51 protein-coding genes and 8 pseudogenes (1 of these 59 only partly in view) are annotated in these 56631 nt (G+C 68.4%); 22 read left to right on the forward strand and 37 right to left on the reverse strand.

The annotated features are described in order from the left end of the window. From LMU33_RS04790 to LMU33_RS04805, 4 genes are all read right to left on the reverse strand, one after another. Window positions 1–1458, reverse strand: a 1458-nt coding sequence (locus LMU33_RS04790) for a GAF domain-containing protein (RefSeq protein WP_228617644.1), incomplete at its 3' end; no start/stop codon positions are given. 632 nt (window positions 1459–2090) lie between these two features. Beyond that, window positions 2091–3515, reverse strand: a complete 1425-nt coding sequence (locus LMU33_RS04795; RefSeq protein WP_228617646.1) for an alpha/beta hydrolase family protein — start codon at window positions 3513–3515, stop codon at window positions 2091–2093. A 38-nt stretch (window positions 3516–3553) separates the two neighbouring features. Continuing rightward, a complete protein-coding gene (locus LMU33_RS04800; RefSeq protein WP_228617648.1) occupies window positions 3554–4117 on the reverse strand; it encodes an ArsR/SmtB family transcription factor in 564 nt (187 codons plus the stop codon). A gap of 137 nt (window positions 4118–4254) precedes the next feature. Continuing rightward, window positions 4255–4476 (reverse strand): hypothetical protein, encoded by a 222-nt coding sequence (locus LMU33_RS04805; RefSeq protein ID WP_228617649.1) that lies wholly within the window; start codon window positions 4474–4476, stop codon window positions 4255–4257. Between the two features lie 406 nt (window positions 4477–4882). Between LMU33_RS04805 and LMU33_RS04810 the strand changes: the two are divergent. Then, window positions 4883–5253 (forward strand): annotated as a pseudogene (locus LMU33_RS04810) (LOG family protein). Between the two features lie 182 nt (window positions 5254–5435). Here the strand turns inward: LMU33_RS04810 and pdxR are convergent. Further along, window positions 5436–6875 carry a MocR-like pyridoxine biosynthesis transcription factor PdxR gene (gene pdxR / locus LMU33_RS04815; protein WP_228617651.1) on the reverse strand — a complete coding sequence of 480 codons (1440 nt, stop codon included), beginning with the start codon at window positions 6873–6875 and terminating at the stop codon, window positions 5436–5438. Between the two features lie 351 nt (window positions 6876–7226). Here pdxR and LMU33_RS04820 point away from each other — a divergent pair, with 351 nt between their 5' ends. Beyond that, window positions 7227–7733, forward strand: coding sequence for a hypothetical protein (locus LMU33_RS04820; protein ID WP_228617653.1), 507 nt, complete (start codon window positions 7227–7229; stop codon window positions 7731–7733). 112 nt (window positions 7734–7845) lie between these two features. On the opposite strand, the gene LMU33_RS04825 is transcribed toward LMU33_RS04820, so the two are convergent. Then, window positions 7846–8073 (reverse strand): DUF5133 domain-containing protein, encoded by a 228-nt coding sequence (locus LMU33_RS04825; RefSeq protein ID WP_228617654.1) that lies wholly within the window; start codon window positions 8071–8073, stop codon window positions 7846–7848. A 699-nt stretch (window positions 8074–8772) separates the two neighbouring features. Further along, window positions 8773–8982, reverse strand: a complete 210-nt coding sequence (locus LMU33_RS04830) for a hypothetical protein (RefSeq protein WP_228617656.1) — start codon at window positions 8980–8982, stop codon at window positions 8773–8775. A 248-nt stretch (window positions 8983–9230) separates the two neighbouring features. On the opposite strand from LMU33_RS04830, the gene LMU33_RS04835 reads away from it, so the two are divergent. Further along, complete coding sequence (locus LMU33_RS04835; protein ID WP_228617657.1) at window positions 9231–9617, forward strand: hypothetical protein; 387 nt, start codon at window positions 9231–9233, stop codon at window positions 9615–9617. 65 nt (window positions 9618–9682) lie between these two features. Here the strand turns inward: LMU33_RS04835 and LMU33_RS04840 are convergent, their stop codons facing one another. Both LMU33_RS04840 and LMU33_RS04845 read right to left on the reverse strand, forming a co-directional pair. Continuing rightward, window positions 9683–10351, reverse strand: a complete 669-nt coding sequence (locus LMU33_RS04840; RefSeq protein ID WP_228617658.1) for a hypothetical protein — start codon at window positions 10349–10351, stop codon at window positions 9683–9685. 584 nt (window positions 10352–10935) lie between these two features. After that, window positions 10936–11304 (reverse strand): annotated as a pseudogene (locus LMU33_RS04845) (HAD family hydrolase); the annotation flags it as partial. A 226-nt stretch (window positions 11305–11530) separates the two neighbouring features. Here LMU33_RS04845 and LMU33_RS04850 point away from each other — a divergent pair. Next, entirely contained in the window at window positions 11531–12535 is a 1005-nt protein-coding gene (locus LMU33_RS04850) for a hypothetical protein (RefSeq protein WP_228617660.1), read from the forward strand. 430 nt (window positions 12536–12965) lie between these two features. Here the strand turns inward: LMU33_RS04850 and LMU33_RS04855 are convergent, their stop codons facing one another. The 8 genes and pseudogenes from LMU33_RS04855 to LMU33_RS41335 all read right to left on the reverse strand — a co-directional run bounded on the left by LMU33_RS04855 (window position 12966) and on the right by LMU33_RS41335 (window position 17925). Then, complete coding sequence (locus LMU33_RS04855; protein ID WP_228617662.1) at window positions 12966–13349, reverse strand: hypothetical protein; 384 nt, start codon at window positions 13347–13349, stop codon at window positions 12966–12968. A gap of 653 nt (window positions 13350–14002) precedes the next feature. After that, on the reverse strand, window positions 14003–14557 hold the full coding sequence (locus LMU33_RS04860) for a DUF3291 domain-containing protein (protein WP_228617664.1): 555 nt from the start codon (window positions 14555–14557) through the stop codon (window positions 14003–14005). Window positions 14558–14589: 32 nt separating this feature from the next. Continuing rightward, window positions 14590–15270: a helix-turn-helix transcriptional regulator gene (locus LMU33_RS04865; protein ID WP_228617665.1), complete on the reverse strand. Its 681-nt coding sequence runs from the start codon at window positions 15268–15270 to the stop codon at window positions 14590–14592. A 444-nt stretch (window positions 15271–15714) separates the two neighbouring features. Beyond that, window positions 15715–16221 (reverse strand): hypothetical protein, encoded by a 507-nt coding sequence (locus LMU33_RS04870; protein WP_228617667.1) that lies wholly within the window; start codon window positions 16219–16221, stop codon window positions 15715–15717. A 211-nt stretch (window positions 16222–16432) separates the two neighbouring features. Beyond that, window positions 16433–16594: pseudogene (locus LMU33_RS41895) on the reverse strand (epoxide hydrolase); the annotation flags it as partial. Between the two features lie 29 nt (window positions 16595–16623). Further along, complete coding sequence (locus LMU33_RS04875; RefSeq protein ID WP_228617669.1) at window positions 16624–16902, reverse strand: epoxide hydrolase N-terminal domain-containing protein; 279 nt, start codon at window positions 16900–16902, stop codon at window positions 16624–16626. A 137-nt stretch (window positions 16903–17039) separates the two neighbouring features. Continuing rightward, window positions 17040–17189, reverse strand: a complete 150-nt coding sequence (locus LMU33_RS04880; RefSeq protein WP_228617670.1) for a hypothetical protein — start codon at window positions 17187–17189, stop codon at window positions 17040–17042. Between the two features lie 463 nt (window positions 17190–17652). Continuing rightward, window positions 17653–17925: an SDR family NAD(P)-dependent oxidoreductase gene (locus LMU33_RS41335; protein ID WP_228617672.1), complete on the reverse strand. Its 273-nt coding sequence runs from the start codon at window positions 17923–17925 to the stop codon at window positions 17653–17655. Between the two features lie 164 nt (window positions 17926–18089). On the opposite strand from LMU33_RS41335, the gene LMU33_RS04890 reads away from it, so the two are divergent. Continuing rightward, window positions 18090–18989, forward strand: a complete 900-nt coding sequence (locus tag LMU33_RS04890) for an MBL fold metallo-hydrolase (protein ID WP_228617673.1) — start codon at window positions 18090–18092, stop codon at window positions 18987–18989. 159 nt (window positions 18990–19148) lie between these two features. Here LMU33_RS04890 and LMU33_RS04895 read toward each other — a convergent pair whose 3' ends face one another. After that, window positions 19149–19988 carry an SDR family oxidoreductase gene (locus LMU33_RS04895; RefSeq protein ID WP_228617675.1) on the reverse strand — a complete coding sequence of 280 codons (840 nt, stop codon included), beginning with the start codon at window positions 19986–19988 and terminating at the stop codon, window positions 19149–19151. Between the two features lie 90 nt (window positions 19989–20078). Here LMU33_RS04895 and LMU33_RS04900 point away from each other — a divergent pair, with 90 nt between their 5' ends. Continuing rightward, a complete protein-coding gene (locus LMU33_RS04900) occupies window positions 20079–20543 on the forward strand; it encodes a MarR family winged helix-turn-helix transcriptional regulator (protein WP_228617677.1) in 465 nt (154 codons plus the stop codon). Between the two features lie 474 nt (window positions 20544–21017). On the opposite strand, the gene LMU33_RS41340 is transcribed toward LMU33_RS04900, so the two are convergent. Continuing rightward, window positions 21018–21143 carry a hypothetical protein gene (locus LMU33_RS41340; protein ID WP_283844082.1) on the reverse strand — a complete coding sequence of 42 codons (126 nt, stop codon included), beginning with the start codon at window positions 21141–21143 and terminating at the stop codon, window positions 21018–21020. 84 nt (window positions 21144–21227) lie between these two features. Next, complete coding sequence (locus LMU33_RS04905; RefSeq protein ID WP_228618335.1) at window positions 21228–21818, reverse strand: alpha/beta hydrolase; 591 nt, start codon at window positions 21816–21818, stop codon at window positions 21228–21230. Here LMU33_RS04905 and LMU33_RS04910 point away from each other — a divergent pair. Next, a complete protein-coding gene (locus LMU33_RS04910) occupies window positions 21717–22016 on the forward strand; it encodes a hypothetical protein (protein ID WP_228618384.1) in 300 nt (99 codons plus the stop codon). The genes LMU33_RS04905 and LMU33_RS04910 overlap by 102 nt on opposite strands. 490 nt (window positions 22017–22506) lie before the next feature. Here the strand turns inward: LMU33_RS04910 and LMU33_RS04915 are convergent, their stop codons facing one another. The 3 genes from LMU33_RS04915 to LMU33_RS04925 all read right to left on the reverse strand — a co-directional run bounded on the left by LMU33_RS04915 (window position 22507) and on the right by LMU33_RS04925 (window position 25310). After that, window positions 22507–23022 carry a hypothetical protein gene (locus tag LMU33_RS04915; RefSeq protein WP_228617679.1) on the reverse strand — a complete coding sequence of 172 codons (516 nt, stop codon included), beginning with the start codon at window positions 23020–23022 and terminating at the stop codon, window positions 22507–22509. Window positions 23023–23747: 725 nt separating this feature from the next. After that, window positions 23748–23951: a cold-shock protein gene (locus LMU33_RS04920; RefSeq protein ID WP_055492756.1), complete on the reverse strand. Its 204-nt coding sequence runs from the start codon at window positions 23949–23951 to the stop codon at window positions 23748–23750. Between the two features lie 579 nt (window positions 23952–24530). After that, window positions 24531–25310: a hypothetical protein gene (locus LMU33_RS04925; protein ID WP_228617680.1), complete on the reverse strand. Its 780-nt coding sequence runs from the start codon at window positions 25308–25310 to the stop codon at window positions 24531–24533. 80 nt (window positions 25311–25390) lie between these two features. On the opposite strand from LMU33_RS04925, the gene LMU33_RS04930 reads away from it, so the two are divergent. Together LMU33_RS04930 and LMU33_RS04935 are read left to right on the forward strand one after the other, a co-directional pair. Further along, window positions 25391–25720 carry a deoxyxylulose-5-phosphate synthase gene (locus tag LMU33_RS04930; protein ID WP_228617682.1) on the forward strand — a complete coding sequence of 110 codons (330 nt, stop codon included), beginning with the start codon at window positions 25391–25393 and terminating at the stop codon, window positions 25718–25720. Window positions 25721–25776: 56 nt separating this feature from the next. Next, window positions 25777–26708: pseudogene (locus tag LMU33_RS04935) on the forward strand (IS5 family transposase). Window positions 26709–26723: 15 nt separating this feature from the next. On the opposite strand, the gene LMU33_RS04940 reads toward LMU33_RS04935, so the two are convergent. Continuing rightward, window positions 26724–27152, reverse strand: coding sequence for an SGNH/GDSL hydrolase family protein (locus LMU33_RS04940; protein WP_228617684.1), 429 nt, complete (start codon window positions 27150–27152; stop codon window positions 26724–26726). Between the two features lie 740 nt (window positions 27153–27892). On the opposite strand from LMU33_RS04940, the gene LMU33_RS04945 reads away from it, so the two are divergent. Next, window positions 27893–28135, forward strand: a complete 243-nt coding sequence (locus LMU33_RS04945) for a hypothetical protein (protein ID WP_228617685.1) — start codon at window positions 27893–27895, stop codon at window positions 28133–28135. A 300-nt stretch (window positions 28136–28435) separates the two neighbouring features. Here the strand turns inward: LMU33_RS04945 and LMU33_RS04950 are convergent, their stop codons facing one another. Together LMU33_RS04950 and LMU33_RS04955 are read right to left on the reverse strand one after the other, a co-directional pair. Then, window positions 28436–28927 carry a YfbM family protein gene (locus tag LMU33_RS04950; protein WP_228617687.1) on the reverse strand — a complete coding sequence of 164 codons (492 nt, stop codon included), beginning with the start codon at window positions 28925–28927 and terminating at the stop codon, window positions 28436–28438. Between the two features lie 78 nt (window positions 28928–29005). After that, a pseudogene (locus LMU33_RS04955) lies at window positions 29006–29179 on the reverse strand (IS21-like element helper ATPase IstB); the annotation flags it as partial. Between the two features lie 287 nt (window positions 29180–29466). Between LMU33_RS04955 and LMU33_RS04960 the strand changes: the two are divergent. Further along, entirely contained in the window at window positions 29467–30960 is a 1494-nt protein-coding gene (locus tag LMU33_RS04960) for an alpha/beta hydrolase (protein ID WP_228617689.1), read from the forward strand. 606 nt (window positions 30961–31566) lie between these two features. Here LMU33_RS04960 and LMU33_RS04965 read toward each other — a convergent pair. Further along, window positions 31567–32241 carry a LysM peptidoglycan-binding domain-containing protein gene (locus LMU33_RS04965; RefSeq protein WP_228617690.1) on the reverse strand — a complete coding sequence of 225 codons (675 nt, stop codon included), beginning with the start codon at window positions 32239–32241 and terminating at the stop codon, window positions 31567–31569. Between the two features lie 973 nt (window positions 32242–33214). Here LMU33_RS04965 and LMU33_RS04970 point away from each other — a divergent pair. The 3 genes from LMU33_RS04970 to LMU33_RS04985 all read left to right on the forward strand — a co-directional run bounded on the left by LMU33_RS04970 (window position 33215) and on the right by LMU33_RS04985 (window position 35804). Further along, window positions 33215–34132: an alpha/beta fold hydrolase gene (locus LMU33_RS04970; RefSeq protein ID WP_228617692.1), complete on the forward strand. Its 918-nt coding sequence runs from the start codon at window positions 33215–33217 to the stop codon at window positions 34130–34132. 470 nt (window positions 34133–34602) lie between these two features. Next, the gene (locus LMU33_RS04980; RefSeq protein ID WP_228617694.1) at window positions 34603–34932 is read left to right on the forward strand and encodes a TetR/AcrR family transcriptional regulator; all 330 of its coding nucleotides are present in this window, start codon (window positions 34603–34605) and stop codon (window positions 34930–34932) included. Window positions 34933–35102: 170 nt separating this feature from the next. Further along, the gene (locus LMU33_RS04985) at window positions 35103–35804 is read left to right on the forward strand and encodes a TetR/AcrR family transcriptional regulator (RefSeq protein WP_228617696.1); all 702 of its coding nucleotides are present in this window, start codon (window positions 35103–35105) and stop codon (window positions 35802–35804) included. A 436-nt stretch (window positions 35805–36240) separates the two neighbouring features. Here LMU33_RS04985 and LMU33_RS04990 read toward each other — a convergent pair whose 3' ends face one another. Further along, window positions 36241–36462, reverse strand: a complete 222-nt coding sequence (locus tag LMU33_RS04990) for a hypothetical protein (RefSeq protein WP_228617698.1) — start codon at window positions 36460–36462, stop codon at window positions 36241–36243. Between the two features lie 3031 nt (window positions 36463–39493). Here LMU33_RS04990 and LMU33_RS04995 point away from each other — a divergent pair. Both LMU33_RS04995 and LMU33_RS05000 read left to right on the forward strand, forming a co-directional pair. Further along, a complete protein-coding gene (locus tag LMU33_RS04995) occupies window positions 39494–40030 on the forward strand; it encodes a DinB family protein (RefSeq protein ID WP_228617700.1) in 537 nt (178 codons plus the stop codon). A 325-nt stretch (window positions 40031–40355) separates the two neighbouring features. Next, a complete protein-coding gene (locus LMU33_RS05000) occupies window positions 40356–40676 on the forward strand; it encodes a GYD domain-containing protein (RefSeq protein WP_228617702.1) in 321 nt (106 codons plus the stop codon). Window positions 40677–41542: 866 nt separating this feature from the next. On the opposite strand, the gene LMU33_RS05005 is transcribed toward LMU33_RS05000, so the two are convergent. Further along, the gene (locus LMU33_RS05005) at window positions 41543–41845 is read right to left on the reverse strand and encodes a hypothetical protein (RefSeq protein WP_228617704.1); all 303 of its coding nucleotides are present in this window, start codon (window positions 41843–41845) and stop codon (window positions 41543–41545) included. 214 nt (window positions 41846–42059) lie between these two features. Here LMU33_RS05005 and LMU33_RS05010 point away from each other — a divergent pair. Further along, window positions 42060–42374 (forward strand): annotated as a pseudogene (locus tag LMU33_RS05010) (IS21 family transposase); the annotation flags it as partial. A 458-nt stretch (window positions 42375–42832) separates the two neighbouring features. After that, complete coding sequence (locus LMU33_RS05015; RefSeq protein ID WP_228617706.1) at window positions 42833–44650, forward strand: hydroxysqualene dehydroxylase; 1818 nt, start codon at window positions 42833–42835, stop codon at window positions 44648–44650. Between the two features lie 864 nt (window positions 44651–45514). Here the strand turns inward: LMU33_RS05015 and LMU33_RS05020 are convergent. Genes LMU33_RS05020 through LMU33_RS05030 form a run of 3 tightly spaced genes read right to left on the reverse strand, consistent with a single transcriptional unit; the run spans window position 45515 to window position 50034 of the window. Next, window positions 45515–46486, reverse strand: coding sequence for an antibiotic biosynthesis monooxygenase (locus LMU33_RS05020; protein WP_228617708.1), 972 nt, complete (start codon window positions 46484–46486; stop codon window positions 45515–45517). Between the two features lie 6 nt (window positions 46487–46492). Further along, window positions 46493–49210 carry a molybdopterin-dependent oxidoreductase gene (locus tag LMU33_RS05025; RefSeq protein ID WP_228617710.1) on the reverse strand — a complete coding sequence of 906 codons (2718 nt, stop codon included), beginning with the start codon at window positions 49208–49210 and terminating at the stop codon, window positions 46493–46495. Continuing rightward, window positions 49207–50034, reverse strand: coding sequence for an FAD binding domain-containing protein (locus LMU33_RS05030; RefSeq protein ID WP_228618337.1), 828 nt, complete (start codon window positions 50032–50034; stop codon window positions 49207–49209). Before LMU33_RS05030 ends, LMU33_RS05025 begins: the two co-directional genes overlap by 4 nt. Window positions 50035–51353: 1319 nt before the next feature. Between LMU33_RS05030 and LMU33_RS05035 the strand changes: the two genes are divergently transcribed. Both LMU33_RS05035 and LMU33_RS05040 read left to right on the forward strand, forming a co-directional pair. After that, complete coding sequence (locus tag LMU33_RS05035) at window positions 51354–51830, forward strand: hypothetical protein (protein ID WP_228617712.1); 477 nt, start codon at window positions 51354–51356, stop codon at window positions 51828–51830. A gap of 51 nt (window positions 51831–51881) precedes the next feature. After that, on the forward strand, window positions 51882–52241 hold the full coding sequence (locus LMU33_RS05040; RefSeq protein WP_228617714.1) for a hypothetical protein: 360 nt from the start codon (window positions 51882–51884) through the stop codon (window positions 52239–52241). A 269-nt stretch (window positions 52242–52510) separates the two neighbouring features. Here the strand turns inward: LMU33_RS05040 and LMU33_RS05045 are convergent, their stop codons facing one another. After that, a complete protein-coding gene (locus tag LMU33_RS05045; protein WP_228617716.1) occupies window positions 52511–53080 on the reverse strand; it encodes a hypothetical protein in 570 nt (189 codons plus the stop codon). 154 nt (window positions 53081–53234) lie between these two features. On the opposite strand from LMU33_RS05045, the pseudogene LMU33_RS41610 reads away from it, so the two are divergent. Further along, window positions 53235–53615 (forward strand): annotated as a pseudogene (locus LMU33_RS41610) (IS630 family transposase); the annotation flags it as partial. 7 nt (window positions 53616–53622) lie between these two features. On the opposite strand, the gene LMU33_RS05060 reads toward LMU33_RS41610, so the two are convergent. Next, window positions 53623–54372 (reverse strand): class I SAM-dependent methyltransferase, encoded by a 750-nt coding sequence (locus LMU33_RS05060; RefSeq protein ID WP_228618338.1) that lies wholly within the window; start codon window positions 54370–54372, stop codon window positions 53623–53625. A gap of 200 nt (window positions 54373–54572) precedes the next feature. Beyond that, window positions 54573–55352: a class I SAM-dependent methyltransferase gene (locus LMU33_RS05065; protein ID WP_228617717.1), complete on the reverse strand. Its 780-nt coding sequence runs from the start codon at window positions 55350–55352 to the stop codon at window positions 54573–54575. A 146-nt stretch (window positions 55353–55498) separates the two neighbouring features. On the opposite strand from LMU33_RS05065, the pseudogene LMU33_RS05070 reads away from it, so the two are divergent. Continuing rightward, window positions 55499–55824, forward strand: a pseudogene (locus tag LMU33_RS05070) (IS701 family transposase); the annotation flags it as partial. Window positions 55825–55865: 41 nt separating this feature from the next. On the opposite strand, the gene LMU33_RS05075 reads toward LMU33_RS05070, so the two are convergent. Both LMU33_RS05075 and LMU33_RS05080 read right to left on the reverse strand, forming a co-directional pair. Further along, on the reverse strand, window positions 55866–56264 hold the full coding sequence (locus LMU33_RS05075; protein ID WP_228617719.1) for a (2Fe-2S) ferredoxin domain-containing protein: 399 nt from the start codon (window positions 56262–56264) through the stop codon (window positions 55866–55868). Next, window positions 56261–56631: the 3' end of a heavy metal translocating P-type ATPase gene (locus LMU33_RS05080; RefSeq protein WP_228617721.1), read on the reverse strand. 1609 nt of this gene lie beyond the right edge of the window; the window shows 371 of its 1980 coding nt (coding positions 1610–1980); its start codon lies beyond the right edge, outside the window — the gene reads right to left on this strand; it ends in the stop codon at window positions 56261–56263. Before LMU33_RS05080 ends, LMU33_RS05075 begins: the two co-directional genes overlap by 4 nt.

Genomic DNA, 56631 nt, shown 5'->3' on the forward strand with positions numbered 1-56631 from the left:
AGCCGCGGCATCCACGTCGTGTCCTTGAGCGTCGCCGATTTCCAGTGCGACCGCACCGTCGGGTAGGAAGAACGCGTCATACCAGTCTCCGCCGATGTCCAGCCCATCCCGACTGGGCAGATAGCGGGCAGCGATCTCCAGGCCTGGGAGGTGCTCCGGCAGCGTCGGGAGCATGCTCTCTTGGAGCGCCATCGACAGCTCGACGTGGGCTTGTTGCAACCTGATGGCCTTCAGTGCCTGGCCTGCCAATTCGGCCAGAGTCGTCATGAAGGCGAGCTTCTCTGGGGACGGAGGGTGCTCACCGTCGTACGTCACCGCCCAGGCCCCGAGCGGCCGGTCGCCCACCGGGCTGAGGGGGGTGATCGAAAGGGCGGTGCCGGGGGCGGGGCCCGGCAGGGGCAGACCGTCATCATCCAGCCACCGGCGAGCAAGCTCCTCGTGGTTGCGGAAGAACTGCGCCTGACCGGTACGGATCACGTAGGGCAACGGCCGGTCCTCATCCAGCGACAGGCCGAGCAGAGCCTCGACCTCCCACGTGGGGATCCCGGCATCCGAGGAGACCCGCAATCGACCATCCTCGACGAGTGCGAAGAGGGCGCCGGAACCTCCGACGGCCGCGGCGAGCCGGGCCAGGACAACCTGCTGCAGTTCCTGCTCGGTGGCGGCGCTGAACAGGGCGGAGGAGAACGCGGTGATCCCGTCGGCGCGCTCCCGCTCCGCGCTCGCCTCGGCCAGCGTCTCTTGGCGGTGTGCCTCCGACTGGGTGTCGTCGCGGATCACCGCAAAGACCCGTTCGGGGCCGCCGTATCCCAACTGGATCCGGCGGACCTGGCCTGCGAGAACACGCCAGCCGTCGTGCTCGGTGAGGAACCGGGACCTGATCCACGGGGACTGGGCGGCGGCCGGGCGCACAAGCCGCTGTACGTCCTTCCGGTCATCAGGGTGCACTCGACTGATCATCTTGGACCGCGGCACCGACGCCTGCGGGAAGAGGGCGGCCAGGGCGGGTGCGCCCCCCAGCCACTCCACCTGGTGCTCGTCGGAGGAACACATGCAGAGGCCGAGGTCGGCAGCCTTCGCTGCAAGCTGGAATGGAATCAGTAGACCACCGAGGTCGTGTCCCGCGTCCAACGAATGCACCCAGACAAGCCGCTCGCCGCTCGAGGAATCCGTCACCGCTCGCGCCTCGACGAGGCAGACCAAAGATGCGGTGCTCGTGCCGGGAAATTCCAGCACACGCATCGCAAGCCTCTTCGTAGTGGCCCCGTGCGTCAGCAGGCCCTCAGCCGAGACGCGCTGGTCCTCGGGGAGTAGATCAACGAAGCCATGACCCACGCACTGTTCCCACGGCCTGCCCAGTTGAGTGGCCATCGCGGCGTTGAGGGAGCGGATGACACCGTCCAGGGTCAAGAGAGCCGACGGTGTAGCCATCTGAATATGTTCGTCCGAGGCGTCCATTTGCCGCTCACTACCCATCGTCGAGCGATATGACCTCGTCGTCCTTCAACAACACTATCTGCCGTAGAGCAGGTCGCGTCCACCAGCAGTGGCATGCGACAGGGAGCAAAGCTGGACACCAGCCGATAGCAGGCTACCTGCAGGGAGATTGCCGCTGCGGCGGAACATTCCGTGCGCAACAGTGGTGGAGCGACGCGATCATCACCCTCGACGCGCTCCAGGACGGTACCTCAACCGGATCCCGCGGACAGCGTGGGATGTAACGCGCATGCGTATCGCGATGCAGACGGCACTTGAATCCAGCGTTCCAGCCGGGCGCATATTCCAGGCCCGTCATTTTTTCGGATTTCTCGACACGTCTTGTGCCGCGCGGTGGCGCGTCGGCCGCGCCACCGGTCATGTGATCCTCAGTCTGCAGCATCGTCAGGCACGGGCCGATCGGGTCGCCAAGATCTGCCACGAACTCCGGTACCGGCCGCTGTCACCGGAAGAGGGTTGTTCTTCGTCCCCCTAGCCAGGGACTGTCTTCGGTCGTGATCAAGGGACCTTCAGGAGGCTGCTGATCTCGCCGGGCGCTGCGCGGAGATGGAGTCCGGCCAGGTCGCTCTCTTGTCGTAGTGGGACGACGGCCGTCACCCAGAAACACCCCACCACACCGCCCATGGCACAAACCCGACCGCGGCCAGCCCGACCGGGGCCACGCGCAGCCAGGCCGCCCAGCTCGGCGTCGGCCGTCGGCGCCAGAGCGCGGCTGCCGAGACACCTGCGGACGCCACCACGGCGACGGCGAGGCCCTGCACCACCAGCCACACCGCCGGACGGCCCCACGCCACGGGTGCCGCCGCACTGTCCCCGGCCACGAAGACGGCGAACGGGCAGGCTACCGCCGCCACGACCGCGAGCAGGCCGAGCCCGGCCAGCCATCGCACCGGGCGCAGGACTGGGCCCCGGCGCAGGAGGGCACTTACCGGATAGGCGGCGAAGCCGAGGAGCAGCAACGCCGGGGCGAGCCAGGCGTACCAGGCGTGGCCCGGTACGGGGGTGGTGGTGAGTGCCTGTCCGGGTGCGGGGGTGGCGCTCGACGTCAGTGGGTGGCCGGCGGCGACGGCCCGCACCCATGAGGTCATGGTCTGTGCATAGCCCGGGGCAAGCTCCCCCAGCTTCTTGCCGTGGAAGAGGGGGCCGCCGATCCGGTCGAAGCCGTCCGACGTTCGGTGCCCGTTGTGCGCACCGCCCGCGATGAAGCGGATGACCACGTGCCGGTTGCCCGCCCTGGCCAGGGTCTCGCGGAAGATCCGTGCGCTCTCCTGGGGCGGCACCTGCGTGTCGTGCTCGCCCCACAGCGCCAGCACCGGCGATCGGTGGAGCCGCTCGAGCACCCGCACGGGGTCGTAGCCGGCCGCGGGGAACAGACCGGTCGAGGCCATGAATTGGGCGGTGGGACCTGCCACGGTGCGACGGAACGGTCCGCCCACCCCCCGGTGGCGCAGATGCGTGGTGAGGTTCCAGGTCTCGGTCCGCAGCGGGTCGTAGCCGGACCCGCCGATGGTGACAACGAACGCTACGTCGGCCGAGCGCGACGCGGCCAGCGGCGCGACCCAGCCCCCCTCGCTGAACCCCCACAGTCCGACCTGGCGTGGGTTCACCCCGCTGCTGGACTGCAACAGCCGCACTCCGGCGAGCGCGTCGTCGGCCAGCAGGCCGAGGTTCCGGTGGAGCAGGGAGTAGCCGACGGTCCGTTTGTCGTAGACGAGCGTGGTGATCCCGGCCCGTGCGAACGCCTCGGCCTCCTGCCGGTACTCCTGCCGGGGCCCGGCACCCGAGCCGCCGACGAGCACGATGCCAGGTCCTGGGCCAGGTGGTCCGTCCTTGCTGAGGATGGTGCCGTGCAGGAGGAGCCCACCGCCGCCCCGGAAGGTGACCTCCTGGCGGACCAGTCCGTCCCCGCCGGCGTACGCCACTGGTGCGGCCGGCAGGAGGAGGGCGCTGGCCAACGCCCCGGACAGGACAGCCAGTACGGCCCGTATCAGTGATGCGGACGTAGCCGGGAGCGGCACGGCGCGCCTCTCCTTTCGTTGTCGGTTGGGTCGCGCGTTCAGTCGGTCTCGGGAATTCCGAGCAGCCGGACGAGCACGGTCCGCGCCCCGGGCGCTGCCTCGCCCTCCGGGGCCGAGTACCGGTAGAGGAGCGCGATGTACTCCTCGAAGAACGCGCGGAGTTGGCCGGGGTCGACCCGGAGCGTGGCGCGCGAGAAGAGCGCCGCGTCGGCCCAGGGCCCCAGCGTGTCGCGCGCCTCCTCGAACCGCCGGGCGGAGTCGATCAGTTCGGCGAGGTTCAGCCGGTGCATCTCGGTCAGCGCCTCGCGCATCTCCGGCGTCTGTCGGCTGTACGGCGGAAACCGCCGGTCCCCCGCCACCGCCCGCCACCACCGCTCCCGCCCCTTTGCCAGCTCCGGGACCTCCTCGACGAAGCCGTGCTTGGCCAGCTGCCGCAGGTGGTAGCTGATCAGGCCCGTGCTCTCACCCAACTCGCGTGCGAGCGAGGAAGAGTTGGCCGGCCCCCGGCGCAGGCATTGCTCGATCTTCTGCCGCATCGGGTGCGCGAAGGCGCGCAGCGCCTCGACATCGGTGATCTCCTGGGCAGGCGGTTGTTCGGCCATGCCGAGAGCCTACGAGTTGCAAAGGCCCTTTGCAAGGAACCCTTGCAACTCTCAGATGTGGACCACTCCATCACCTCGCCGCAGATCGCCGACCTTGGGCTGTCTTCAGTCGTGATTAGTCGATGGGCGCGTGTTGCTCACGGACGAACACTGATGATCGTCTTCCCGGTGATCCACTCGGTCGGGTTGAAAGCCGCAACGGCGTCATCGAGGGTCGAGACGTTGCCGATGTTCGTCCGCAGCCGTCCGTCCCGCACCCGCTGGACGATCTCACCCAGTTGGGCACGATCGGGCACGACAACGAAATCGATCGCCAGGCCGTTCGCTGGACGCACCTCAGGCGGACCGGCGATGGACACCAACGTTCCTCCGGCATGGATCAGGCCTGCGGACCGATTCCCGATGTCTCCGCCGCCTGAAGGCGGCCGTGCTCGAACAGTCCCTGCCATGCGGTCAGGCCCGGCATCGGCAGACTCGCGCCCACCGTGAAGTCGACGTCGGCCGGCCGGCGCAGTCGGGGCGATCGTTGCGCAGCTCGCACAAGAGGTCGGCGCCCACGTCATCGGCACCGGACGTACCGCCGATCGGCAGACGGCGCCGACGCGGCGCCCCGAGCATGCGGCGTGGCGCTCCGGCTTCGCGGTGCAAACGGTCTGACAGACGGCGCCCAGGGGCCTGCCTGGCCGTTCGACGCGAAGTGGCCCGGTCTTTTGCTCAGAAAATCGTCCACACCCATAGACGGACGCGCGATACGGTCCGGTCCTCATCGGCAGGGGTGGCCACACCTTGGTGTGGGGCGAATCCGATACCAGGCTGATGAAGGTCGAGTGGGTCAAGAAGGACGCCGACGAAATGCCGTTCGCCAGGGATCTCGCTGAACGGAAGGCACGGTTGCTCGCCGAGTCCGACGCAGTAGTGGTGATGCCCGGCGGCGCGGGCACGTTGGACGAAGGGATCGAGGTCCCGGAACTGAGGAAGCACGGCCTGTACGACGACCCCGTGGTGCTGCTGAACACGGCGGGCTTCCACGACGGGCTGATACTCCAGCTCCGGCGCATGGACGAGCAGGGGCTGATGCCATGCCCCTTGGAGAGCTGGTCTTCGCCGCTGTCCCGGCCGCCGGCGCACACGCCTAGGTGGAGAAGTGCGTTGGAACGGATGGCGAAATCGTGACAGCACGGCTTCCCGCCTGAGAGATCGCGCCGACTCCGGCACGGGCGGCCCGGCACCCGAGGCCGACGGCCCCAGCGCCTCGCATCTCGGCAGGGACGCTCCCGAACCGGGCAGAGGCGCATCCGCTCCGCCCTTGGAACCCCTTCTAGGGCAGCACCCTGCACAGTGCGTCCAGTACGCCTGCCCACGCGCTGTCCGAGGGCGCAGCGTAGTTGACCACAAGGGCGTCCCGTTCGGGCAACTGCCATCCGCAGTCGTCCACTTCATAGCGGAACTGCGTCAACCCCCTGATCGCCAGACCTTGCCGGGCCGCGGCCTGGACCACCGAGTTTTCGGTTCCACGCGGGAGTTCGAGGACCGTCTGCAGTCCTGCAGCCATCCCGGTCACACGAATGCCGGGAGCCCTCTGGCGCAGGACCTCGACCAGCTGATCGCGGCGACGCCGGTAGCGCAGCCGCATCGAGCGCACATGACGGTCGTACGCACCCGAGGCGATGAATTCCGCCAGTGTCAGCTGCTCCAGGGCGCTCGTCATGTAGTCGCCGTGCCCTTTGGCCGCCACGATCTCCGGGACGAGTTCCTCCGGCAGCACCATCCATCCGAGCCGTACCCCCGGCGCCAGGGACTTGCTCACGGAACCGAAGTACACGACGCTCTCGGGATCGAGGCCTTGCAGGGCCCCCACCGGCTGACGGTCGTATCGGAACTCCCCGTCATAGTCGTCCTCAAGGATCAAGCCGCCCGTGGCGCGTGCCCACTCGACGGCAGCGGTGCGCCGGTCCGGGCGGAGCGCGACCCCTGTCGGGTACTGGTGCGCCGGGGTCATCAGCACCGCCCCCACTTCGCGCAGTCGCGCGAGGTCGTCGATGCGTGCGCCATGGTCGTCGACGTAGAGGGGCGGGGTGTGGAGACCGGCGTTGGCCAGCAGTTCGCGAAACAGGTCGAGTCCGTAGGCCTCGACCGCCACCGCTCGCACCCGCCGTACCGTGAGCGCCTGCGCCATCAGCGCCAGGCCGTGGTGGAAACCGGAACTGATGACGATCCGATCCGGCTCGGCGTACACCCCGCGGGCCCGCGCCAGGTAGTCCGCGAGTGCGGTGCGCAGCTCCACACGGCCACGGGCGTCGCCGTAGCCGAAGGCGTCGTGCGGCGCAGCGGTCAAAGCCCGGCGGGCCACGGTGAGCCACTGCGTGCGCGGAAAGGTCGCGAGGTCCGGTGCACCGGTCCACAGGCCATACCGGAGACGGGGCTCGTCCGGCCTCGCGCGAGGAGAGTCGGGCGCAGCCCTGTGCGGCTCGACCCGGGTGGCCACCCGGGTCCCGGAGCCCTGCTGGGCGGTGAGCCAGCCCTCAGCGACCAGCTCGGCGTAGGCCTCGACCACGGTGTTACGAGAGACGCCGAGATCCGCGGCGAGTGAGCGGGAGGCCGGCAGCCGGCTGCCGGGCACCAGACGCCCCGTGCGCACGGCCTCCCTCAAGGCGTCCGTGAGCCCTGCGCGCAGCCCGGGTCCGCGCAGCTCCAGATGCAGGTCGACACCGAACGCGAGGGGCAGACCGGCCGCAGAATTGGTCCGGGGATCTGTCATGTAAATGAACCATACTCCCATACCATTGACCGGCCAGTCGTCCCATTGGACCGCACTGCGCACCAAGCGCGGACTGGTCGGCGTGATCGTTTGTGTCGTTCTTGCCACGCTGGGAGTTGGGTCCCCTGGTCGCGCTCACGGCGAAGCGGGGTGACCAGGCCGGTGCGACGCCAGGCCGTTTCCTTCGGATCATCCGATCGTTGGTCCGGTGTGTCGTTGACTGACGCTCAGTGGGCGAGGATCGACAGGCGTTCGGCTCTGCCCGGGTGTTCTCGGTGTGGTGGAACTCGGTCCCGAAGCCGCGTGCCTGGCAGATGTCCTTGGCATCCACCAACGCGTGGACGAAGAGATGTGTACGCCACGATCGAAGAGCGCGCAAAGGCCGTCGGCACGGACGTGTCCGGCTACGCCCGCCAGGTCCTTGCCGGCGAAGGCAACGACCTGCGCCACCGCTTCCTCGGCGCGGCGGCACACTTCACGCAGGAATATGCGTGGCTGCTGGACGTCGCGCACCGGCACCTTCCCGGTGGCCCGGACGTGGTCGACTTCAGCAGTCTCCAGGCCGCGGTGGCACGGCACACCGACAAGGTGAAGGACCCTTACCCGTACCCGTACCCGGATCACCGGGCCACCGCGCTCATGCACCAGCTCATCCGTGTGCCGGCGCTGGAATACGCCAACGAGCTGTTCGCCGCGGTCTGCGCAGCCTCGCACCCGACCGTGAACGGCGCCGTGGTGACTGTCGACTTCCAGGAAGCTGCCGTCCTCGCCGAGCGTATCGCCCGCGACGGACGGACGGACGGTGGTCCCCGAGGAGATCAAGGGCTGGATGTCGTAAGGCCAACGTGCCCGCATTGACAACCCGTCAGCTGCTGACGAGGCAGGCGAGCAGCCCAGGATCGTCGCCAACTCCTCAAGGCTGGTGAAAGTCGGCAGCTCGATGGTTATCGGCGACCGATCAACCAAGCAGTCAGGTGGCAAGGAGCGAGTCGTCCTCGACACGGGCACCAGGCAGACGGTGCCGGGCCGCGATGAGAGCGGCGTCGATATCGCTGGTACCAGTCGACACACACAGCGTGTAAGCAATGTCGTCCATCCGCCGCCGCACCTCCTCATGCCCCTCCTCCGCCTGCAGGACACGCAGCGTCTCGTACTGCTCGACCAAGTTCTTCAGCACCGCGGGGTGCGCCATGAGCATCACAAGCCTCCCTTGCAATCACCAATCGCTTGCGCCTGTCACCGACCCATGTGCCCCGCCTCCCGCACACCATTCCCATGGTGCCCGGACATGCGAGGGCTCCGAACCAGCACGAACTCAGTCGGAGGCAGGGCCTGGAGCAGCATCCCCGGGCCAAGCTCTGCCGCGTTTGTCCCGCACCAACGGTGACGCCGCGTCGGATCTCCTGGCGTCGCTCCGCGTCACCGCAGCCCGGTGGGCACGAGGATGTCCCGGTCGCGGTCCAGCGTGCTGTCGTCGGGCCGGCTCCAGGGTGGCGGCCGCGGCCATGGCTGCGGTGTGCGCGGCCGGGAAGATGACCGGGACCTCCGCCTGCCGCAGCAGTTTCCCGATCTGCCGTATCTGCCACGCGGCAGGCTACCCAGGCGCCCGCGGCCACAGCGGCCGACAGCCCTCCTTGCCCAGCGTCATCGACAGCGCGGCATGCCGCTCCCGACCCTCAGGCCGATCGGCCATGTCCGCGAGATCGCTCTGCAGGAGCACGCCGCGCAGTTCGGTAACGACGTTGGTCACTTGGCTACGAGCGACACCTGCACCCACGGATTGCCGACCAGCCACCGCCGTGTCTGCTCCCGCAGGCGATGCGCCGCCCGCGCCGCGCCTTCAAGACCTCATCGACGTAGAGCCCGGAGGGCCGGACCAGGGGATCCTGCCGCCGGGTCAGATCGTCCCGTCGGCCGATGAGCGCGAAACCTCACGCAAGGCAGCCGGGAGCTCAAAGCCCAGGTCAGTCTCCGCAGCCGCCAACTCGTCCTTGACGCAGTCGTCTTCTGAGCGCAAGGGGCAGCCCATCCACGCATCGGCGAACCAGCGCACGAAGTCCCAGGTCTGGGCACGAGTTTGCAGCCCGTCTCGCAGCATCACCGACACGTCAGGACGGTCAAGCATGCAGGACGCTACCGCCATCCCTCGGCCGGCTGACAGCGCGGGGCGGGCACGAGTAACACCACCTCGTGATCGTTCGCGACTCGACTTGACCCAGCAACGACATGAGATGTCCAGACAGCTCCGCCCCCCCGGCCCTGTGCGACCGGGGACGGAGCTGCTGGGCGGCCCGCGCATCGGCAAAGGGCCGGCCGCCCACTCCCAACCCCGTTCGAGGTCAGTAGAAATCCAGCATGCAGCATCGCCCCGCCGTCTTCGCCGCCCTGCTGGGACTGACCCGCGTCGGCAGCGCGATCGGGGACTTTTGGATCCAGGCGAATTTCGGTGCCTGCGTGAAGGGCGCCTCTGACGACCACCCGGTCACATACCAGGACCCAGTTATCGAGGAGAAGACTACCCACGGCACGGTTGATGGCCGTAAAGCGCGCCTTCACCACTGCCTGACCTACATCGGCCACGCATGCGATCGTGGCCGGAGCTGGCGCCGCGCGCTCGGCATCCGGGTCCACCCGGCGGCCGCCGCGGCCGCGCTCGCGGTGTCTTTCGGAACCCACTACGCCGCGGACCGCCGTGTGCCGGGCAAGGGCGGGCGGCCCCGGGGAATTGCATCTGATGCGTGATCCGCCAGCTCGGCGAACCTTAACTCACTAAACAGCGCCTGAGACTTGGTCGTTCCCAAGAGATCTCAGCTATCGCCTGGCTCGACGCCTCCTCGCAGCCCCCACTCATCAAGTCCCGAGTAGATCATCGCGAGGCGGCCTCCGGGGAAGCCGAGGGCCTCAGCCTCCCCGGTATAGAACGCCACCAGAGAGTCAGGGCCTCTCCACCAGGTGTCTGCGAGGCCCATAACCTCGCGTACCTGCTCGAACCCGTTCAGCTCGATGCCATCGATGTCATCGCCGACGAGCTTGGTGACCTGCTTCGCCCACATGTATGCGTGGTGGGCCAGTGCGAGCGATTCCACCCAGCCCTCGATGGTCGCGTGGAGAGGCGCCCACCCATCTGCATGGATTCCGAACTCACCAGACGGACTGATCATGAATGAGTAGGGGACCGCGGTCCGCTGCATCCCGGCTTCGAACCACCACCCTGCTGAGTCTGATTCGGGCGAGTCCGGATCGAGGTACTTGGGGCCGCCGTCGTACTGCGATGCGGGTGGCAGGACCAGACCGCCCCACCTCTGCTGGTAGGCCGCCATTCGGTCGATCACTGCTGGGGGGACGTCTCGCTCCAGCCACCACTGCCTGTGCCCCTCCACGGGCCGGACGTCGGCCTTGGCGCCGTGGGCGCGGACGAACGATCGGGCTCGTCGAGTCAAGCCATCAGGCACATCGTTGAAGAGGTTGAGATTCACCAGGGCGACGCTACCGACTAGCCCGAAGGACAGCGGGCTCGGGCCCCTCTGCGCGTCTCGCGGCATCGCGCCAGGTCGAGCTGAAACGGCTGCCCTATTCCGCATGCCTGAATATCCGAACGTACCGTCGCTGCTGGAGAGGATCGCCACCAAGGCCGGCACGGGCGGCTTCTACCAGCTCGCCGACTTCGGCATCAATGGCGCGTACTGCCTGGACATTCTCTGTACCAAGTCGGCAGGCGCTATGTGTTGGCGCGATAAGTCAATCCTGCCCGAGTTGGAGCCGGCCGAGGGAGCGCTCATCGGAGAGCCACTCGTCGGCTCATGGCCGGAGATGAGGGCTCTCAGTCCAGCTCGCAGCTCAGGTTCCAGGCGACCTGCAGTTCCCGCAGCCGCACGGCCGCGCCTCTGAATGCAAAACTCGTTCCCGGGAGGGACGGCATGCAGCAGCGTGGTGAGGGTGTCCGCGTAGGCGGCACGAACAGCGTGCCGATGAGTCGGCGGATCTCGGGGACGGTCAGGTCGATCGGTGTGCGGTTGTGGGCGGCCCGTGTTTGGTCTGCGGGGCGGGTGGGGGCGGAGTCCTCCTCAACAGGGGCCGCGTCCACGATCACCCCCCGGCACCGGCAAACCCGTCCGTAGGAAACGACCGCGCACCCGGTGCTCGTTGTTCGAGGTCACCAGCGCCCAGCACTCCGATGGCAAACCCTGCAGCAGCTCGAACGCACCGTCGCAAACCGCATGGACGCCGGAGCGGACGTCTTCGTCCTCCCCCTCATGCGGCATGGCCAGGCACTCATCCAGATCTCGGTCCACAGTGACTAAGCGGATGTTTCCATCAGCCGCGTCCGCAAAGCGACCTGGTAGACCTCATCTGCATCCAGCCCGTACCGCTCCGCCCAGTCGGCAATTGCACAGCACGACGCCGCGCCATGCCAGGCGCTTCCCGACACCGCTGAAGCCGCGGCTGCGCGGTCGAGTGCCCTCCCACCTGTTACGTGGCAGTGACGATTCCGGCACAGATCCACCCAAGATGACAGATGAGGATGATCACGTCGCGCGCCTGACCAGTGTTGCGGCGACCGAGGGACATCGTGACCGGATGACCCGCTCCGGCGCCGGAAGGCACAGCGCGCGAGGGGATGAACCACCGACCGTTACACATTCCCAGGGGGAATCATGTCCTTGACCCGTCCGACCGCTCGGCGCCTCGGCCTGCTGTGCGCCGCCACGGTCGCCGTACTCGTCCCGGTCGTGGGCGCCGTGCCTGCCGCCATGGCCGCACCCGCCGCGCACCAGGGTGTCGTGGCCGGGCCGAACCCGGGCGGCACCATGGTCCGTACCGAGCAGCTCGCCTCCGGTGGCGGATTCGTGGAGATCTACCGTGTCTCGGCCTCCCACTACTGGGGCCGGATCGTCACCTACTACGGCACCGGCGTCATCGACGCGAACGGTGAGACCGCGGCGCTCCAGGACAACGGCGAGTACACGTTCCTCACCCCGCAGGGGCACTTCGGGGACTGGATCGCCGTCTCGGGCAAGAACCAGTTCCGCGGGCCCGGCACGTTCACGATCGCCCGCGGCTACACCGCGATCGTCGAGCAGACCGGCAAGCACCAGTGGCGGGCGAAACTGAAGCGGCCTGCGGGCGGTGCGTTCCTGACTCTTCAGACGCACGCGGTCGACGACGGCCACGGCAGGCTGTCCCACGTCTATGCCGGGGAGGAGATCGTCGACCCGGGCGGAAAGGCGATCTTCGTCGTCCTGAGTGCGGACGGCATCATCACCTCCTTCGACCCGCAAGCCGCGACGGGCGGTGAGCCCCCGGCGGACAAGTGCACCGCGACCCGCGTGCAGTCCATCGGGGCGGGCACCCTGGCGCACATGAGCAACCGCCCCAGCGGGCCCCGGGTCTCCTTCACGTCCATCTACGACGACGGCAAGGAGGGGCCGGTGCTGATGCCGCTGGACAAGAACCATCCCGCGCTGCCCGCAGACGCCGGCATCCTGGCGCGGATAACGGGTGCGAACACGGCGGCACCTGAGCTGGTCACCCGTGTCGAGGGCGGCAAGGGTGCGCCGGAGGCGGTCACAGCGTTCCCGGCGGTCCCGAAGGGCTGCCGCGGCACGGGCACCTCCAGCATCCCGGGCACGTCCGGTCTGCCGGTCCGCACGGCACGCTGATCGAGACCGGTTGTCACCGTGCGGCGTCCTTACCCGCCGCACGTGGGCAGGGCCTCGCCAAACCCTGAGCGCCAGTGCGCCTGCAGATTGTGCCTGGCCGACAGGTCCGCGGCCGGCGCCCGGCCCGACCGGCGGAAGGGCAGCGCGCCCACACCCAACAGCGCGATCGGACAGCATCAGGCCCACCGCGCTCATCCGGCCGAGCCCCGTCGTCGGCACGGGCTCCAGCCGACCCGGGCACGCCGTGGACCGGGCAGTCCCGGCCGTCGGGTCTGCGCGGACGTCCTCGGTCGCAGCGAGCCGCCCGGTTGTGGCGGAGTGGGCGGCTCGCCAGGCCCTGCACGAGCGCCACGGCGCACCGTGTTCCTGCTGTCCGGTCGAGGCCCTACGGAACTTCGTCCGTCCCTGGAAGGCCTCTGAGCCCCCAAGCTCAGCTCGCGGATTCCGGTGAATCGTGGGTCTTCTCCTGAGGCCAGGGCTCGAAAAGGATGCAGTCGGACATCGCCTCTTCGACCTCGCCCTCGTCCCCCTCCCATGCGGGCAGCCCTGGTTCGTCCAGTTCGCCGGTCAGCCAGGACACCAAAGTGCCGAGGAGTCCGCCGTTCAGCCGGGACTGGCTGTCGTCACGCGGCCAAAGCACCAGGCGCCTGTCGTCAGTCGGCCCGTCAACGAGCCAGCAGAGGAAGTCACCCCCGGGCGACGTGGCGAAGGGAAGAATGCCTCTCGCCTCAGGCCATACCGGGAACGGGTACTTCCCCGGAAACTGGTCCTTGAGCACCCGGCAGCCGCCGGCCATGCGCGGCCCTGCGTCCATCAACCTGCGTCCATCAACCCGAAGGGACCGCCTTCGAGCGGCGCCCAAAAACGCAACCAGTCGCCCCACGTGCCTCGAGCTCGTGTTCCAAGACGACGTCATCACCGAGGTGGTCTTCGAGATGGGCTTGGAGGACATGGGTCGAGTCCGAGCTCGCTCCTGGGGTTCTTGGCGACCATGGGGTGGCACTGGTCGACCTCGCGCAGGTTCTTGCGAAGGTGCTCATCGGCGAGAGTCTTGCGCAGGGCCTGGATGAATTTCAGGCGGTCGGTGACGGTGCCGGCCACGCCGATGACGAGGTCAGGTCGGTGCTGTCCAGGAGGTTCTTCAGGTGCCGGTTGTCGTCGTCGCTGAGGGCCAGGACCTTTTCGAGGGCGGTGCGGATGAGGTTGGCCGAGAGGCTGCGGGCCGCGCCCTTGCCGGCAAGCGCGCGGCGGACGGCAGTAACGAGGCCAGCGAGAGCGTAGTCATCGATCTGGTGCTCGCCCCGAGGGCAACCCCGCCAGCCCAAGTGATCGGACCGCGGAATTCCCAACGACTCGTCTTGGGCAACAACGCCGTTCTAGACCCCTCGCCACCAGTTTGCGCAATCGCCGGGCAGCCGCACGAAGGAGCGCGGGCACCACAGCGCCGGCCTGCTGGACTGAGCATCCCTACAACGCCGCCGCGTCCTCGGCCGGCGCCGACTGCGCGTTCCGGGCGGCCGGCCCAGGCTGCGCCGGCGGCACGGCCTGAAGGTGCTGGGCGGCCTCGGCGGCGGTGTAGGGGGAGGCGAAGGTGAACGCGCGGGGGGACGGGCCGTGCGCCCGCAGGTCCGCCAGCCGCTCCAGGGCCTCGCCGGTGGTCGGAAGGTGCCCCGCCGGGACCCACCAGAGCACCAGGTGCGCCTCCACGTGTCGCTCGAACCATTCACGGCGCCGCCGCAGCACCTCCAAGTGCCCGCTGCGATAGGTGAAGTCCCACAGGGCCTCCTGGGTCTCCCACACCGTCAGGTTGACAATGACGTCCTCGCCCGCCGGGCGCAGGGCGGTGGCGTCGGCCGCCCCATCCTCCACGAGCCGCCACACGAAACCCTGCGCGCTGTCGGCGGCCGTGTTGACCGGCTCGAGCAGCTCGACGAACGGCGCCATGCGCGGGTCGTCGAGGGGATGACGGAGCGTGGCGACGTTGAGCTGGGCGAGGTGGGCGGCAGGCGCGGATGTCGTCATGACCACATCCCAGCACGGCCCGAGTTTCTATGTCAATCTATATTGCTTTTAGAAGCCTCGACCACCACACAGCACTCCCCCGGTCGGGCGTCCATGCGGGCGCGGACGGAACCGTCCGTACCGAGCAGCCCCTCCAGCAGCGCGAGATTCATGCCGCAGACGAGCGGCGGGAAACGTTCGGCGACGGCATGGAAGGGGCAGTTGCGCATACGGACGACACGCGCAACCTCCCCGGCCACTCCCTCGACGCCTTCCAGGTGCGGTTCGTAGCCGCGGGCGGCCAGCATCTCCATGGCCTCGTCGAGGCCGCCGCACGGCGCCGCCGAGCCGCGGAGGGCCTCGCCCCGGCGGCGCGCCGCCGTACAGAGCCCGGCATCCAGCCCGGCCTGCTCGGCGGCCTCGGCGAGCAGTTCGGCGGCGGTGCGGTAGTCGCGGGCGGGCAGCGACACCGCCCGCTCGGCCCGCGCCCTCGTGTACACCTTGGCGGGACGGCCCGCACCTGGCCCCGAGCGGCCCGTCAGGCGGCGGCTGCCGCTCTCCAGCAGCCCGACCTCGGCCAGCCTGTCCAGGTGATGCGCAGCAAGCGTGCGCGCCACCCCGGCCGCCTCGGCGGCCTCGTTGCGGCCGACCTCACGGCCCTGCGCCACCACATACTCATACAGGCGCCGCCGCACTGGATCCTGCAACGCCGCAATCGCTTCGATGTCCTCCACCCTGCCATTCTAGGAACAACACAGCTTGGAGATAGAAGGGCAGAACGCTGCCCCGGCTACGGTCCGTCGCAATGGAGGCGATCAGGGTGCCTCGCATCGGCCCGGGCCGGCTCCGGGCCAGGCCCTCTCAGGTCATCGGCAACAAGGGCTACAGCTCGAGGGCGATCCGCGCCTGGCCCCGTCGGCGGGGCGTCGTTCACACGATCCTCGAGCGGGCCGACCGGTGGCCAGTCCTCGGTCATCGACCAGCAGATCTACAAGCGGCGCAACGTGATGGAACGGTGTTCAACCGGCGGAAGCAGTGGCATGGCATCGCCACCCGTTTACGACAGCACGGCCGAGTCCTGCCTGGCAGCCGTCACCCCCGCATCCCTGCTGATGTGGGCGTGACATTTGACGACAATTCCTAGGGAGACCAGACCTGCCGCGAACAGGCCCTGCGCGTCAGGGTGCACAGCCCCGTCGTCGTACCGTAGGGCTCGCTGGCGCCTCTTCGAGCCAGGAGGCCGCCTGAGCCTTGCCCTGTCCGACGAGGCTCTGTCGGATCGCCGTTTCGGCGACAGGGTCTCGCGGGGCCGAGGTGCGGCCGGTGGGGCGGCAGTCGCCCCACCGGCTCCTGTTTCGCTTCAGTTCTTCCGTAGTCCGCAGTCCGCGGCAGAGCTGCCGCAGGTCCGCCACCAGCAGGTCGGGGGCGTCGTGGGTGGCCCAGTGACCGCCGCGGCCGAACTCGCTCCACGAGACGATGTTGCTGTGGTCGCGCTCGGCGAATTTCCGGACGGGCCGGAAGTCGTACGCGAAACTCGCCAGTCCCGTCGGAGCGGTCGTCGGCTCGGTGGGATGCTCGGTGTGACGCTCCTCGTGGTAAAGGCGGGCCGAGGACGCACCGGTATTGGTGAACCAGTAGATGCTGGCGATGGTCAGCACCGTCTCCGCATCCACCGCCGTGCCCAACAGCTGGCCGATCCAGCCGCGTTGCCCCGCAGGGCCTCAACTCTTGCTCAGTGAGGCCGTCGAACTCTCCCGGCGCACCGTTATGGAAGGAGAAAAGCTGGTTCACGTGGACGCCGATGACGTTGTCCGGGTTCTGCCGCCCCTGCTCGGGTGCGACGTAGGCGCCCGCGTCATTGCCGTGCACGCCGTAGCGGTGATAGCCCAGCCGCCGCATCAGCTCCGCCCAGGCGGCTGCGATGCGGTGGCGGTTCCAACCCGCCTCGTGGGTGGGACCGGAGAAGCCGAACCCGGGCATGTCGGGGATGACGACGTGAAAGGCGTCGGCCGGATCGTCCGGGCCGGTGAGCGCGTCGATGAGGCCGACGTACTCCACGAAGGTGTTCGGCCAGCCATGGGTGAGGATCAACGGTGTGGCGTCCTCGTGCGGCGAGAGCGTGCGTGCACGAAGTGGATCGTCTGCCTGTCGATCTCGGGGGTGAAGTGCGGGTACTTGTTGAGCCGCGCCTCGTGCTCGCGCCAGTCGTACGTGGTGCGCCAGCGGTCGACGAGACCCTTGACATAAGACAGCGGAACACCGCGCTCCCAACCGGGCTGCACCGGTACAGTCCGTACCGCATCGGGGTCGGCAGGCAGTTCATTGGTCCAGCGCGTGCGCGCCAGGCGGTCGCGTACGGATCTCATTCCCCGCCCGTGTCCGGCAGTGCCGGCCTATCGAGTCAATTGGTGCAGCCCGTCTTCGGGAAGTCCGTTGCGCTTGCCGGGTGGCCTGCGCCCTCCATCGACTGCCGCGATGCCAGGTGGCTGATCCCTCGCCCGTCCTACCCGACGATGCGCTGAGGAATGGCCAGATCCTCGTCGACGAACAGACGGGTCAAGGCCAGCGGGTCGTCTTTGGCACAGGCAGCGGCAACCGTGTCGATCAGCTGGTCGTACTCGGGTCCTGTCTTGTCTTCGTACGCTGCGGTCATGCGGCCCCATTCGTCCCAGGGCAGCGTCTCGTGCTTGCAGAGCGCGGCGAGGTCTCGGACGGCATTGCCGCTGATTTCAGCCCATCCCCACGCGTGATCGGTGCCTGCTACCCCCCGAACGTGTCCGGGTCGATCAAGCCGCTACGGTATTGGGCCCATGCCGAGGATCTCGGAGTCGGTACGCACCCAGCGAGCCTGGCCTGCGTGCCAGTACTCGGTGATCCAGTGATCGAGGCCGCGTAGTTCCACGAAGTAGGTGGCAAAACCCACCTGGCACGAGCGGCTATGCCCCGCCCTCGCAAGAAGGCGCAGGCCATGGTGGCGAAGTGACGGCAGGTGCCGACCACCCGCGTCTCAGGCGAAGGCCGGAAGCAGTGCCGGGGTGTGAACGACGCTGGGGCGATTGCGTTGACGGTGACGCCGTGCTGGTCGACCTCGGAAGCCGTCAACCGGTCGAAGCCGATCAGTCCGCCCTTGCTGGTGGTGTGGGCGGTGAGGTCAGGGGCGCTGCCGTGAAGGTGGTTTGGGCCATGACGAGGATGCGCCCCCAGCCGACCTCCTGCATACCGGGCAGGAGGGCCTTGGTGGGGTGGAAGACGGAGTCGAGGTTGGCGTCCACGATGCGCCGCCAGGTGGTCCAGCCCAAGGTGCCGGAGGAGCCCATCGAGGACATGCCGGCGTTGTGGAGCAGGATGTCCACGTGAACGTAACGGTCGCGGACTGCCCGGGCGAACACGAGGCGACACTGTCGGCGTCCAAGACGTCGCAGCCCTGGCAGCACTCGCCGCGTCACTGCGTGGGGCAACCCACGTATCGGACGACCGAATGCGTCGAGCAGACGAACACCTTGGTTGCAGAGAACGAACGCCTTCGCTGCAGAGAACAGAGGAACGACGAATTATGCAGACTTCCCCCGCCGCCCCTGTCCCCTCCTGGACCGTGGGCGACATCACCGTCCAACGTATCGACGAGGTCCTCCTGCCGCCCGCGACCGGGCCGTGGCTGCTGCCCGACGCCACCCCGGAAGTGGTGGCCGGTCAAGGCTGGCTGCAGCCCCACTTCGCCGACCACCAGGGCATCCTGCGCCTCCACAGCCACAGCTTCGCGTTCGTCGTAGACGGGCTGCGTGTCCTCGTCGACACCGGCATCGGCAACGGCAAGCAGCGGGCCAACCCGGCCTGGCACAATCTGCAGACCGACTTCATGGAGCGCCTCACCGACGGCGGTTTCGCCCCGGACGCCGTCGACCTGGTGATCCTCACCCACCTGCACGCCGACCACGTCGGCTGGAACACGCGGGAAGTCAACGGCGAATGGGCCCCTTCCTTCCCCGGCGCCCGCTACCTCACCTCCCGCACGGAGCGGGAGTTCTGGGCGACGTACGACATGGACGAGCCGCGCGAGCAGATGTTCCGCGACTCCGTGATCCCGGTCGAGCAGGCGGGTCTACTGGATCTCGTCGACGTCCCGGCCGAGGGCGCGGAAATCGCCCCGGGCCTACGCCTGACGCCGACGCCCGGCCACACTCCCGGCCACGTCGCCGTCGAGCTGACCAGCGGGGGTGAGAGGGCACTGATCACCGGCGACTGCGTCCACCATCCGGTCCAGCTCGCCCACCCCGCCATCGGCGCCTGCGTCGACATCGACCCGCTGCAGTCGGAGGCCACGCGCCGCCAACTGCTCGGCTCCCTGGCCGACACGGACACCCTCGTCCTCGGCACCCACTTCCCGCCGCCCACCGCCGGCCTCGTGATCACAGCTGGGGACGCCTACCGGCTGCTGCCGGTTCCCGCAGCCTGACAGGCCGTCCTCCTCGCCCGTGTGCGGCCACCGCCCCGTGGCCGCACAGGTTTCGCCGGTTCCCACGTCTGGCGCAGCGTCGCCCACTTCTCGTCCGTTCGCGGGATCCTCCTGCCACGCCCCCGTCATCGCCGGAAGAGGCCTGAGGCACAGGCTTTTTCAGCCGAGCCACCCGCTGGTGACTGCCAGAACGGCCGAGCCGTCGAGGTCGGCCAGCTTGGTACCGGTGAAGCTGCGGGCCCACTGGGAGGTCTGGATGCGGAACGCGGGGCGGTCCGCGGTGAGTGCCTCCAGCAGCGGTTCGGCCGCCTCGGCCGCGGTCTGCGCCCCGGTGGACAGCTGCGGGACGGTGCGGTGGATGTACGCCTGGAGGGCAGATGCGTACGGTCCCGCGGCGGCAATCTCCGCCTCCAGGTCGAGACCGATGTTGTTGACGAACTCGGTTGCCACGCCTCCGGGTTCGACCACGGACACGGTCACGCCGACGGAGGCGGCCACGGGCGCCAGACTCTCCATGTACCCCTCGACAGCGAACTTGGCGGCGCAGTACGCCTCGTTGAATGGCTGGCCGACGACGCCGCCGACGCTGGTGACGGTGATCAGCCGGCCGCCCGAGGAGCGCAGGTGGGGGAAGACGGCCTTGGAGACGTTCAGGACGCCGAAGAAGTTGACCTCCATGACCTGGCGCACATCAGCGACGGACTCGTTCTCCAGCGTCCCGAGGTGACCGGTCCCCGCGTTGTTGATCACGGCGTCGAGGCGGCCGTAGTCGGCGATCACGCCGTCGATGGCAGTGGAGACGGAGTCCTCGTCGGTGACGTCGAGCTGCCGGATGTCCAGTTCCACCCCGGCCCGCGCGGCCGCCTCCCGCAGCGCATCGGCGCGGCCGGTGTTGCGCATGGTGGCTACGGTGCGCCAGCCGGACCGTGCGGCGGCGACGGCGGCGGCGAGGCCGATGCCGGAGGAGGTCCCGGTGATCAGAACAATTTTGGAGGACATGGTGGGCCTTTCGTCGAGCACCAATTTCCGTGCGTGTACACACACTCTAATCATTGTGTGTGCGTACACGCAAACGGCTATGATCGGCCCATGGCGACGAGGAAGCTCACCCAGGCGGAGATGTCCGAGGCCGACTACGCCTTCTACGGACTGGTCTGGGCCGGAACCGTACTCACCGAACGCGTCGACCGCGCCCTGACCCGGGCCCACGATCTGCCCGTCTCCTGGTTCGAGGTGCTGCTGTGGCTCGCCAACAGCACCGAGCCGGTCGCCGCCTCGGTCCTCGGCAACAGCACGATGCTCAGCCGCAGCCAGGTCTCCCGCGTCCTCGACAACCTCCAGGCGCGCGGGGTGGTCACCCGCACCCCGTCTCGCACGGACGCGCGTTCCGTGGAGGTCGCGCTCACCCCGGAAGGCCGCCGCCTGTTCGAAGAGGCCGACGCGACCCGGCGCGCCTGCCTGGCCCCGGTCTTCACGGACGTCCTCGACCAGCGGGACCTCGAGGCTCTCGGCGCGGTATGGCGCAAGCTGAAGGCCCACAAGGACGTCCAGTAACGCTCAGCAACCCTCAGTAACGCCCCGGCTCAAAACAGGAGAAGATCACCGCCGTCCGTTGGTTGCGGCCAAGGCGCCCACGGGCGACAGGGTCCCCGGGTGGAAGAACTGGCGCGGGACGAGTCGGTCGTCCTGACGGACCGCGACCAGCCTGATCTCAATGAGGCCAGGCCCGCAGCGGCACGCCTCAGTAGGTGGCAGGTCAAAGAATGGTGCGTGCGCCTGGTTCGCGAGGCCCTCGGGATGATCGCTGCGGCAGACTCAGATCCATGGCCACGAGCACCGCTCCGGGGCTGATGGAGTGATGTGCCCCGGCTTACGTGGGTGCGAGCATGCCGAGTGCGGAGGGCCGGCGTTGCCCGTCGTAGAAGTGCCCGGCCAGGTAGACCGGGCCCCGCGTGTGCGCTCAGGCCGGCCCCCGCCGCCGTCGGCCACCCGCCTTCCCCGGCGGCGCCACGGCCGACCACACGCGTCTCACGGGAGGAACGACACCTCGGGAAAGGCTGCGGACGGACCGTCGAGCAGGCACCCCCGGCGGTGCCGCAGATGCAGGTCGAAGAAGGCGCGCGGGTACGCCTGCTGGATCCGCAGCGCCCGCACCGGCTCGAGCTGCCGATCCAGCCCCGCAGGTCCTCGTCGCTCATCCCGGTCGCCTTCGCCAGCTGCGGGACCAGCACCTGGGCGTCACAGTACGACGAGTGGACCGCGCCCTCGGCCCGCACATTGAGCCGCCATCCCGTGAGATGCGACCAGAACTCCGCGACGCTCGGCTCCTCGGCCCGGGTGAACACGGCGGTCATCATCATGAGCGGCCGGTCCAGATCGGTGGTGATCGTCGGCTCCATCGGGCCGTCGAAGCTCAGTCCGGCTCTCACTCGCCGGTCCTCCAGCATGACCAGGGCGGCCGCCGTTCCGGCCTTCGACCAGCCGAACATTCCGATGCGGTCCAGGTCCACGGCACCGCACAGACCGGCCGGCAGCGGCCGGTGCTCGGCGTCGGGGTTGCGTCCGGCGCCGAGGTCCTCGACCCGGTCGAGCACGAACCGGATGTCCCTCGCGAAGTCCGCCGGCCCCAGCGCGTACCGCGGGTCGCGGAGCGGGACGACAACCAGACCCGTCGGGAAACTCGCTGAACGTATCGCCCGTGTGGTCCACCGTAATCACCACATATCCATGGCTGGCCAGCTCTTGCACGACGACAGTGGTGTCGGACCGGTGGTCGTGGGCGCCGTGCGAGAACACGACGACGGGCAGCCGCCCGCCCGCGTGCCCCACCGGAGCGCCCTCGTGACCGGCCGTGAGCGGCGCGAGCGCGGCGTCGGCGGGGAACCCCAGCGCGGCGAGAAGCGCCTGCAGCGGAGCGGCTTGCTTCCAGGGCGCGCGCGGGTACCGGTCCACGTCCCTGGCGGGATACCGAACGCCGACCACCAACTCGCGGTGCCCGCCCGGCCCGGCCGCCGGGTCCGGACGTGAATCGTCCACAAGGTGCAGCGACATCGTGCCCACAGAATACGGCCCGGTGGGCATGGGAAGGGTGGGTCGCACCGAGCCCGGAGCGGTCGGGGCGCCCCACGCGGGGCGCGCTACACCGAGCGGCACAGCGACGCCGGCTGCCAGCGTGGCGCCCAGCAGGTGACGGCGTGTCATTCCATCGCGGTTGTCCGCGTCCATGGCGAACGCTGTCATGCGAGCAATCCGAGTACATCCGACCACCGGTTGCATGTCCGCCGGACATGCAACCACAGGCGTAGGTATGGGGGTTGAGTGTCTGAAGTGCTGTGCCTGGCGTAGCTGGTCCAGATCGCCTACCGGGCCGGGCAGCGGCTTCCCGAGGATGACACCAACAGGTGTGCGCCGGTGGTGCCGCTGCCGGCGGCCGCCGTGGCCTTCTGCGTGATGGGACCTGGTGGGCGAGCGCGGGGCGGGAGAGGGCAGCCTCGCCGAGGAGCTGCCAGAGGAGCTGTCAGCTGAGCCCGTCGGCCGCCGTCTTGTAGGCCGCGGCCTGCGCCGGGGTCAGGTAGTGGGAGACGCGCACGAGTACGGTGCCGTGGACGTAGTCGTATTCGGCGAGCGCCGGCATCGACTTGGTGACGGCCTGGATGTACTTGGCGCGGGTGGCAGCGTCCGCCGGGTCTGCGAAGACCTCGACGGCGCCCCCGCGGTCGACGTCACCAGGCTTGGTGCCTTCGACGTCGGCCGCCTTGATCCGCGAGTCCGAAAACGTGACCTTCGACGTGTACTGGCCCGGCCTGCCCAACAGGTGGTTCGGGTCGTCGTCCGCGGTGACCGTGCCGGACAGCTTCGCCGAGCTGACGCTGGCAGCGATCTTCTGGAATGCCGACTGCGCTGTCAGCGGCGTGCTCGCTGCGGCGCTCGAACCGGCCTTCCCGTTGTCCACGGGCTTCGGCTTGTCGGACGGCCCACAGGCAGCAAGCCCGGCGAGCAGGACGGCGGCGATGGGCATGATGGTGCGGCGCATGAGGCCCCCTCGGTGGTGCTGATGGTACGTGTGGCCAGAGTGGCAGCCGGGGACGGAGTGTGTGCGGTTGTTGTCGGACTGTGACGGTCCGTGCAGGTTCGTATCCGTACCCTGCCGATCGTGACGCGCCTTCGAGACTCGCGCGCGTGGGTCACACATCTGGGATTGGAAGTCCGGGCTGTCAACGGACGACCGCGCAGCCATCGTCAACACCGTGATCGCCGCCATCTCCTGGCTACTCGTAGCCGTCGCCGGCGTGGTCGCCCTCCTCGCCTCCTCGACGCCAGCGGACGCTCCGACCTCCAGATCGAGGCGACTTTCAACTTCAGCTTCCCGAACGAGCCCGTGCTCCTTGCCGCCGACGCCGGGACACCCGAGCAGCGCCGACAGGTTGAGCCGTACAAGCAGGTATCGACGACCGTCACGATCAACCAACACCAGCCTGTACGCCGTCAAGAACCCAGGCGTGCGCATCGAACTCGAAGGACTGCGTGGCATCGGCAAAGCATCGCGCCAGTTCTCACCCGTATGCCGGTCCGTATCCTCGCCCAAGGCGCGTATGACGCCTACGCCGACGAACGGAAAGTCCGACTCGGCATAGAGCCGCCAGCCACTGCCGCATGACAGACGAAGCCCCGCCCCCGGACCGCGCGGGTCTGGAAGCGGGGCGAGACGGGCGAGCCCCGGCCGGTGGATGCACTGGCCGGGGCTTCTTCGTGGCGTCGTCAGGCGGGGCGGATGTGCTCCGCCTGGGGGCCCTTCTGGCCCTGCGTGATGTCGAAGGTCACCTTCTGGCCTTCCTGCAGCTCCCGGAAGCCCTGGGCGTCGATGTTCGAGTAGTGGGCGAAGACGTCGGGGCCACCGCCGTCCTGCTCGATGAAGCCGAAGCCCTTTTCCGCGTTGAACCACTTCACCGTGCCTGTAGCCATGTGCCTGTCTCCTTCGAGGGACTTGTATCGGACCCCGCACCGCGCGGGATCCGGAGGTGATCGCCCTGGTCCGGAGAGGCGTTGAACAGCAAAAACGCCCGTGACTGCGATCACGGGCGAACGGGACTTCGGAACCACGACTGCTGATCACCACGCTACACCGGCTGGTGTGACTCGGCCACTGGAACACGAAGTTGGCCTGGTCCGGCTCCGTTCGTCGCCGCTCAAATCCCGACGTCGGCTACTGTCGGCGACGGCTGAACACTGGTTCTGGATCACTTTCCGGGCCAGGGCCACGAAAGTCACCACGATCGCGATCACGAACGGCTTCGCGCCGCGAGAAGGATCCTCTTGCGGAGCAAGTCGAAGTTGGCGCGGCCGATCATCCGCCGCTTGATGATCATGATCTTGTTGTCGGGGGCCTTCGACGGCGCCGGAGCTGTAGCGCAGGCTGAGCCCGGCGACCACGGCGTCCGTGATCGGGCCCCTCTTCGGGGCGAACGCGCCGGATGAGGTGCTGGCCCATCTCCCATATTCGACTGCTCCAGGTCATGCGTGTCTGTGTGCCGCGGAACAGACTCAGCAGGACGATGCGGGAGCTGTGACTACGGACGGATGGACTGCGTCGGAGCCGGGGACGGAGCGGGTGATGCGGTAGCACTGGCTCGCCGTTCCGTCGTGGCTGGAGATCAGCACGGAGACCGACACCGTGCCGTCCCTCCGCGCCACGCCTTTGACGGTGAAGGTCCGAAGTGTTCCGGCGGGGTCGAGGGCCTTCTGTACTCCAGTGCGGGTCAGTTCGCGCACGTCGATCCCCTCGATCCGCGTCCCGGCCAGCCGGGACAGGTAACCGATGTCCGTGGCGGGCCTGCACACGTCGTCGTCCCGCACGGTCACCTTCGGCATCCACGTCTGGGCGTGCGGGCGGCTGTAGGTGAAGTCGAGGCACCGGCTCACGGCGTTACCCCCTCCACCCGGAATGACCCCCACCGTCTCGTACCCGACCTGCTTGGACAGGCGGGCCGTGAACTCGCGGCGGGACGTGTCGTATGTGATCAGCGGGGCTCCGGTGCGCCTCCAGATCACACCGGTCAGCCTGTCGACATCGCTGGAGTGGCTCGCATTGAGCGACCGGGCCGTGCTGTCGGCCGCGTTGCCGGCTTGCTGGAGGATCGACGACACGGCTCTTTGCCTGCGTTCGCTGTTGACTTTTCCGGCGTGCCAGTCGGAGTAGCACAGCCAGGAGAGGCCAGATGCCAGGATGAGGACCAACCCGATCAATATCGCCAGACAGCCGGTGGTCATGGAGCGGTTGATCCGCTCCATGACCACCGAACCGCCCTGGCCGCCAGGTTGCACTAGGGTCTGTCCCTTCGATCTTGCTGAATGTCACGGAAACCTGGTCGAGTTCATCCCGGACGGGCCGTACTCTGGCCAGCATGGCCCACGCGAAGACCTCCTATGTCTGCCTGCCCTGTCGGGCCTCCTACAAGCAGCCTTACCTCGGTGACCACGACCGGCTCTGCCCGCGCTGTGCCGAGCCGTTGATCCATGTGGGTTCCGCCTTCGCGCCGCCGCGGCGGCGCGACACCGCTGCCTGGCGGACCCTGTCGGTACTTTTGAATGCCGGTGTCCGCTTCCACAAGAGTTGCTGTGGCGGCCCTGGCTATCGTCCGCGCACACTCAGCGAGGTGCGCGAGCGAATGGCATACGCGCGAAAGACCGGTGAACCGTTCGCGCGTGCATTGGTGCGCCACGAGCTGCCGTAGCCCTTGGCGCAACAGAGCAGCCATGCGTGTCCGGTCATCTGACCCGTTAGCTTGGTATGACTGGTCGCGGTGATCTGACGGACGAGGAGTGGGCTTGCTTGAAGCCGCTTCTACCGGTGAGCAACGGGCGTTGCGGCAGGTGGCGGGATCACCGGCAGGTGATCAACGGGGTTCTGCATCGGGTGCGGACCGGGGTGCAGTGGCGTGACCTGCCTGAGAGGTTCGGCCCGTGGAAGACCGTGCACAAGAGGCATCTGCAGTGGTCGGCGGACGGCACGTGGGAGCGACTCCTGCAGCAAGTCCAGGCCGCCGCAGACGCCGAGGGATCCATCGACTGGGACATCTCCATCGACTCCGCGGTGATGCGCGCCCATCAGCACGCCGCCGGCGCCCGAAAGGCCCCGCCGCCAGCCGTCTCAAAGGGGGCGATGGCGACGGGACACCAGATCGATCCGGCGTGGACGAGCCTGCTCGGCCACCTGGAGGAGGTGGTGCTGCACATGAGGGCCTAGGCCGCTCGCGCGGCGGGTTCACCACCAAGGTCCACCTGAGCGCCGACGGCCGGTGCCGCCCGCTGTCCCTGGTGGTTACGCCCGGACAGCGAGCGGACTGCACCCAGTTCGAGCCGGTCATGGAGAAGATCCGTGTCCCGCGCATCGGTGCCGGCAGGCCCCGTATCCGCCCGGACAGCGTCAGCGCCGATAGGGCCTACAGCAACCGCCGCACGCGGTCCTACCTCCGCAAACGAGGTATCCAGCACGTCATTCCGGAGAAGGCCGACCAGGCAGCCAACCGCGTCAAGCGTGGTTCGCATGGCGGCCGGCCTCCCGGCTTCGACAAGGAGCGGTACAAAAAGCGCAACGTCGTCGAGCGGGCAATCAACAAGCTCAAGGGCTTCCGAGCTGTGGCGACCCGTTATGACAAGCGAGGACACGTGTTCCTCGGCACCGTGACCTTCGCGGCCGTCATCATCTGGCTCCGATCATGATCGGAGAGACAGACCCTAGTCGCCCTTGTATCCGATGTCGGCCAGTTCCTGGTCCGTGACCTTGGCGTACCCGGTGGTTCCGTCGTTCTTCGGGTGGAACGATTCGAGGCTGAGGCAGGTGTTGGTCCCAGGCTTCTCGTTGCTGTCACAGATCCCGTGGCCCTTGAAGGTGGGGACAGGATCGGCGAAGGCCACTTTGGTACCGCTCCTCTTCAACTCATCCACCTGGGCCTTCTGCTTGTCGCGTATGTAGTCGGCCAGGTAATTCAGGGTGTCGAAGTCGGCTGTCACGCATGGTTGGTCGCTGACGATGCGAGGGTAGCCCATGTGGACGATGTGCGCGTTCAGAGCAGCCCTCTGGATCTGGCCAATCAGGTCCCCGGTGACAGTGACCGCTGGGTCGGCATTCCCCGTGCAATCCTGGTTTCCGCCAATGGTCAGCATGACCAGTGTCGTGTTTCCGGGCTGAGAACGCCCGAGTCGATCTGGGGCTTCTCGTGATAGTTCCCCATTAGACCCCACGACGAAGAGTTCCCATCCGTCAGCTGCCGGGGCTTCGCGCCGGAGCAGGTGACGTTCTGGAAGTCGACCGAGGAGCTGTGGCCGTCCGCGAGGGTGCCGATGCTCGAGCCCTGACGAGGAAGAATCACCTTACGTCTCTACCAGTTGGCGAGGTGACCGGTTCGGGAGCTGTGTCGTTGTGGATGACACACTCGGTGACCGCCATCCGGAGTCCGTGGTTCTGGTCGACGCCGTACTGCGTTATCTCGACCTCCGTCCTCTCAGGGACAGGCATGGTGGAGGCATTGACCTGGGTCTCGATGTACCAGGCTGCGTGCCGAAGATGACCGCGAACGTCGTCGGCAAGCCGACGATGGTTCCTCTGCTGGGCATGAAGGGTCCTCACCAACCGGCGCGCTCCGGCCCTGAGGGAGGTACGTGGGGGCGCACCGGGCGTCCACAGGGGGCGGAACGTCATTACTGGTTGCCTAACTTGGCGAGAACGGCACGAGCGGGCGCGTCCCGGTAGGGGCCTTGCCGTACACGGCAGCGTCACATCCTGACCGCCCACCGTCCCGACGTCGGCCAAGCCCCATGCCGATCGAGGAGCCGCGCGACCACCGCCGGCATGCCCCAGCCGACCCTGCAGAATCGCCACCAAGTTTCACGGCCCCTTGAGGCACATGAACAAGAGGCACAGCAAGCCCAGCGCGTCGGGCGATCGGTTCGACCGCGCCCTGCCAAGCGAACTGCGCGGCGAACAGGTGGACGTCAAGCTCGTCCGCCTGACCAACGGCACCGAGACCGTCGTCGAGATCTGCATCCCCACCGCAGCCGTTCCGTCGGTGTCGGCTACGCGCGCCGTCGCAAGGACGAGAAGCACGGCCCCGAGCTGGGTATCGCCCTCTTCGGCTACCGCGCCCTGACGGACGCCGCCGAGCGCGCCCGTGATGACGGAATCAGCGCTGACCCGGCTGCTCTCTCCTCTCCCGAGGTGTGATTCGCCTAAACCAACGCCCCCGCGTAAGCGGACCACGGCGGATCACGAACTACAAGCGGACCGCGGCCATGTGGTCGGCGATCCTCGGCACCGAGGTGACTGGCACGAGCGGTTGGGGTGGCCTCACTATTCCGGTCTTGGTCTTGGGGCCCAGGAGGGGGCCGCACGGGAATGTGTTGCGGTTTGAGCTGGCCCTGGGTTCCTGCTGGGGTCGGCCGGCCCCGGTCTACTGATCGACCGTGAAGATCGCCGCCCGGCCGTTCCGTGCTGCCGTGCGGTAGAAATTCTTCAGTCCGGGCAGAAATGCCTGGGTGTAGGCGATGTCCTCCGCGTCTGCGGTGCCTTGGTAGGCGTTGAACGTGAGCGTGGAGAAGCGATCGCACAGCCACTGCCCGTCAAGTGGTTCGAGGGCTGCCGCGACCTCGCGGACCTGCTCCGCAGTGACGTAGCAGACGATGTAGTCGTCGCTTTCGTGCAGCGGCACCCCGCCGAGGATGACGTGCGACAGGGGGAAGTGGCCGTTGTCGAAGGCCAGGTCGCCGTCCGTGAAGCAGCGGTGCAGCGCGTCCCAGGATTTGTCGAGTTCGAAGAGATGGTCGAGGTCCCAGCGCTCCTCGATCTCTTCGACGAGCTGCATCAACTCGTCACCGTCCTGGCAGGCCAGCAGCCGTTCGGCGGCACCGCCGTCCAGGGCGAAGAGCACCGCGCGAGCCGCCATCGTGTCCTCCCGCCGCTGTGATGATTCGCTCGGCGTGATCCAACCACATGCTCGACGGGCAGGTGCGCTGGGCCGCCTCTATCCGCTGGCCCGCGGTTTGGCCCTGGTTTGGGCGAGGCGGTAGGGAACGGTGCCGGTCTCGATGATGATGCTGTTGAAGGTGGGGCGGTCGACGATGGCCGCGCAGAGGCGGGGCGGTGTGGTCCTGGTCCAGCCTTCGAACGATTCGTCCGAGGCGTTCGCAACACTGTTCAGTGATCTGAGTACGGCTGTGAACGTTGAACGACCCGGATCGTCATCGTCGGCCCCGCCAAACGTGCCGCAGGACCGGGACTGCAGTCATGGGCGTCCCTGGGACAGGTCGCAGTTGGCGGATTCCGGTGGCTGGCTTCACGGGCCGAGCAGAGCCGCGCCCAGCCAAGGCCGGCCAACCACGATCGCGCCCCGTGAAGCAGGGGAACCCGGTGGGGCAAACCCCCGTGTGCGGAGGCCTGTTGGCAGGATGTCGGTGATGGACGGGGCAGGCGAAGCTCGTCCACATGATGAAGATCAAGCGAAACGCAGCCCTGTTCGCCGCCTCCGCCGCCGTGCTGAGCCTCGCCGTACCCCTCACATCGGCGTCCGCTTCGACGGCCGCCAATGCCCGGCCGCCGCACCTCGACTGGACGAAGTGCCAGGGAACAGGCCTCGATCCGCGGCAGGAGTGCGCGACCATCGAGGTGCCGATGGACTACGCCGACCCGCACGGCAAGAAGATCACCCTCGCGTTCTCCCGAATCCCTGCCGAGAACCCGAAGACACGCCGCGGCGCCCTGTTCATGATCCCCGGCGGACCCGGCGGCGGCAGCCTCGACCAGCCCTCGGGCAAGGGGCAGAAGCTGCCGCAGGAAGTACGGGACACCTACGACCTGATCGGGTTCGATCCCCGGGGGTACGGCCTCTCCTCCCCGGTCAGCTGCGACGTGGAACGCAGTGACCTCGCCCGGACGAAGCTCCTTCCCTGGCCCGCCCCCGACGGCTCCGTCACACAGACCATGGCCACCGCGCGGCGGATGTCGGAAGCCTGCGCACGCAACGGCGGCCAGCTGATCCGGCACATCAGCACCGCCAACGAGGCCCGCGACCTGGACCGCATCCGGGCGGCGCTCGGCGAGCGGAAGATCTCCGCCTGGGGCGTCTCGTACGGGACGTACGTCGGCGCCGTCTACAACGAGTTGTTCCCGTACCGCACCGACCGCTTCGTGCTGGACAGCAACGACAACCCCGACCACATACGGGTACAGCGGGCCTGGCTCGCCGCGTTCGAGGTGGGCGTCGAGGACAACTTCCCCGAGTTCGCCGAGTGGGCGTCCCAGCCCGGCAACCCCGAGCGAGTGGCCGGGACCCCGGCCGAGGTGCGCCGCCTCTTCCTGCACCTCGCCGCACGCCTCGACCGTGAACCCCTCCCGTGGCCCGGCGCCAACCCGGAGGAGCTCAACGGCAACGTGTTCCGCCAGACGATGCTGGACAGCCTCTACGACCCCGACGACTATCTCGCCCTGGCCAAGCTGATCCTCGCTGCCCAGAAGGGCACCGTGCCGCCCGCGCCCCAGGCGCCGCCCGAGCCGGTCCTGCAGAACGTCACCGCGGTCAGTGCCGCCACACTCTGCAACGACGTCGCCTGGCCCAGGTCCGCGGCCGGGTACGAGAAAGAAGTTGCCGAGAGCCGCGCCAAGTTCCCGCTGACCGCGGGGATGCCGAGGAACGCGACGGTGTGCGCCGCCTGGCCGTACACGCCGAAGGAACCGGCGGTACGCATCACCGACCGTGGCCCCTCCACCGTCCTCATGGTCCAGAACCGGCGGGACGTGGCCACCCCCCTCAGCGGCGCCCTCAAACTCCGCGAGGCCCTCGGCAGGCGCGCCGTCATGGTGACCGTGAACTCCACCGGCCACGAAGCCTATCTCGCCAACGGCAACGCCTGCGGCGATCGGACGGTCGCCCACTTCCTGGCGACGGGTAAGCGGCCGTCGCGGGACATCGCCTGCGACTAGAGCGTGCTGCACAAAGCTCTGAGCTGGGCATCTCCCCAATGTGGCCGGGGTGCTAAGGGTGGCTGCCACGCTGGTCGGCCCTGCCACCGGACCACGGTCGCGAGTTGAGCCGTGTTGTTCGTACGGCCCTTCTCGCCTGTCTCAGGGGCGGCTCTTGCCGGGGAGGGCAGGAACGCCCGCTCCCCGGCCGCCCGCGCGGGAGCCGAACGACCGACTGTGCCTGAACAACGAGCGATATGGTCCGGTCGGCGGCCGGCTGAAGAGCCGACGTGGTCGCCCGGCCCGGATCGTGCCGACGAGGTCGTCCCCGGGTGTGCTGGCGGAAACCGGCAGACACACTTGTCCCGCCGGTTGGCGAGCCACTTCGCACGTCAGTGCACCGTGGTCAAGCCACTCCGGTCCTGCCACGGTCGCCGGGAACGGATTCCTTCTCCGCATGGACTCGGGGATTTCCTCCGAAGAACAGAGATGGAGCCGGGTTGAGCCGGGCGCAGGGTGCTGTTGCAGTCAGGCCCGGGCTGCTTTGCCGGTACAACTCGCGGTAGTGGCGCTCGAAGTGGCGTCACTACCGCGAGTTGCGGAGTTCCTTGGAGCGGTAATTCCCTGTCAGTAGGGTCCGTTGACGTTGTCGATGGAGCCGTAACGGTGGTAGGCGTAGTTGCAGGCGGCAGTGATGTTGGCGACGGGGTCGTAGATGTCCGACGAGGTGCCCGGCACGTGGTAGGCGGTGAAGGTGGACTGGATCACCTGGAGCAGGCCGATGGAGGGGTGGCCGGCGGCGGCGTTGGAGTCCCAGAGGTTGATGGCTTTGGGATTGCCGGAGGATTCCCTCATCACGTTGCGGTGGATCCCGTCGTAGGTGCCGGGGATGCCGTTCTTGGCCATGATCGCGAGGGAGTGCTTGATCCAGCCGTCCAGGTTGTTCGTGTAGGTCTGGCCGCTGGAGGCGGTCGTGGTCGACGTGGACTTCGAAGCCTTTGCGGCCTTCGTGGCGGGGGTTGATCCGGCGGGCAGGGTCAGGACCTGTCCCGGCTGGACGGCATAGGGGCTCGTCATGTGGTTGGCGGTCGCGATGGCGGGCCAGCCCCCGGGCACGTGCTGGGTGCGGGCTATGGAAGCCAGGTGGTCGCCGGCCCGAACGGTGTAGGTGGTCGCGGCGGAGGCGGCCTGGGCCGTGCCCAGTGCGGCGGTGGAGACCAGGGCGAGCGCGCCGCCGGCGATGGTGCCAGCGGTGATGAGTCGGCGTACCCGGGAGGGGCGCTTGCGGGCGTGACGGGGCATGGAACGGTCCTTTTCCAGAATTTGCATGTCCCGCAGTTGCCGACCCCCTCGGCAAACTGCACCGCATTTCGTTCAGCGATGCCTGCGGCGCGCACATTCTTAAGCCGCCGGGAATAAATCGACAATTCCCCTCATCACTAACCGGCTTCGTTGCTCAGCCACCTTCACGCGCCACAAAGGCTTGGGGTTTGGGGGAGTTATCGACGATCCAATTTACTAAGGCGCCTCGTAAGTGAATTGAGTCACTTGTCTCGAGTTAGTCGCATTAACGATTTAAATGATGACGTATCGACTCTTTCCTATTTATCGGACATATGGTGCATTCCTCAGCGAATCCCCCACCTGTCGCAGGGCACAACCTGCGCTGCGATCCGCCGGCGCCGCTGACCCCGTCGTACTCACCGTGAACGCCGTCGGCCTGGGCACCGGCGCGGTGCTGACAGCGCTCGGCCGGACCCCTCCCCCGGCCGTTCCTCCGACCGGCACCACCCCCGTCCGCGTCGCCGAGCACCCCGCCGGCCGGCACCAGCGCCGGTCCGACCGCCGCCGCCAAGGCCATCTCGCCGACCAGCGCCTCCGGCCTCCGCATCCCCGTAAGCACAGCAGTCCCATGGAAGCCACCGTCACGGCTCCTGACAGCCACGCCCGTCGTCGCGCCACCCGGTCGCCGGCTCATGATCGGCGCTCGCCGCAGCCGACACTCCCCTACACCCGGCGGAGTGGACACGATGGCTCCCCCCGCAGGATGACCGCGGTTGTGCCATGGGCGATGCTGTGGCCCGTGACAGCTGATCTTCACAGAGACGCAGCCGGATCCGGAGACGGGGACGGAGCCGGACATGGAGACGGAGACGGGGGCACCCATCCCGCCTCCGCTTCGCCGTCGCTCCCCGCCGAGCCCGCGCCCCGGCCACGCCGCACCCGGCTGCGACGGTGGCTGCGGCGCGCCGCGCTGGGTTGTGCCCTCGTGCTGGTGGTCGTCACAGCGGCCTCGTTGGTGTACAACGCCGTAACCGCCGGGCGCGCCACGCCGCCGCGCGGCCTCAGGTACGTGCAGGCCGCCGACGTCCGCACGCGCTACCAGACCTGGGGCACGGCGGGCCCGCCGGTCGTGCTGGTGCACGGCGCCTTCGAATCCGTCGACACCTGGTCGCGCCTTGCCCCGCTGCTCGCCCGCGACCACCGGGTGTACGCGCTCGACCTGACGGGCGACGGATACAGCGAGCGCCACGGCCCGTACACCGTCGACCATTTCACCCGGCAGCTCCTGGGCTTCCTGAGCGCCTTGCACCTCGGCGGTCCGGGCGACCGCCCGCTGCTGGTGGGGCACTCCAGCGGAGCCGCCGTGGTCACCGAGGCGGCGCTCCGGGCCCCCGGCCGGCTGGGGGGTGTGATGCTTCTCGACGGCGACGCCCTCGATACGGGCGCCGGGCCGCCGCCGGCCTTGAAGTACGTGCTGATCGACCCGTACCGCACCAGCCTGCTGCGGTTCGGGCTAGGCATCGACGCGCTGATCCGCAGCGTGTACGACGCACAGTGCGGACCTGCCTGTCCGCGCCTGGACGCCGCCGGTCTGGATCAGTGGCGACGCCCGCTGCAGGTGCCGGGCGCGGAGAGCGCGCTCTGGAGCATGCTGGCCGCGGGTGTGCCGGGTCTGCCCGCGGACCAGGTGGCCCGGCTCGCCGGGGTGCACCTGCCCAAGTCGGTGGTCTTCGGTGCCCAGGACGACGTGTTCACCCGGCAGACACCGCAGGAGACCGCCCGACGCATCGGCGCACCGCCGGCGACCCTCATCCCGGGCGCCCGGCACCTCACGATGATCTCCAGCCCCGAGGCAGTGGCGAAGGCCGTCGACAGACTCACGGCGGCATCGATCGCGGCATCCCGGTGACTCCACGGCCGCCCGTTGTCCGGCTGGTTGAGGTCCGGCGCGTCCAACTACTCGCCCCCGAGCCGTCGCACGTGGTCACTCGATGATTCCAGTCCCTCTGCGAACAACCAACCTTCAAACCACAGAGGCATCTGGGTTGCCGCTTCATCCCGAAAAGCGCGCTGCCTGGCGCGAGCGCCGGAACGAACATGGCCTGCTCCCCCGCCCCCGCGTCCATCACGCGGGCCGGACGGCGAAGCCCGCAAGACTCGCATCTGTTCCGGCGTGGGTTGCTCTCCGCCAAACCTGAAGGGTCGGCGCCGCGGGAGAGATCGGTGCCGGCGCTCCGGAGTTTCAGATGTCTGAGGCGCGAGCGTGCGGAGCGCGTACGGTCCGGTGAACTTGGCGCGGTACGTGGCCCCGTCGCCCGCCGGGGTGACGGGATCCAACGCGCCGTCGACAGCGATCGTGGGCACGGCGCTCCGGAATCCGTGCTGCGAGCACTGGCCCACGGCACCAGGGTGGGCAACGAGGGTCAGTTCACGGTGCACGAGGCGATCCGCAAGGCGCTGCCCGTCCACGAGGACGGCGAGGGCCTCTGGGAGCGCGCCACCGCGGACTACCGGTACGCATTGCACACGGCCGCCCGCCATCTGCACACCCTGACTCCGAAACCCGCCTATTCAGTGGAAGAGACGGCCGACCTGCTCTGGCATTGGTTCGGCCCCGCCAGCTGGCGGACGCTGGTGATCGAGAGCGGCTGGTCGTGGGACCGTGCCGAGGAAGTCCTTCGCGAGACGGCGGTCGCCGCGCTCCGCTGACACCGCTCGGCGGCATCGGCAAGGAGCGGGCGCCCGCCTCCGCATCGGCCTATTCGGGGTCCCGTCCCTGGACAATCTCACCGCCCGGCCCACTGCCCGGGCGGACTCGGCAACCGCGAGGCCGCCACTCACCCCTATTTCGAGGGGGGCCTCATGTTACGGTGGTGAGCATGAGTGACCGTCCCGTCCCGTTCGCCGAAGCCCCGGCCAAACCGTTGCGCCGTGACGCGCAGCGCAATCGGGATGCGATCCTGGCCGCTGCGCGTGAAGCGTTCGCGGCCCAGGGTCTGGGCGCCTCCTTGGAAGGTGTCGCCCGCGAGGCCGGCGTGGCGATCGGAACTCTCTACCGTCATTTCCCCACCCGGCTCTCGCTGGTCGAAGAACTCTTCGCCGCGAAGTTCCTGGATCTGCTCGACTCCGCGAAACAGGCCGCCGCGATGGACGACGCCTGGCAGGGGTTCTGCTTCTATCTGGAGAAATTTTGCGAACTCCAGGCCTGTGACCGCGCCTTCAACGACCTGGTCTCCGCCCGGCTGCCCACTCATGTGCTCGCCAGCCAGGTCCAGGAGCAGGCGAGGGAACTGTCCGGCCAGATCTTCCGCAACGCACAGCAGCGGGGCGTCGTGCGCAAGGACGTCACACCAGAGGACATCGCCTTCGTGATCTGGTCCCAGGCGGGCATCATCCAGGCGACCCGCGCCGTGGCCCCCAACGCCTGGCGCCGCCACCTGCACCTGATGCTCGACGCATTCCGCGCCGAGTGCGCCCACGAACTGCCCGAGCCGCCACTGACGCCGCAGCAGGTCGAACAGACCCTGATCTCCTTGGAATGCCCCCGCGAGGAATGCCCCGAGTGCGACGAGGGGGAATGACCGCGGCAGGTACGACGGCCGGGACGTCGTAGCGCGCACGGTTCCCGGCGCCGTCGGCCGGTACGGGTCTTCCATCCCGGGCGACAGACACCCACGGCTGACGGGTTCCGGACAAGCCCGACGCCTCGAGCCTGATGATCAGGCGCGAGGCGTCGCTGCCGTACGGGGGGCCGGTTTCAGGTGTCGGGGCAGGAGCCCGGCCAGCTCTCCGTCCAGGGGGCAGGGCGGCCCAGAGCACACCGCGCTCCGGATCGCCCGCTTCAGCCGGGACATGCACGAACGGCATACGGATCACCGGGCTCGTACCGCAGTCCCAGGCGCAGGGACGCCGACAGGTCGTGCGCTACGACATGCGGCACGGGCAGCTCGCACACCACGCTTCTCGACGACTTCCCAGCCCTTGCTCCGATGGTCCAGCGTGGCCCCGCACCGCTGTTCACAGTGCGCCGTGGGTCGACGGCCGGACCAGAACGAGCTGGTCGACGTACCAGCGGTCCGCACCGGCGGCTTCACGGACCTGGTCCACGTACCAGCGGTCCGCACCCGTGGCTTCACGGACCTGGTCCACGTACCAGCGGTCCGCACCCGTGGCTTCACGGACCTGGTCCACGTACCAACGGTCCGCAGCGGCGGACTCGCGGACCGGAGCCCCGTCCATCCACCTGCCTTCATGCACGACGTGCAGTCGGCGCCCATCCGGACCATCGTCTCGTTCACCCTCGTGTGCATGCCCATGACGGACCGTGAAGGAGGCGAAGTCACCAGCCTTCTCGGGCATGGCGTGGGCAACCTGGCCATGGGCAACAGGTGCCGCAATCGCCCTGCCGGCACTGCCGAGCAGGGCCCCGCCCGCGATCGCGGCAGCAGCGACAGCGACCTGGACACGCGTAAGCGACCTCTTCATGGTCATCTCCATGTCTCGTGCGCGACCGCGCAGGCAGGCGGCCGGCCTCTTCCGTTGGGCTGCGATGCACGCTCGCAGCAGTTCGTCGTCGAGCCGCCCGAACCAAACGGAGGAGGCCCTCATGTTCGACTTGGCCAGCGTAGTCGAGGGGCCCCTCATATTCTCGGTGAGGCTCATCACAGCAGGTCACACGTCTTCTTCTGACGACGCGGCCGTGGCGAGACGGCTCGCATCGTGGGCCTCGGCGGCGATGCGCTCGATGTGTGCGCAGCTCCGATCCAGCAGAAGCCGGACCACGGGGAACGCGCTGACGGCGGACGCGGCAGCTGCGAGGTGACGGGTTTCGTCCTGTGCGGCGACGGCCTGCCACCTCGTATGTACGGACCGCACGGGTGCCGCGCAAGAGGTGGGGCCCGCTGATCTCGTCGGCGCTGCGGGCGAGCGCCGACGTGTCGGTCTTGGCACGGCCCTCGTGATTCCCGCGCACTGCGACGGCTGGGCACACCCCAGCGCAGAACGCACCGACATGCTGAGCGAGCTCGACAACCCGGGGCAGAACGGGTGTCTGCGCACAGCCGCGTACGTACGGCACCTGGAACGACCTGCCGTGCTGAACGCTCACCCCTGCCGAGGGCAGGGCCGTAAATGCCGGACGTCCTAGCGGGCCGGCACCCTCCGCCCTCCAGCATCCGCAGAACGCGGCAGCGATCAACAGCGCGTGAGGCCGGGTCCCGTGGAACAGACCGCCACGCCTCACGCGGCAATCGCTGCAGGACCCTGAACAAACCGGTATGACCCGCCAGCAACTCATCGAGCTCATCGACGCCTGGCTCCTGCGCTGGAGTTTCAACGCGAGCGAGCACTCCGCACACGTCGCCGTCACGATCGCCAGGTAGCCCCCGGACCAGCCGCCGAGGCCAACCTCGCCCAGGCTGACCGGATCCTGGGTGCGGTGCCCGTCCCGGAACGAGGAGGTCGTGCTCGTAACGGATCCTGCAGATCACCCGCAGTGATCAGGATCCCGATCGTCGGTGGCGCTCGCAGCGGGCTCAGCTGTCCGTCGGCACGGCACAAGGTGGCGCCGGGAGCAGCCATGGACACGGGCCATCTGGCGAAGGGCTTGGTCGAGGGCCAGTTCCAGAAGTGCAGGTGGGGTGAGAGCGCCACTTCCGTCCGGTGGGATGAGCCAGTGCAGTGTCCCCCACCGGCAGTGCGGGGCGGGGGCCGCGATCCAGCCGCCCTTCGAGACATACCTCAGGCTGTGACCGGCCCACCGGGCAGTGGGGTCGGGCGGCAGGAGGAATCCCACGCGGCGACCTCGACTGTCGTGCAGAACCGGCCCCCGTTCAGTCACCGACATGGTGTTGAGTAGTTCGGCGGTGTACAGGCCCAGGGGCTCCGGAACGGTCAGGACATCCCACAGGCGCCCGGTGGCCAAGAGGTGGACCCCGGTCAACCCGTGTATCCATTCGTCGCGGCACGCGCGCGAGTCTTTTGCTGCGGCGGCCAGCCACTCCAACGCTCTCTGCCACTGTGACAGTGTCATTGCCAACCCCTAACCCAGGCGGACCATGCACGAGTTGGCGGGGCAGCCGAAACACCCCGCCTCCTCGGTGCTCCGCACTGTCAAGATGCGATCACGAGCTGGGCACCCTGAGACAAGGTGCGCCCCTCTCCTCGTGCATCCCGACCGCGGATGAGCGACTCGTGACCCAGTCCATCCCAATGCCCCACGCCGCTGCCATGCATCGGATGTGCTGTTCGCCGGATGGAGCGAGCGCAGGCGCGCCCGGGGGCGAACGCCAAACAGGACACGCCCCCATGGCGCCGCATCACCACCCCCTCTCCTCCGCCACTGGCTAGGGGTGTGGGGCACCGCCGGAAGCCATCGAATGCCCTCTCCCCCACTACTCGGTCCGTGGCGCAGACGGCGACGTGGCTGTCTGGCCCGGCGCTCCCATGACGGGTGACCCACCTCCACGCGCGGGCAGCAGCGAGGCGATCGGTGTCCGCGCGGGCCGGGCCGAAGCCAGGGTTCACGGGATGCGTCTCTTTCCGAATGGCGTCATGGTGGGTAGTCCGTCCGGCCGATGGCCTCGGAACCGGTGGCCGGGTCACGACTCACGCTTTCTCTTCTCGCGCTCACCGGCCTGCGGTGAACTCCTATACCTGCGCGACCAGTTCGTAGCGCGGCCGGGCGACGACGACCGAGGAGTCAGGGGTGCGCGCCGCGAGCCGGTCGACCTCGCTTTCCAGACGCCCAGAGGAGCCGTCGCCCGAGAGCCGTTGGCACGCACGTACCGGGCGAAGATCTCCAGTCCCTCGAGGAACGCCAGTCATCCCGCGTTCGCCACGCACAGCCCGGCGCACACCCCGCCTGCACGCCCCCTGTCGCTGCCTCGCGACCGCCCCGCCGACCCACTCCACCGGCACGGCCCGGCAGGGCGGTGGCCTCACGCCTGCGGCTCGCCGAGGCGCACGTTCGAAACGGGGACGCAGCAACGCATCCATTCAACGAGAACTGGGCCCGTCGCCACGGGGGAGAGCGACGGGCCCGGCCGGCCCCCACGCTGCCACACTGCCCGCCGACGCACACGCAATTCGTGGAAAGCGTGCGCCTGACCAGCGTGCAGTGGTGGGTGAGGCGCGCTGCGATGAGTTTCCATGCAGAGGCGAGTCCTCTTGGACGGATGCGCTTGACACGGGTGGCAGCGGGACGCCGCCCAAGCCCCGAATCGCGGGGGCGTTCCCGACCAAGCCCCATGACGAGCAAGGAGACCCCGGTGTGAGCGACGTCGTAGTCCACAAGATCGTTCGACCTGAGCGCACGACATCGGGCTCATGGCTGGAGGTGATCGCCTCGAACCTCGACTACCACCGGGCAACCTTCCTGTGGAAGTGCGAGGGCCTCTCGGAGGCACAACTGCGGCAACGGCCCGTGCGAACCTCGGGGTTGACCCTGCTGGGGCTCATGCGCCATCTGCAGGGGGTCGAGCGTCACTGGTTCCAGCGGACGCTGGCGGGCACACCCCCTCGATTCTTCCCTTACAGGACGTACGTCACCGCTGCCGGTGACGAGTGGTACGACGAATTGGACCCCACACCGGCCAGGGACGTCTACGAGGACTACGTGGAGGCGTGCGAGGAGTCGCGGCAGGTGTTCGCGCGGGTCACCGACGACACTGCGCGCATCGTGTCGAGTTCGGAGTTCGGTGCCACCGATGTGCGGTTCGTCCTTGAGCACGTGATCGAGGAGTACGCCCGCCACATCGGGCACGCGGATCTCGTCCGCGAAGCCATCGACGGCGCCACGGGCGAATAGCCCGCCCTCCCTGCCGGAGGTCTCTCCGGGTCAGCACAGCGCGGGTTCCCTGGCCACGACCACCCGACCACAGCCGTCGGCGGGCGCGGCTGATCGTCAGTCATACAGGCGGGCTGCGGTGTTGAGGTACAGCAGCGGAGGAGAGAAGGGCCAGCGCAGGAGGTGTCTTCTTCCAAGGTGGCCGTTGCCGCTTCAGGTGCTGTCCCATGCAGGCACATGCCGATGTGCCGTACGAGTGAATCCAGCCGTCCGTTGAGTGGCGGCCGGCGTGCCAGCGGGAAGGCCGATCTGCATACCGGACAAGCCACGGGCAGGGAGCGCCCCTATGCCGAAGTTCCTCATCCACGCCACCTACACCCCCGAGGGGACGAAGGGCTTGCTCAAGGAAGGCGCAAGTGGCCGCCGCGCCGCCGTCGACCAGGTCGTCGCCAGCCTCGGCGGGACGGTCGAGGCCATGTACTTCGCCTTCGGAGAGGACGACCTCGTGTGCATCCTCGACTTCCCCGACCCCGTCTCCATGGCCGCCGTCAGCCTCAGCGTCAAGGCAAGCGGCGCACTCCAGACCCGGGCCACTCCCCTCCTCACTCTCGAGGAGATCGACGAGGCTGCCCGCCGACAGGTCACCTTCCGCCCTCCCGGCGCGTAAGCCAAGATGGCCTGACGGAAGGTCGCGCTATACGCATGCACGATGTGCGGGGAATCAATGGAACTACCCGCCACGTGTCGACACCCTTCCACCGCAGGTGAGTCCCGCAGCTTGAGTCCCGCAGCTACTGAGGTTTTCGGCCTGGGGTGACGGCGAGCCCGCTGGTGAGTGTATCCCGGTGTCATGCGGTCCCGATGGGGGCGGTCTGGCCGCGAAGCAGCGGGCTCAGCGGAAGCACGTCCGCTTCGAAGGTGGGTCTGGCGCAAGACCGCATATGCCTGGAACGCCGGCCGACGGGAGGCCGGCAAGATTCCGCTGCGGTCCAAGGGGCCGACCTCACATGGCTGGGTGGAGGACCAACGGTGGACACCCACCCGCATCACCGCGCTGATCGCGCGGCGTTTCCACGTACGGTTCAGCCCTGCGCAGACCTGACGCATCCTGCGCCGGATGAGCTGGAGCGTGCAGGCCCCACAGTGCCGAGTTCTGGTTGCCGCAAGGCCGAGACGAAGGGCTTCGGGAGAAGGACTTCGCTGCCTTGCTGGACGCGGCCCACCAGCAGCTCGGCGGCCTCCGTCGTGCTGGTGTGGGACAAGTGCACCCATCACGTCGACGCCGCCATTCGCGAGCTGATCGCGGCCCGCTGCTGGATGACGGTGTTCCGCTTCCCCTGCTGCACACCGGACCTCGACCCGGCCGAGGGCGTGTGTGCGCACCGAAAGAACAGCTTGTGCAGCCGGGCTTCGTGCAGGCATCGGTGAGCCGGTCGCACAGTGCCGCACTCGGCTGGAACGGATGCAGTACCAGCCAGGCCTACTGAACGGGTTCATCGGCGAGACCGAACTGATGTCGACCCCACCATGACCTCACCCCGACCCGACAACCTCAGCAACTGGTGCAGTCACCCCGGCGGCCTCCCGCACACCGCCGGCGAGCACCGCGCACGTGAACGCGATCGCAGGGGCCTTCCAGTCCCAGGAGGCGAACGCAATCACTGGTATGACGAACATCGAATGGACTGCGGACACAGCAAACGCCCCCCGCGCCCAACCTCCGCCGATCACCGGCCGACGTACGGTCGCCCAGTGACGCCACCACAATCCGGCAGCCACCGCCGCGATGCCGGCCATCACAGCAGCACCCAGCCGGGCCAGATCGGCATCGGTCACACTGTCAGGGTCGAGTCCGGTCGAGCCGGTCGTGTGCACGCTCAGTGCAACCGCAGTCCATCCGAGGGCCGCCGCACTCAGCAGGGAAGCCAGAACTGCTGGACGCCGCCGACCCCAACTCGTCCCAGGATGCATGGAGTTCGATTTCATGACTCATTCTAGCCAACGCTCGGAACAGGGACGCGATAATGCGTCCTGACAGAGCCTTGGATGGTTGCGGCGCCACGAGTTTCCCCACGTACGGCTGGCTGCGTACGATCTGACAGGCAGTGACCGTGCCGCCGCCGAGCCGGCCGGGCGCGACCACCACACGGTGGCCCGGTACGTGAAGGTGCGGTAGGCGGGTCAGCGCCCTGACCGGCGGCGTCACCGGGCTCGCGCGATCGACGACTACTTGCCGAAGATCGAGGAACTGGTGGTGCGCCAGCAGGGAAAGATCCGTGCGGACGTGGTCCCCAAGCGGATCGTCGCGATGGGCTTCACCAGCGAGGAACGCACCACCCGCCGCAGCGTCGCCGAGGCGAAGGCACCATTGCCACCCACCTCGCCGCCGCCTCCCGAACCCGCGCAGGCAACACCAGCCCCGTCACCATCGCCCCACCTGCCCCGGCTGGACCCACATCGGCACCGCCACCGGCACCGTCACCACCAGCGAAACCCTCCCCCACCACACATGCCCGCCGCCTGACCGTAGCCCGCTCTTTGGACGCGGACGCCGACCAGCCGTTGGAGCAACTGGATCTGCGCGGCCTCCCGCAGACCGTGGCGGCCCGGCGGCAGAGGCAAGGGGTGGCTCGGCGCGGCGTGCGGGCTGGTTTGGAAGCGGCGGGCGGCCTCGTCGAAGGCAATCTGCCGATGTGCCCGACATGGCGGTCGCCTTGCGCGAACACGCGTGGCTGTCTGTTTCTCCCTGTGATGGTGAGGATGCTGTGGAGGACGGGAAACAGGCTTCCGGGCTCCCGGAACCCTCCCTAACCTCCCGGAATCATGGTGACAAAACACGCGCAGCAGCCCCAGCCGGCTGTCGGACATTCCCGCAGACGTTTCCTCACCGCCGCCGGCGGCGCGGTCGGCGCAACCGCGTTACGGCCCGCAGTGCGGGCAGCCGCGGCCACGCCCTCCACCCGGCGCGTCGCCGTCCTCGGCGGCGGCGTCTCCGGGCTCAGCGCCGCCCACGAACTCGCCGAACGCGGCTACGCCGTCACTGTCTACGAGTACTACGACACCCTCGGCGGCAAGGCCCGCTCGATGGACGTCCCCGGCACGGCCGCCGGCGGCCGCAAGCCCCTGCCCGGCGAGCACGGCTTCCGCTTCTTCCCCGGTTTCTACCGGAACCTGCCGGACACGATGCGGCGCATCCCCTTCCCCGGCAACGCCGGCGGCGTCCACGGCAACCTCCGCAACGCCACGGAGGAGTTGTTCGCCCGCGACTCGGGCCGCCCCGACCTGCACTTCCCGCTGCGCCGGATCACGACCCCGCCGGCGCCCGGCGACATCACCGCGTCCTGGATCCGCGACCAGATCCTGTCCGTCCTCGATGTGGGCACCCGTCTACCGGCCGACGAGGCCGCCTACTTCGCCAACCGTCTCCTTGTCCACCTCACCAGTTGCGACGCACGCCGCGAGGGCCAGTGGGAGAAGGTCGCCTGGTGGGACTTCATCCGCGCGGGAGAGATGAGCAGGGAGTACCAGACGCTGCTCGGCATCGGGCAGACCCGCAATCTCGTCGCCACCCGCGCCGAGGTGGCGTCGACCAGGACGGTCGGTCGCGTCATCATCGAGGCCTTGATCCTGTGGGGCCTGCTCGGCCGCGGGATGGACGGCGACGCCGACATCGACCGCGTCCTGAACGCTCCGACCAGCGAGGCCTGGATTGATCCCTGGGAGGCGCATCTGCGCTCGCTGGGCGTCGACTTCGTGACCGGCACGCAGGTATTGGAGGTCGGGTACGAGGGCGGGCGGGTGACCGGCGTCCACGTCGCGGCCCGCGACGGCGGCCACGAGCGTACCGTCACCGCCGACCACTACGTCTCCGCAATGCCCGTCGAACACGCCCGCGTCACCTGGGGCGGGGCCCTACGCGCCGCCGATCCGCAGCTCGGCCGGTGCGACGCGCTGAAGACGGACTGGATGACCGGCGTGATGTTCTACCTGCGCACGCCCACGCCCGTCGTGCACGGCCACATCAACTGCCTCGACTCACCCTGGTCGGTCACGGCCATCGGCCAGGCGCAGTTCTGGGACGTACGGGACTTCTCCCGCGACTACGGCGACGGGCGGGCCCGTGACTGCCTCTCCGCGATCATCTCGGAGTGGGACAAGCCCGGCATCCTGTTCGGCAAGACGGCCAAGGAGTGCACCAGGGACGAGGTCGTCGCCGAGCTGTGGGCGCAGCTGAAGGACGGGCTGAACGACGAGGGCAAGACCACGCTCCGGGACGAGGACCGCCTCGGTTGGTTCATGGACCCGGCGGTGACGGGCCTGGGCGGCCCCGACCCGCACAATCGCGAACAGCTCCTCATCCACCCGACGGGCACGCTCTACCATCGTCCCTCGGCGCGGACGGCGATCCCGAACTTCTTCCTCGCGGGCGACTACGTCCGTACCGACGTCGACCTCGCGACCATGGAAGGCGCCAACGAGTCCGCGCGGCGAGCCGTCAACGCCCTGCTCGACGCGGACCGTTCGGACGCCGAGCGGTGCCATGTGTGGGAGCTGTACCGGCCGCCGGAGATGGAGCCCCTGAAGCGGGTCGACGAGGTGCGCTACAGACTGGGTCTGCCCAATACCTTCGACCTGGGATGAGCCGTAAGGACCGCTGGTCCGGCGAGAGCCGGGGGGATCAAATCAAGCGTGCGGGCCTCCACGCTTCGGTGGGTTCTCTCCCCCCGGCACCCCGCACCCCGCACCCGATATGGCACGAGGAGTGCCGAGCCCGGCTGATCTGCGGGTCGTCTGGGAACTCGCCGTACGCCAGTTGCCGATGACGGCGAGCCGGCTGGAGAGCCGGCGGCCGGCGTCGTTGCCGCGGGATCGGCGGCGGGGGCTCGGGCGTGGCCGGGGGTCGGTGGTGGACGCGGTCGATCCGGTGGTGGAGAGCGCGGCCGAGCTGGTGCGCCGTCTTCGGCAGGCCAGGATGCGTTGTCTGCAGTCGCCGTCCGGATCACCGGGCCGTACCACGGACGGCGAGCCCCGCCCTGGTGCGGGCGCGGACGGTGCTGGTCGGCTTGCGCGGGTTCTACCGCCTGTACGTGCTCTCCGGGCTGCTGCTGCCGGACGCGCCGGCACAGGTCGCGCTGCGGCAACGGAGCGACGACCTCGGCATGTTCCCGACCCTGGACCACGTCATCGCCGTGAACCCCTCCCCCGGGCAGTTTGCCGTCGGCCTGAGAGACCCCCGACGCTGCCCCCTGTCGTCGCCCCCAAGTGCTCCTCCAGCCCCGTCCAAGCTCCCCCGCCTCGTGGCCGCCGGCGTCATCGGCACCACCATCGAGGGGTACGGCAACGGGCGCGCGACAATGAGGCAAAAGCCCAGGCCCCAGCTGCAGAGGAGCATGGGCTCCGCGGACATGAACTTCTGGCGATCACACCCTGGTGTACGCCTTGTCGGGCGACCACGGCCCGGACCAGTACACGGCCCCGGACGGCGACCGTCCGGGCGGTCGCCGGTCAGGGCAGCGTCCAGAACCTGACCGTCACGAGGTAGAAGACGACAGCCCAGAAGGCTATCGCCACCACGACGACACCGAGGCCACGGAGGTTGGCCCTGGCCGGTTCGTCCGGTGATGGCCGCAGCCACCGGCCGAGCAACGGGTTCACGTAGTAGGGCATGGTGAGGAAGCTCATGAGGAAACTCGACAGCAGGTTACCCACGAGCAGGCCGATCCAGAGCCGCAAGTGCAGCGGGGACAGAGCAAGCGTCAGCAGCACGACGGTCGGGTACAGGCCGACCCAGACCGCGAGGGAGGTCCTGGTCTCGGAGGGCGGCGGCGGTGCCTCCTTGCCGTTGCCCTCGAAGGCGAACCAGCTGCCGAACGAGTTGTCGATCGTATGCAGTTTGAAGTCGCTGAACTTCTCGCCCTCGGCCAGGATCTTCTGCCGTTGGGGCGACGTCAGCCAGGCGTCGAGGTGTTCGGCGCTGTCGTAGCGGTACAGCGTGGTCCATTCCTCCTGGAGCCCCTCGATGGGGCGGAAGAGCTCCGTCCCGCGGAACCCCTCGAACTTGCTCTCCTCCTGGACCATGCGGTGCTGCCAGGCGAGGAAGTCGTCGACCTGGTTGGGGTGGACGCGGTGGGTGACCACCACGGTGACCAGCGGATCCAGTGACTGCGTGCCGCTGCTGACCACCTGCTGGGTCGCCGGACCGTCGAAGTACTTGGCGCCGACGTCGAGATACGTCTGCCTGGTCGCGCTGTTGATCCACGCCTGCAGATGCGCCACGGAGTCGAACCGGTACACGACGACCCAGTCGGGTTGCAGCGGTGTCGGCGGTGAGATCTCGGCGCCGAGGAAGCCGGGGTAGTAGGCGGCCGCGGCGTTGAGGCCCTCCTGCCACGCCTCGAACTCGCGCTCCATGCCGGGCAGGACCTTCTGGCCGATGATCGCCGTCGCCGCGGCAGCTATGTTCTTTCCGGTGTTCATGGTGGCTCAACCTGTCGACACCGACTGCTCCGCGGGGAGTCGGCCGTAAATGCGTTCCGGAGTCAGCGGCAGCGCCCGGTAGCGGACGCCCGTGGCGTCGTGCACTGCGTTCGCGAGCGCGGGGGCCACCGGGTTGATACAGCACTCGGCCATCCCCTTGGCCCGCATGGGCCCCACCGAATCCGCCGAGCCCACCAGGAGCACCTCGGTGCGGGGGATGTCGGCGTAGGTGGGGATGCGGTAGTTCCGCAGGTTCGGGTTGACCATGACGCCGCTGTCGTCCAGGTGATGGTTCTCGGTCAGCGCGAAGCCGATTCCCTGGGCGACACCGCCCTCGATCTGTCCCCGGACCTGCGCCGGGTTGATGATCACTCCGGCGTCCGCGGCATGCACGCTGTACAGGATGCGTATCTCACCAGTCACTCGGTGCACGGCGACCCGGAACCCCTGCGTGTTGGAGGTGACGCTCCGGGGCGAGCCGTATGCCTTGCGTGCGGCGGTGAAACGGATTCCACGCGTCCGGGCCAGTGCGACGAGTTCGGCCAGGGACACGCGCCGGTCCCCGCAGATGACACCGTCGTCGTCCATCGTGCACATCACGACATGGACGCCCGTGTGCGCCGCGGCGAATTCCAGGATGCGGTCGCGCACGGCGTTGGCCGCCCGCAGGACCGCGTTGCCCGCCACGAAGAGGCCCGCGCTCGCGAAGGCACCGGTGTCGAATCCCGTGCGGTCGGTGTCGGACTGCACCAGACGGATCCGCGAGGGGGTCGTGCCCAGCTGGTTGGCTGCGATCTGGACATGGGCCGTGGAGGTTCCTTCGCCGAACTCGGGGGTTCCGACGGCCAGTTCGTAGATGAGATCGTCGCCCAGGGTGACCCAGGCTTCGGAGAGGTGTTCCGTCGGGGGCGCGGTCTCGTGCAGGGAACTCGCCACGCCGGCTCCGACGAGCCACTCGGGGCCGGGAGGCGGCAGGTCGGCCGTACGGGCCAGGGCATCGCCCACGAGATCGATGCACTTGGCGAGTCCGTCCTCGGTGAAGATCACGTCGTCGGGGCCGTCGTGCAGGGCGACCAGGGGCTCACCCGGCCGCACGATGTTGCGTCGGCGCAGTTCCAGCGGGTCGGTGTGAAGGGCGCGGGCCAGTTCGTCCATCGCCGACTCCACGGCGAACGCCGGCTGTGTCATCCCGTAACCCCGCAGCGCGCCGCTCGGCACGGTGTTCGTGTAGATGGAGTAGGCGTCGTACTTCTTGTTGGGGCAGCGGTAGATCATGACGGCGGCTCCGCCCGCGTACAGCGTTTCGCCGCCGTGGTTGCCGTAGGCGCCGGTGTTCGACACGTTGCGTACCTGGAAGGCGGTGAGCGTTCCGTCGGCCTTCGCGCCGAGCTTGACCGTCAGGGTCATCGGATGCCGCGGCGAGGCTGTGGTGAACTCCTCCTCACGGGTGTACTCGAGGCAGGTGGGCCGTCCGGTGTCCAGGGTGGCAAGCGCGACCAGGTCCTCAGCGATCACCTCCTGTTTGCCGCCGAATCCGCCGCCGACGCGCTTGCAGAACACCCTCAGCTGGTCCGGGCGCAGCGCGAACAGGTACTCCAGTTTGACCTTGGCGATCGACGGTGACTGCGAACTGGTGCGGACGTTCAGCCGGCCGTCCTCCATCCAGGCGATCGAACCGTGGGTCTCCAGATGTGCGTGCTGTACCCGAGGCGAGACGTACGTGCCTTCGTGGATCACGTCGGCCGCGGCGAATCCCGCGTCGACGTCGCCGATGTGCGAGTGGAGTTCGAGCAGGATGTTGTGGACGGGGTCGCGGACGAACGGATCGTGGGAGCCGTGCAGCTGGGGTGCGCCGTCGGCCATCGCCGCCTCCGGGTCGAACACCGCGGGCAGCACTTCGTACTCGACCGCGAGACGCCGGCAGCCTTCCTCGGCCGCCCCGACCGTGTCGGCCAGGACCGCGGCGACGCGTTGGCCGGCGAAGCGGACCGTGTCGTCGAGGATGTAGGTGTCGTCCGGGTCGACCAGGTGGTCGGTGTGGATCGCCGTGGTGAAGCGTCTGCGGGGTACGTCTTCCCAGGTGTAGACCCGGTGCACGCCGGGCACCGCGAGGGCGGCGCTCTTGTCGATCGAGAGGATCCGGGCGTGCGCGTGGGGCGAGTGCAGCACCTTGAGATGCAACATGCCGTCGATCTGCGTGTCCATGGTGAACTCGGCGTGACCTGTCACCACGTCGTGGCCCGCGGGAGCGCCGACGCTCGTCCCGACGGCCTTGCCCGGTGCTGCCGTCTCCACCGCGCGGACGCCTTTCACGGCGTCCTCGATCGCCCGGTATCCGGTGCAACGGCAGAGGTTGCCCTTCAACGCCCGTGGCAGATCCGCCTTCTGCTCCTCGGTGAAGGTCGCCGACGTCATGATCATCCCTGCGGTGCAGAAACCGCACTGGAACCCCGGCGCGTCCTCGAACTGCCGCTGCATGGGATGGAGGGCGCCGGGCCGTCCGAGGCCCTCGATCGTGGTCACCTCATGGCCGTCCGCGCGGAACGCGGGGGTGATGCAGCTGTGAACCGGTACGCCGTCCAGCCAGACCGTGCAGGCGCCGCAGTCGCCCGCGTCGCACCCCTTCTTGACACCGAAGTGGCCGAGTGCGCGCAGGAAGGTGCGCAGGCACTGGCCGGGGGCTGGTTCCCGGTCGAATGCCTTGCCGTTCACGAGGTAGCTCATGCCAGGTCCCCAGCCGTGAGTTCGCGGCAGATCTCTTCGGCGAAGTGCCGTGTCAGGTGCCGACGGTGGTCGGGGGTCCCATTGGGATCGGCGAACCAGACGTCGGCCGGCACGGCGTCGATGCTCTGCCGCAGGGTTCGAACATCGGGCAGGGAGTCGAAGGCGATGCGGACCGGCCGTGTGGTGCCGGCGGTGATGGTGAGCACCAGGTCACTCGCTCCCAGCCGTTGCGTGCCGACGAGGAACACCGTCGAACGGCCGAGCCGGGTCAGCGTGAAGCGGCGGTGCGCGGTGCGTTTGCGCAGCGCGTACTCCGGAACGGTGATACGCCGGAGGATCTCCCCGGGGGCGAGAACGTTGCGGTGGTCGCCCGTGACGAAATCGAGGGCGTCGACGAAGCGCACGGAGCCGTCGGGCGCCCAGAGTTCGTACTGCGCCTCCAGCGCGACCGTCAACGTGATCATGGGGCCGGCGGGCAAGGACATGCAGATGTTTCCGCCGACGGTCGCCGCGTTCCAGACCTTGAACGAGGACAGGAATGCCTCACAGCTTTTCCGGAAGAGAATTCCGGCGGTCCAGCGCTGCGGCCATGGGAAGGCGTACAGGTCGCGAATGGTGCAGGTGGCGCTGATCTCCAGGCCCTCGTCCGTGGGAACAAGCGGCTCCCAACGCAACGCCGTCAGGTCGATCAGCCGTCGCAGGTCGGGCTGCTCCGCGGAATAGAGCCATGTTCCGCCTGCGAGCCAGGCGTCGCCCTCGTGCCACTCCAGGCCTGGCCGCTCGGACGGTCGCCGGATTACTTCGGTGATGGTGTTCAGGTCCATGAAAACCGACCTACGAGAGAACGGACCCACGGGAAGGCAATGTCCCCTGGCACTGTTGGATTTCCCGCTGACCGAGCAGGTGTCGTCCGCCATGCCGCGCCGTTCGGGGCGGCTGAGCCGCGAGGGACCGGCGGGCACAGACACTTTCGTTACAGCTTATCGCAGCATGCGGATGGCGGCCCGACCGAGGACAGCTGAACGTAGTCGGAATACTCCGTACCGTAACTGTGCTCATCGGCGACCATGTCCCAAGCCAACCCCGCTGCCGCTCCGTCCGTCGTCCCGGCGATGTGGACGGTACGGCCGTCGCGGGACACGGCACCGCCGCCATGGTGGGTCCAGGCACGATCAGGCCGCGATCTACGGTGCCCCACCGCCTCTGATCTGTGCCGTCGAGTGGTACCCGGACCCGCGGTTCTGCCCCCATCTACGGTCAGTGAGTCAGCACTGCACCGGCACCGGCACCGGCGAATACTGCTGAGGGGCACACGAGCAGCCGGCGCCGCGGTGGGTGAGCCCGGCCACCGCCGGAACCCTGGTTCGCGCACCCTCCGGGGCACCTGGACCACCGCCGCAACTGTCACCCTTGGCGATAGGCGCGGTCCCTTGGTCCGACAATTCACGGCTCGCCAATAGCCGCGCACTGCGGGATGTCGCCGATCATCCGTGGGCGGCGCACGCCTCCAGCGAGGCGGCGCTCCACACCACGGCGGACAGGTCCCATACCAGCGAGGCGCAGGTGGACCGGTTCGGCCGGGGAGTCGCACGACCGCCTTGTCGGATGCTGCCCAGTCAGGCGGCTGTACTCGGCCAAATCTCTGGTGATGACTCACAACTGGGCGCGTACAGGACGTAGTTGCCCAGCCGGTCGAGGAGGCCTTGGGCGCACCCCTCGGTGGCGAACGCCGTGGTCGCTGCGGCCTGACCCTTGGAAAGCAGCGCACCGGAGGGTGTCGGGCCCGCCACAACGAATCTGCCGCTATGCGGCGCGTCATCGCGGAGGCGACGCGGGTCCCGCCGATCACTTACCGGCAGGGTCGCCCACAGCGGGGATTTCACCAACTGGTGGTGTACGTAGGTCAGCTGTCGCGTCTTCTCAAGCACAGTAGGCGGTGATCGCGGCCGCTGTGACCGGCTGCTTCCAGAGCTGAAGGTTCCCGCACGGGCCCGGTCAACGAAGGAGAATGCGATGGGGGTTCACGGCGGCCCCACTGCAAAACGTGATTATGCACACGTCAAAAATCGTTTGGCTGCATCTGTACACGTAAATAGGGTGCATCTGTCCAACGAAATCCAGCCCTGACCAAACTGGAGATGCGTTGCCCTTCAAATCGCGCACAACCTTCCGTGCATTGGCGGTGGCTGCCGTCACCCTCGTGCCGCTGTCCTCGGTCTCGCCTGCTGCGCAAGCGAATTCCGTCAAGCCCTCGGTTCTCAAGCCGACTGCGTGCAACGGACAGACCAAGGGACACATCGTCAAGTGGTACGCCCCGCACGTACCGTTCGCCAGAATCCCGCTGCGCTGCGGAACCGCCACCGGCTTCGGCTTCAACAAGATCCACGCGAAGCATTGGGAGCCCTTCGTTGACGAGAACATAGCCAACACCCTCGCCAACCCCACCACCAGCTACCAGCAGGACCCGAACACGCGAGTCTTCCTGCTGAAGGACCTGCCGCCGTGCGACTCGGGCCAGTACCGCGTCGTCGTGTCGTATCTCAGCTACGGCTCGACGGGCATCAAGGGCATCATCACCGCCTACCACGAAGATCACCCGGCCGCCGCCCGACGGTGCTGACCGGACTCGGGGACGGGCACACAGGCTCGTCCCCGCACTAACCTCCTGGATATGACCGCCGCGTCCTTCTCTCCCGCCCGCGCCGCACGGATGACCGCTGACGCGCTGCGCGGGCGCACCGTCGACAGCCCACAGTGCGGCGTTATCCAGGTCGTCGACGTCACAGCAGACGGGCAGAGCTGGCCCATCCGCATCCGGTTCACCGCTCGCGCTGACCGCTGGCCAGTCCACCGCACATGGGAAACCACATTCGAGACGGCCGACGTCACCGACGAAGACGAGCCCTGCACTGGCGAGTTCAGCGACGACCACGCACTGGAACTGGCTGCAAACGCCCTCACCCTGCTCTTGGAGTACCTCGCCACCGGCCCCGGAGGGGGCATCCACGAAATCGACGTCCCCCCAGCCTGAAACAGCCCGGCGACGCCCCGGCCGCTACCCGGCCGGTGGGCTGCCAAGCCCAAGGCCTGCCGATGAGGCACAGCACCACTTCACGTGACACCTTCGGTGGGAAGTGCGGCACACCCGCTCAGAATCAGGCTTCTCAATGGACCGAGGCCCGGACGGCACCGTGCGCACCGTTTCAGCTTCGCCCGCCTCCCCACGATCTCCAGGAGCTGTCCGGGCAATCATGCGACAGAGGCACATGCAGACGGCGGTCTTGCCTCTTTGCTGAGGGATTACAGCGGCGCCAACTCCACCCTGCCTGTGAAACGGCCACCCACTTGATCGGCGAGCCAATGGATTCGGTCGATCTGATCGCCGTTCCGGTTCCGGACGTGCACGTGGATGGTGTGGTCCTGCGACGGCTCGTCCTGGTAGAGGTCCCGGGAATTCACCGTCAGCGTGAGGTACGCGTACTTCTGCGAGATCGACTCCAGTCCCGCTTCGGGAACCGCAGGCCATGCGTTCAGATCCCACCGCACAGCCGCGGGATCCGGCCCCAGAGCGGCGATGAAGGGCTCGGCGCGGTCTAGCGGACGACTCCAGTCGAACACTCGGATCGGCAGGCAGTCCGCAGGGTTGTCGCCGGCCTCCGACGAACCGTGCTCCTTGCCCGCCGACGCCCACCATTCGAGGTCAGGCAGTACGTGACGTACTTGCGCCAGGACATCCGGCGACCTGATCACGGCTTCGAAGTCGACCTCTCCCTGATCGATGTCCGCGACGCCCAGCAAGGTACGCGCCGCACGTATCGCTTCAGGCAGGTCGGTGGTTGTGAGGACAGCAGCCGCAGCAGAGTTGCTCATCCCGGAACCATAAGACGGCACTCACAGAGCGGCCCGAGCGGGTTCTGACCTGCCTCGCATTTGTCAGGACCGGAGCCGTATTGCAAGTGACGCTGCGGTGACGGTGCCGAGGAAGACGTAACCGCGCTCGTCGTACCGCGTGGCCACCGCTCGGGCCGAGCGCGCAGGACGGCACAAGGACCCCGAGCGGGAACCCCGGCACCGCCGATGGGCGACCCACACCCGCCCGCACGGGGTCCGACACCTGTTCGCCGCCTACGACGACTTCTCCCCGCACCTGACCACGAAGAAGGGGACCCAGGTCGGCGACTGGGCCGCGGCCAACAACGTCGAGTTTGCCTACACCCCGACCAACAGCTCCTGACTCAGCCGTATCGAAGCCCAGTTCACCGCCCTGCGCTGCTTCGCCCTCGACGCCACCGACCACGCCGGCCATAAAGAGCAGGGCAGCATGATCCGCCGCTACCTCATCTGGCAGAACCGCCATGCCGACGACCGCCGCCTCCGGGCCGTCGCCAAGGCAAACGCGGACTGATACGGCATCAGTCAGCCTGCAGGACGAAGAACAGGAAGCACACGAAGGCCCTCGAGGGCTCGTTTACGAAGATGTCGGGGAACAGTTCGCGGGCGCCCGGTGCGGGGAACGGCTCGCTGATGACGTTGATCCGGAAGCCGGCCGCGGTGAAGGCGTCGGTCATCGCGTGCAGCGGCCGACGCCAGAAGGTCATCAGGGCGGTGTGTCCGCCGAGGGTCCATTCCTCGGAGTGCTTGTACGTCGCGAAGTAGTCGGCGCCCGGCTGCACGAGGCCGATGGAGGGGTGATCGACGGACACGATCAGTCGGCCGCCGGGAGTCAGCACGCGCCGCAGTTCCGCCAGCGGGGTCGTCCAGTCCTCCAGGTAGTGCAGGACCAAGGACGCGACGACGTCGTCGAACGCGGCGTCGGGGAACGGCAGCGGGCTGCCCAGATCGGCGGTGTGCAGGGCCGCGTCGTCGCCGAGCCGCCTCCGGGCCAGCTCCAGCATCTTGGTGCTGGAGTCGAAGCCGGTCACGATCGCGCCCCGGTCGCGCAGCGCCGCGGACAGGGGGCCGGAGCCGCAGCCGACGTCAAGGATCCGTCGACCGGCCACGTCCCCGGCCAGGTCCAGCATCGCGGGCCGCTCGTAGTAGGCGTTGAAGAGGCTGGTCTCGTTCGAGGCCGAATACGCCTCGGCGAAGCTGTCGTAGTCGTTGGCAGCCTGCTTTGCACTCCAGCTGTAGATCGTGATCTTGCTGGTGAGTGAGAATGTCAGCGGTGCATGGCACTCGTCAGGGCGGTTGTCATCTGCGCCTCGACGCCTCAAGTGGTGAACCGAACAGGCGAGTTGGTTGGACATCGCTACTGGTCTCCGAGCGATGTGGACCGGCTGTCGGGGTCAGATGGGACTGTGGATGAGCCGTCTTCGTGAGACGGCACATGCGGCGTGTATTCCATCCTTGTCGACGTGATGCTTCACAGTCGCCGGACGCGCAGCACGCCGGTCAGCATCGGGAGGGTGAACTCGCCGCGGGCGGTCTCCGGTCTGCTCGCAAGGAAGGCGCGGATCCGGCCCAGCGTGGCCTCTTGTTCCTGTTCCGGCATGACCAGCACCCCCGCGCGCGTCGCGATCGTCGCGACGAGGGTGTCGGCGGAGCGGCGCTGCCCGTGCGGGAACACGGCCTGCTCCGGCGAGCCGAACTTGGCGGCCACACCGTTCTTGGGAAGGTGCATGTCTGCCGTCTCGGCGCGCCAGCTGGTGGGCGTGTCACGCGGGCCGATGGCGGCGCTCCCGCTGATCCGCGCGAGCCCGGCGACCCACTCGACCTGGTCGTCCATGACGTTCCACAGGCCGGCCAGGATGCCGCTGGGTGCGAGGACTCTGGCGATCTCGGGCCCCGCGACGGCCATGTCGAACCAATGCATGGCGTTGCCGGCCAGCACGGCATCCACGGACGCGTCTGGTAGCGGTATCGCCTCGGCACTACCCGGCAGGGCACGCACAGCCGGTAGGGAGCGGCGCAGCTCGGTCAGCATCGCGGGGTCGGGCTCGACTGCGATGACTTCGGCACCCATTGCGACCAGCGTGACGGTCAGCTTGCCGGTTCCGGCACCCAGGTCGAGCACGCGGGGGCCGGGCGCGGGCTCGAGCGCCCAGCGCACCGCGGCATGCGCGTAGTCCGGACGGTGTTCGGCGTAGGCAACCGCCGCTGCGCCGAACGACGAGGCGTGAAGCAGCCGTTCATCCTGAGGCATGCAGTCACGCTATCTGTGCTGCTCCCGGTCGGCTACCTCGCCTCACCACTCCGGCGACGGCCACCCGATAGCGCTGGTGGAGCCGGTGTGGGCACGGCTGCAGTCATCGTTGGCCATCGTGAGTTGTGTGGACTGACGAAGAGACGGTGGCCGCGCTTCACAGCATGGATCCCGCTCGCCGGCGGCGAGCTTCGAGGGACTGACGGCGCGTATCGCGGGCCGCTTCACACGGGTCGAACCACGGCGTCGGGCTGGGCGGTTGGTGCTCGGGGTGCTCGCCGAACCGCCCCGCAGGAAAGTGCTGGACGATCGCCGAATGGTCGGGAAGCCGCCCGCACGACATCCAGCATCTGGTGCCAAGCTTTCCTGGGACGCCGACGCGGGTGCGGTGCGACGTCCGTGACTCGTCGTTGAGTACCTGGCCGACGAGGCGGCGGCGCTGGTCGTCGACGAGACCGGCGATGTGAAGAAGTGTGCTCCACGCACACCGGTGAGCAGCGGCCGGGTGGCGTCTCAGTCCTCAACGGCCCTCCGAACGCGCCGGGATGGCGCGAACGCGTACAGGGCGAGGATGTCGGGCGGTTCGGCGAGACCCGGCCCGCCCGCCCGTACCCACGCGGCGATGTCGGCGGTCGCGTCGGGGTCGTTGACCAGCCCGAGCCAGACCGGCCGCCCTCCCGCGGCCCGGCCGGTAGGGGACGGCTGTACGACGATGACGTTGGCCTGCTCACAGGCGTCGAGGCAGTTCACCGCCCTCACCTGGGCAACCGCTCCGAGCTCGGCCTTCAGCGCGGTGAGTTGCGCCGCGTGGTCGATGCCGGGGATCTTGTCCGTGCCGCAGCAGCAGCCCCGGCACACGGTCACCGTGCACCGGGGTGCTGCCGCCCGGGCAGGAGCCTTGCGGCGGCTCACTCGGCGGCCCGCCGCCAGGCCGCCTCGCGCAGCAGCCGAAGGCCGTTGAGGCCGACGATGACGGTGGAACCCTCGTGGCCCGCGACGCCGAGCGGCAGCGGCAGGGTGCCGGCCAGGTCCCAGACCACCAGGCCGGCGATGAACACCGCGGCGATCACCAGGTTCTGCACCACGAGGGCGCGGGCGCGCCGGGACAGGGAGATCACGGCGGGGACGGTGCGCAGTTCGTCGCGGACGATCACGGCGTCCGCTGTCTCCAACGCCAGGTCCGAGCCCGCCCGGCCCATGGCGACCCCGGTGTGCGCGGCGGCCAGCGCAGGCGCGTCGTTGACGCCGTCGCCGACCACCATCACCTTGCGGCCGGTCT

Source organism: Streptomyces barringtoniae, from assembly GCF_020819595.1.
GTDB lineage: Bacteria > Actinomycetota > Actinomycetes > Streptomycetales > Streptomycetaceae > Streptomyces > Streptomyces barringtoniae.

Coding starts and splice junctions, on each gene's coding strand:
- LMU33_RS04800 (WP_228617648.1), bottom strand. CDS start 4,117: ATGGCCGAACAACCGCCTGCCCAGGAGATCACCGATGTCGAGGCGCTG.
- pdxR (WP_228617651.1), bottom strand. CDS start 6,875: ATGACAGATCCCCGGACCAATTCTGCGGCCGGTCTGCCCCTCGCGTTC.
- LMU33_RS04825 (WP_228617654.1), bottom strand. CDS start 8,073: ATGCTCATGGCGCACCCCGCGGTGCTGAAGAACTTGGTCGAGCAGTAC.
- LMU33_RS04835 (WP_228617657.1), top strand. CDS start 9,231: ATGCAGCATCGCCCCGCCGTCTTCGCCGCCCTGCTGGGACTGACCCGC.
- LMU33_RS04850 (WP_228617660.1), top strand. CDS start 11,531: ATGTCCTTGACCCGTCCGACCGCTCGGCGCCTCGGCCTGCTGTGCGCC.
- LMU33_RS04855 (WP_228617662.1), bottom strand. CDS start 13,349: ATGGACGCAGGGCCGCGCATGGCCGGCGGCTGCCGGGTGCTCAAGGAC.
- LMU33_RS04860 (WP_228617664.1), bottom strand. CDS start 14,557: ATGACGACATCCGCGCCTGCCGCCCACCTCGCCCAGCTCAACGTCGCC.
- LMU33_RS04875 (WP_228617669.1), bottom strand. CDS start 16,902: ATGAGATCCGTACGCGACCGCCTGGCGCGCACGCGCTGGACCAATGAA.
- LMU33_RS04880 (WP_228617670.1), bottom strand. CDS start 17,189: ATGACCGCAGCGTACGAAGACAAGACAGGACCCGAGTACGACCAGCTG.
- LMU33_RS04890 (WP_228617673.1), top strand. CDS start 18,090: ATGCAGACTTCCCCCGCCGCCCCTGTCCCCTCCTGGACCGTGGGCGAC.
- LMU33_RS04895 (WP_228617675.1), bottom strand. CDS start 19,988: ATGTCCTCCAAAATTGTTCTGATCACCGGGACCTCCTCCGGCATCGGC.
- LMU33_RS04900 (WP_228617677.1), top strand. CDS start 20,079: ATGGCGACGAGGAAGCTCACCCAGGCGGAGATGTCCGAGGCCGACTAC.
- LMU33_RS04910 (WP_228618384.1), top strand. CDS start 21,717: ATGGCTGGCCAGCTCTTGCACGACGACAGTGGTGTCGGACCGGTGGTC.
- LMU33_RS04915 (WP_228617679.1), bottom strand. CDS start 23,022: ATGCGCCGCACCATCATGCCCATCGCCGCCGTCCTGCTCGCCGGGCTT.
- LMU33_RS04920 (WP_055492756.1), bottom strand. CDS start 23,951: ATGGCTACAGGCACGGTGAAGTGGTTCAACGCGGAAAAGGGCTTCGGC.
- LMU33_RS04930 (WP_228617682.1), top strand. CDS start 25,391: ATGGCCCACGCGAAGACCTCCTATGTCTGCCTGCCCTGTCGGGCCTCC.
- LMU33_RS04940 (WP_228617684.1), bottom strand. CDS start 27,152: ATGCTGACCATTGGCGGAAACCAGGATTGCACGGGGAATGCCGACCCA.
- LMU33_RS04945 (WP_228617685.1), top strand. CDS start 27,893: ATGAACAAGAGGCACAGCAAGCCCAGCGCGTCGGGCGATCGGTTCGAC.
- LMU33_RS04950 (WP_228617687.1), bottom strand. CDS start 28,927: ATGGCGGCTCGCGCGGTGCTCTTCGCCCTGGACGGCGGTGCCGCCGAA.
- LMU33_RS04960 (WP_228617689.1), top strand. CDS start 29,467: ATGATGAAGATCAAGCGAAACGCAGCCCTGTTCGCCGCCTCCGCCGCC.
- LMU33_RS04965 (WP_228617690.1), bottom strand. CDS start 32,241: ATGCCCCGTCACGCCCGCAAGCGCCCCTCCCGGGTACGCCGACTCATC.
- LMU33_RS04985 (WP_228617696.1), top strand. CDS start 35,103: ATGAGTGACCGTCCCGTCCCGTTCGCCGAAGCCCCGGCCAAACCGTTG.
- LMU33_RS04990 (WP_228617698.1), bottom strand. CDS start 36,462: ATGGACGGGGCTCCGGTCCGCGAGTCCGCCGCTGCGGACCGTTGGTAC.
- LMU33_RS05000 (WP_228617702.1), top strand. CDS start 40,356: ATGCCGAAGTTCCTCATCCACGCCACCTACACCCCCGAGGGGACGAAG.
- LMU33_RS05015 (WP_228617706.1), top strand. CDS start 42,833: ATGGTGACAAAACACGCGCAGCAGCCCCAGCCGGCTGTCGGACATTCC.
- LMU33_RS05020 (WP_228617708.1), bottom strand. CDS start 46,486: ATGAACACCGGAAAGAACATAGCTGCCGCGGCGACGGCGATCATCGGC.
- LMU33_RS05025 (WP_228617710.1), bottom strand. CDS start 49,210: ATGAGCTACCTCGTGAACGGCAAGGCATTCGACCGGGAACCAGCCCCC.
- LMU33_RS05030 (WP_228618337.1), bottom strand. CDS start 50,034: ATGGACCTGAACACCATCACCGAAGTAATCCGGCGACCGTCCGAGCGG.
- LMU33_RS05040 (WP_228617714.1), top strand. CDS start 51,882: ATGACCGCCGCGTCCTTCTCTCCCGCCCGCGCCGCACGGATGACCGCT.
- LMU33_RS05045 (WP_228617716.1), bottom strand. CDS start 53,080: ATGAGCAACTCTGCTGCGGCTGCTGTCCTCACAACCACCGACCTGCCT.
- LMU33_RS05065 (WP_228617717.1), bottom strand. CDS start 55,352: ATGCCTCAGGATGAACGGCTGCTTCACGCCTCGTCGTTCGGCGCAGCG.